This window comes from Sphingomonas sp. UBA978 (genome assembly GCF_002292295.1).
Taxonomy (GTDB): Bacteria; Pseudomonadota; Alphaproteobacteria; order Sphingomonadales; family Sphingomonadaceae; genus Sphingomonas.
On sequence record NZ_DBBS01000013.1, the window covers coordinates 54479 to 110637 of the forward strand.

55 protein-coding genes (2 of these 55 running past the window's edge) are annotated in these 56159 nt (G+C 68.3%); 29 read left to right on the forward strand and 26 right to left on the reverse strand.

Annotation, left to right across the window (positions count from 1 at the left end):
- Nucleotides 1-50, reverse strand: the beginning of a protein-coding gene (locus tag B2515_RS06135) for an SDR family oxidoreductase (RefSeq protein WP_293874854.1). 751 nt of this gene lie to the left of the window's left edge; 50 of the gene's 801 nt are visible here — the first part of the coding sequence; it begins with the start codon at nt 48-50; its stop codon lies beyond the left edge, outside the window.
- A gap of 62 nt (nt 51-112) precedes the next feature.
- Between B2515_RS06135 and B2515_RS06140 the strand changes: the two genes are divergently transcribed.
- Nucleotides 113-865, forward strand: a complete 753-nt coding sequence (locus tag B2515_RS06140) for an ATP-binding cassette domain-containing protein (RefSeq protein WP_293874856.1) — start codon at nt 113-115, stop codon at nt 863-865.
- On the forward strand, nt 862-2400 hold the full coding sequence (locus B2515_RS06145; RefSeq protein ID WP_293874859.1) for an ABC transporter permease/substrate-binding protein: 1539 nt from the start codon (nt 862-864) through the stop codon (nt 2398-2400). The genes B2515_RS06140 and B2515_RS06145 overlap by 4 nt, the downstream gene beginning before the upstream one ends.
- A gap of 32 nt (nt 2401-2432) precedes the next feature.
- Here B2515_RS06145 and purH read toward each other — a convergent pair whose 3' ends face one another.
- The 4 genes from purH to B2515_RS06165 are packed head-to-tail and all read right to left on the reverse strand — an operon-like array spanning nt 2433 to nt 7811.
- The gene (gene purH, locus B2515_RS06150) at nt 2433-3995 is read right to left on the reverse strand and encodes a bifunctional phosphoribosylaminoimidazolecarboxamide formyltransferase/IMP cyclohydrolase (RefSeq protein ID WP_293874862.1); all 1563 of its coding nucleotides are present in this window, start codon (nt 3993-3995) and stop codon (nt 2433-2435) included.
- A 59-nt stretch (nt 3996-4054) separates the two neighbouring features.
- Complete coding sequence (locus B2515_RS06155; RefSeq protein WP_293874865.1) at nt 4055-5788, reverse strand: heparinase II/III family protein; 1734 nt, start codon at nt 5786-5788, stop codon at nt 4055-4057.
- Nucleotides 5785-6456, reverse strand: coding sequence for a ribulose-phosphate 3-epimerase (gene rpe / locus B2515_RS06160; protein ID WP_293874868.1), 672 nt, complete (start codon nt 6454-6456; stop codon nt 5785-5787). Before rpe ends, B2515_RS06155 begins: the two co-directional genes overlap by 4 nt.
- Before the next feature lie 56 nt (nt 6457-6512).
- Nucleotides 6513-7811 carry an RsmB/NOP family class I SAM-dependent RNA methyltransferase gene (locus B2515_RS06165; protein WP_293874871.1) on the reverse strand — a complete coding sequence of 433 codons (1299 nt, stop codon included), beginning with the start codon at nt 7809-7811 and terminating at the stop codon, nt 6513-6515.
- Nucleotides 7812-7870: 59 nt separating this feature from the next.
- Between B2515_RS06165 and B2515_RS06170 the strand changes: the two genes are divergently transcribed.
- The 3 genes from B2515_RS06170 (at nt 7871) to B2515_RS06180 (ending at nt 10670) form a co-directional block, all read left to right on the forward strand.
- Nucleotides 7871-8032 carry a DUF1674 domain-containing protein gene (locus B2515_RS06170; protein ID WP_293874874.1) on the forward strand — a complete coding sequence of 54 codons (162 nt, stop codon included), beginning with the start codon at nt 7871-7873 and terminating at the stop codon, nt 8030-8032.
- Between the two features lie 42 nt (nt 8033-8074).
- A complete protein-coding gene (locus tag B2515_RS06175) occupies nt 8075-9928 on the forward strand; it encodes an AsmA family protein (protein ID WP_293874877.1) in 1854 nt (617 codons plus the stop codon).
- 64 nt (nt 9929-9992) lie between these two features.
- A complete protein-coding gene (locus B2515_RS06180; RefSeq protein WP_293874880.1) occupies nt 9993-10670 on the forward strand; it encodes a hypothetical protein in 678 nt (225 codons plus the stop codon).
- A gap of 18 nt (nt 10671-10688) precedes the next feature.
- Here B2515_RS06180 and B2515_RS06185 read toward each other — a convergent pair whose 3' ends face one another.
- Together B2515_RS06185 and B2515_RS06190 are read right to left on the reverse strand one after the other, a co-directional pair.
- Complete coding sequence (locus B2515_RS06185) at nt 10689-11147, reverse strand: hypothetical protein (protein ID WP_293874882.1); 459 nt, start codon at nt 11145-11147, stop codon at nt 10689-10691.
- Nucleotides 11148-11183: 36 nt separating this feature from the next.
- Entirely contained in the window at nt 11184-12485 is a 1302-nt protein-coding gene (locus B2515_RS06190) for a hemolysin family protein (RefSeq protein WP_293874884.1), read from the reverse strand.
- Between the two features lie 152 nt (nt 12486-12637).
- Here B2515_RS06190 and B2515_RS06195 point away from each other — a divergent pair, with 152 nt between their 5' ends.
- Nucleotides 12638-13309 (forward strand): OmpA family protein, encoded by a 672-nt coding sequence (locus B2515_RS06195; RefSeq protein ID WP_293874886.1) that lies wholly within the window; start codon nt 12638-12640, stop codon nt 13307-13309.
- Between the two features lie 48 nt (nt 13310-13357).
- Here B2515_RS06195 and B2515_RS06200 read toward each other — a convergent pair whose 3' ends face one another.
- Both B2515_RS06200 and B2515_RS06205 read right to left on the reverse strand, forming a co-directional pair.
- Nucleotides 13358-13786, reverse strand: coding sequence for a nucleoside deaminase (locus B2515_RS06200; RefSeq protein WP_293875005.1), 429 nt, complete (start codon nt 13784-13786; stop codon nt 13358-13360).
- A gap of 60 nt (nt 13787-13846) precedes the next feature.
- Entirely contained in the window at nt 13847-14056 is a 210-nt protein-coding gene (locus B2515_RS06205) for a hypothetical protein (protein ID WP_293874889.1), read from the reverse strand.
- A 170-nt stretch (nt 14057-14226) separates the two neighbouring features.
- Here B2515_RS06205 and rpmB point away from each other — a divergent pair, with 170 nt between their 5' ends.
- Complete coding sequence (gene rpmB, locus B2515_RS06210) at nt 14227-14526, forward strand: 50S ribosomal protein L28 (protein ID WP_293874892.1); 300 nt, start codon at nt 14227-14229, stop codon at nt 14524-14526.
- An 89-nt stretch (nt 14527-14615) separates the two neighbouring features.
- On the opposite strand, the gene B2515_RS06215 is transcribed toward rpmB, so the two are convergent.
- Nucleotides 14616-15626 (reverse strand): esterase-like activity of phytase family protein, encoded by a 1011-nt coding sequence (locus B2515_RS06215; RefSeq protein WP_293874895.1) that lies wholly within the window; start codon nt 15624-15626, stop codon nt 14616-14618.
- A gap of 162 nt (nt 15627-15788) precedes the next feature.
- Here B2515_RS06215 and B2515_RS06220 point away from each other — a divergent pair, with 162 nt between their 5' ends.
- A complete protein-coding gene (locus B2515_RS06220; protein ID WP_293874897.1) occupies nt 15789-16169 on the forward strand; it encodes a glycine zipper 2TM domain-containing protein in 381 nt (126 codons plus the stop codon).
- A 175-nt stretch (nt 16170-16344) separates the two neighbouring features.
- Here the strand turns inward: B2515_RS06220 and phbB are convergent, their stop codons facing one another.
- From phbB to B2515_RS06240, 4 genes are all read right to left on the reverse strand, one after another.
- Nucleotides 16345-17067, reverse strand: coding sequence for an acetoacetyl-CoA reductase (phbB, locus tag B2515_RS06225; protein ID WP_293875007.1), 723 nt, complete (start codon nt 17065-17067; stop codon nt 16345-16347).
- A 74-nt stretch (nt 17068-17141) separates the two neighbouring features.
- The gene (gene hemH / locus B2515_RS06230) at nt 17142-18167 is read right to left on the reverse strand and encodes a ferrochelatase (protein ID WP_293874900.1); all 1026 of its coding nucleotides are present in this window, start codon (nt 18165-18167) and stop codon (nt 17142-17144) included.
- Nucleotides 18164-20368, reverse strand: coding sequence for a xanthine dehydrogenase family protein molybdopterin-binding subunit (locus tag B2515_RS06235; RefSeq protein WP_293874902.1), 2205 nt, complete (start codon nt 20366-20368; stop codon nt 18164-18166). Before B2515_RS06235 ends, hemH begins: the two co-directional genes overlap by 4 nt.
- A gap of 345 nt (nt 20369-20713) precedes the next feature.
- Nucleotides 20714-22405 carry a class I adenylate-forming enzyme family protein gene (locus B2515_RS06240; RefSeq protein WP_293874903.1) on the reverse strand — a complete coding sequence of 564 codons (1692 nt, stop codon included), beginning with the start codon at nt 22403-22405 and terminating at the stop codon, nt 20714-20716.
- 77 nt (nt 22406-22482) lie between these two features.
- On the opposite strand from B2515_RS06240, the gene lgt reads away from it, so the two are divergent.
- The 7 genes from lgt (at nt 22483) to B2515_RS06275 (ending at nt 29030) form a co-directional block, all read left to right on the forward strand.
- On the forward strand, nt 22483-23391 hold the full coding sequence (gene lgt, locus B2515_RS06245; protein WP_293875009.1) for a prolipoprotein diacylglyceryl transferase: 909 nt from the start codon (nt 22483-22485) through the stop codon (nt 23389-23391).
- A 148-nt stretch (nt 23392-23539) separates the two neighbouring features.
- On the forward strand, nt 23540-24541 hold the full coding sequence (locus B2515_RS06250) for a class I SAM-dependent methyltransferase (RefSeq protein ID WP_293875011.1): 1002 nt from the start codon (nt 23540-23542) through the stop codon (nt 24539-24541).
- Nucleotides 24538-25047 (forward strand): GNAT family N-acetyltransferase, encoded by a 510-nt coding sequence (locus B2515_RS06255; RefSeq protein WP_293874906.1) that lies wholly within the window; start codon nt 24538-24540, stop codon nt 25045-25047. Before B2515_RS06250 ends, B2515_RS06255 begins: the two co-directional genes overlap by 4 nt.
- 2 nt (nt 25048-25049) lie before the next feature.
- The gene (pgeF, locus tag B2515_RS06260) at nt 25050-25835 is read left to right on the forward strand and encodes a peptidoglycan editing factor PgeF (RefSeq protein WP_414711369.1); all 786 of its coding nucleotides are present in this window, start codon (nt 25050-25052) and stop codon (nt 25833-25835) included.
- Between the two features lie 265 nt (nt 25836-26100).
- Complete coding sequence (locus B2515_RS06265; RefSeq protein ID WP_293874908.1) at nt 26101-27414, forward strand: cystathionine gamma-synthase family protein; 1314 nt, start codon at nt 26101-26103, stop codon at nt 27412-27414.
- An 87-nt stretch (nt 27415-27501) separates the two neighbouring features.
- Nucleotides 27502-28515 (forward strand): adenosine deaminase, encoded by a 1014-nt coding sequence (locus tag B2515_RS06270; RefSeq protein ID WP_293874910.1) that lies wholly within the window; start codon nt 27502-27504, stop codon nt 28513-28515.
- A complete protein-coding gene (locus tag B2515_RS06275) occupies nt 28515-29030 on the forward strand; it encodes a phosphoribosyltransferase (protein ID WP_293874912.1) in 516 nt (171 codons plus the stop codon). Before B2515_RS06270 ends, B2515_RS06275 begins: the two co-directional genes overlap by 1 nt.
- A gap of 41 nt (nt 29031-29071) precedes the next feature.
- Here B2515_RS06275 and murA read toward each other — a convergent pair whose 3' ends face one another.
- The gene (gene murA / locus B2515_RS06280; RefSeq protein WP_293874915.1) at nt 29072-30355 is read right to left on the reverse strand and encodes a UDP-N-acetylglucosamine 1-carboxyvinyltransferase; all 1284 of its coding nucleotides are present in this window, start codon (nt 30353-30355) and stop codon (nt 29072-29074) included.
- Nucleotides 30356-30484: 129 nt separating this feature from the next.
- On the opposite strand from murA, the gene B2515_RS06285 reads away from it, so the two are divergent.
- Complete coding sequence (locus B2515_RS06285) at nt 30485-31216, forward strand: Crp/Fnr family transcriptional regulator (RefSeq protein ID WP_293874918.1); 732 nt, start codon at nt 30485-30487, stop codon at nt 31214-31216.
- A gap of 19 nt (nt 31217-31235) precedes the next feature.
- Here B2515_RS06285 and clpS read toward each other — a convergent pair whose 3' ends face one another.
- The 3 genes from clpS to B2515_RS06300 form a co-directional block, all read right to left on the reverse strand.
- Nucleotides 31236-31565: an ATP-dependent Clp protease adapter ClpS gene (gene clpS, locus B2515_RS06290; RefSeq protein ID WP_293875015.1), complete on the reverse strand. Its 330-nt coding sequence runs from the start codon at nt 31563-31565 to the stop codon at nt 31236-31238.
- A 140-nt stretch (nt 31566-31705) separates the two neighbouring features.
- Nucleotides 31706-32140: a phasin family protein gene (locus B2515_RS06295; protein ID WP_293874921.1), complete on the reverse strand. Its 435-nt coding sequence runs from the start codon at nt 32138-32140 to the stop codon at nt 31706-31708.
- Between the two features lie 363 nt (nt 32141-32503).
- Nucleotides 32504-34258, reverse strand: a complete 1755-nt coding sequence (locus B2515_RS06300; RefSeq protein WP_293874924.1) for a PHA/PHB synthase family protein — start codon at nt 34256-34258, stop codon at nt 32504-32506.
- Between the two features lie 145 nt (nt 34259-34403).
- Here B2515_RS06300 and B2515_RS06305 point away from each other — a divergent pair, with 145 nt between their 5' ends.
- Genes B2515_RS06305 through B2515_RS06315 form a run of 3 tightly spaced genes read left to right on the forward strand, consistent with a single transcriptional unit; the run spans nt 34404 to nt 36318 of the window.
- Entirely contained in the window at nt 34404-35618 is a 1215-nt protein-coding gene (locus tag B2515_RS06305; protein ID WP_293874927.1) for an LL-diaminopimelate aminotransferase, read from the forward strand.
- Nucleotides 35618-35890, forward strand: coding sequence for a DUF2061 domain-containing protein (locus B2515_RS06310; protein ID WP_293874930.1), 273 nt, complete (start codon nt 35618-35620; stop codon nt 35888-35890). Before B2515_RS06305 ends, B2515_RS06310 begins: the two co-directional genes overlap by 1 nt.
- On the forward strand, nt 35887-36318 hold the full coding sequence (locus B2515_RS06315; RefSeq protein WP_293874933.1) for an acyl-CoA thioesterase: 432 nt from the start codon (nt 35887-35889) through the stop codon (nt 36316-36318). The genes B2515_RS06310 and B2515_RS06315 overlap by 4 nt, the downstream gene beginning before the upstream one ends.
- 36 nt (nt 36319-36354) lie before the next feature.
- On the opposite strand, the gene B2515_RS06320 is transcribed toward B2515_RS06315, so the two are convergent.
- Nucleotides 36355-36831: a winged helix-turn-helix transcriptional regulator gene (locus B2515_RS06320; RefSeq protein WP_293875016.1), complete on the reverse strand. Its 477-nt coding sequence runs from the start codon at nt 36829-36831 to the stop codon at nt 36355-36357.
- A gap of 139 nt (nt 36832-36970) precedes the next feature.
- On the opposite strand from B2515_RS06320, the gene B2515_RS06325 reads away from it, so the two are divergent.
- On the forward strand, nt 36971-37291 hold the full coding sequence (locus tag B2515_RS06325) for a CC_3452 family protein (RefSeq protein ID WP_293874936.1): 321 nt from the start codon (nt 36971-36973) through the stop codon (nt 37289-37291).
- Nucleotides 37292-37409: 118 nt separating this feature from the next.
- Complete coding sequence (locus tag B2515_RS06330) at nt 37410-39512, forward strand: RelA/SpoT family protein (protein ID WP_293874939.1); 2103 nt, start codon at nt 37410-37412, stop codon at nt 39510-39512.
- Between the two features lie 235 nt (nt 39513-39747).
- Here B2515_RS06330 and B2515_RS06335 read toward each other — a convergent pair whose 3' ends face one another.
- On the reverse strand, nt 39748-40344 hold the full coding sequence (locus B2515_RS06335; RefSeq protein WP_293874942.1) for an HAD family hydrolase: 597 nt from the start codon (nt 40342-40344) through the stop codon (nt 39748-39750).
- A gap of 53 nt (nt 40345-40397) precedes the next feature.
- Nucleotides 40398-40523, reverse strand: a complete 126-nt coding sequence (gene ykgO, locus B2515_RS06340; RefSeq protein ID WP_003046794.1) for a type B 50S ribosomal protein L36 — start codon at nt 40521-40523, stop codon at nt 40398-40400.
- A 140-nt stretch (nt 40524-40663) separates the two neighbouring features.
- Here ykgO and B2515_RS06345 point away from each other — a divergent pair, with 140 nt between their 5' ends.
- From B2515_RS06345 to B2515_RS06370, 6 genes are all read left to right on the forward strand, one after another.
- Nucleotides 40664-41266 (forward strand): DUF4136 domain-containing protein, encoded by a 603-nt coding sequence (locus B2515_RS06345; protein WP_293874944.1) that lies wholly within the window; start codon nt 40664-40666, stop codon nt 41264-41266.
- An 11-nt stretch (nt 41267-41277) separates the two neighbouring features.
- On the forward strand, nt 41278-42387 hold the full coding sequence (locus B2515_RS06350; RefSeq protein WP_293874946.1) for a M14 family metallopeptidase: 1110 nt from the start codon (nt 41278-41280) through the stop codon (nt 42385-42387).
- Nucleotides 42387-42848 carry a GNAT family N-acetyltransferase gene (locus B2515_RS06355; RefSeq protein WP_293874948.1) on the forward strand — a complete coding sequence of 154 codons (462 nt, stop codon included), beginning with the start codon at nt 42387-42389 and terminating at the stop codon, nt 42846-42848. Before B2515_RS06350 ends, B2515_RS06355 begins: the two co-directional genes overlap by 1 nt.
- Nucleotides 42848-43534 carry a 2,3-diphosphoglycerate-dependent phosphoglycerate mutase gene (gpmA, locus tag B2515_RS06360; protein ID WP_293874950.1) on the forward strand — a complete coding sequence of 229 codons (687 nt, stop codon included), beginning with the start codon at nt 42848-42850 and terminating at the stop codon, nt 43532-43534. Before B2515_RS06355 ends, gpmA begins: the two co-directional genes overlap by 1 nt.
- Nucleotides 43535-43598: 64 nt before the next feature.
- The gene (gene purE / locus B2515_RS06365) at nt 43599-44093 is read left to right on the forward strand and encodes a 5-(carboxyamino)imidazole ribonucleotide mutase (protein WP_293874951.1); all 495 of its coding nucleotides are present in this window, start codon (nt 43599-43601) and stop codon (nt 44091-44093) included.
- Nucleotides 44093-45148, forward strand: a complete 1056-nt coding sequence (locus B2515_RS06370) for a 5-(carboxyamino)imidazole ribonucleotide synthase (protein ID WP_293875018.1) — start codon at nt 44093-44095, stop codon at nt 45146-45148. Before purE ends, B2515_RS06370 begins: the two co-directional genes overlap by 1 nt.
- Before the next feature lie 28 nt (nt 45149-45176).
- On the opposite strand, the gene B2515_RS06375 is transcribed toward B2515_RS06370, so the two are convergent.
- Entirely contained in the window at nt 45177-45530 is a 354-nt protein-coding gene (locus B2515_RS06375; protein ID WP_293874953.1) for a darcynin family protein, read from the reverse strand.
- Nucleotides 45531-45548: 18 nt separating this feature from the next.
- Here B2515_RS06375 and B2515_RS06380 point away from each other — a divergent pair, with 18 nt between their 5' ends.
- Complete coding sequence (locus B2515_RS06380; protein WP_293874955.1) at nt 45549-46220, forward strand: TetR/AcrR family transcriptional regulator; 672 nt, start codon at nt 45549-45551, stop codon at nt 46218-46220.
- A 150-nt stretch (nt 46221-46370) separates the two neighbouring features.
- Here the strand turns inward: B2515_RS06380 and B2515_RS06385 are convergent, their stop codons facing one another.
- The 3 genes from B2515_RS06385 to B2515_RS06395 all read right to left on the reverse strand — a co-directional run bounded on the left by B2515_RS06385 (nt 46371) and on the right by B2515_RS06395 (nt 50224).
- A complete protein-coding gene (locus B2515_RS06385) occupies nt 46371-46958 on the reverse strand; it encodes a hypothetical protein (protein WP_293874956.1) in 588 nt (195 codons plus the stop codon).
- A gap of 115 nt (nt 46959-47073) precedes the next feature.
- Nucleotides 47074-47373 carry a hypothetical protein gene (locus B2515_RS06390; protein WP_293874958.1) on the reverse strand — a complete coding sequence of 100 codons (300 nt, stop codon included), beginning with the start codon at nt 47371-47373 and terminating at the stop codon, nt 47074-47076.
- A 13-nt stretch (nt 47374-47386) separates the two neighbouring features.
- The gene (locus B2515_RS06395; protein ID WP_293874960.1) at nt 47387-50224 is read right to left on the reverse strand and encodes a M16 family metallopeptidase; all 2838 of its coding nucleotides are present in this window, start codon (nt 50222-50224) and stop codon (nt 47387-47389) included.
- Between the two features lie 176 nt (nt 50225-50400).
- Between B2515_RS06395 and clpB the strand changes: the two genes are divergently transcribed.
- Entirely contained in the window at nt 50401-52980 is a 2580-nt protein-coding gene (gene clpB / locus B2515_RS06400; protein WP_293874962.1) for an ATP-dependent chaperone ClpB, read from the forward strand.
- A gap of 89 nt (nt 52981-53069) precedes the next feature.
- Here clpB and B2515_RS06405 read toward each other — a convergent pair whose 3' ends face one another.
- Nucleotides 53070-56159, reverse strand: the 3' portion of a protein-coding gene (locus tag B2515_RS06405; RefSeq protein WP_293874964.1) for a TonB-dependent receptor. The gene runs 147 nt beyond the window's last position; 3090 of the gene's 3237 nt are visible here — the last part of the coding sequence; its start codon lies off the right edge, out of view — the gene reads right to left on this strand; its stop codon occupies nt 53070-53072.

Here is a 56159-nt window from a genome sequence, read left to right on the forward strand (position 1 = left end):
CCGCCGCCGGTGATGAAGATCGCCTTCGTGCCGTTGCTGCCTGCGCTCATCCACTCTCTCCTGCCGTCCATTGATTGGACTTTGGCGGAGGCATCCCGCATCGTCGTCGCCGATGCCAGCAGAATCGCTCCGTTTCGACGCCGTTACCAAGGCTTATGGCGAGACGCGGGCGGTGGACGGCGTCGACCTCTCCATCGCGGCCGGCAGCTTCGTCGCGCTCGTCGGCGCGTCGGGATCGGGCAAGTCGACGCTGCTCAAGACGATCAACCGGCTGATCGAACCCACCGCCGGCCGGGTGCTGCTGGACGGGCAGGACGTCGCCGCCGGCCCCGCACCCGCACTGCGGCGGCGGATCGGCTATGTCTTCCAGAGCATCGGCCTGTTCCCGCACATGACCGTCGCCGAGAATATCGGCATCGGACCACGTATCGCCGGCGCGCGCCCCGCCGACGTCGCGCGGCTGCTCGACCTCGTCGCATTGTCGCAGGCGGTCGCGGCACGCATGCCCGACGCGCTGTCGGGCGGGCAGCGGCAGCGCGTCGCCATCGCCCGCGCGCTGGCGCCGGGGGCGAAGCTGTTGCTGCTCGACGAGGCGTTCGGCGCGCTCGATCCGGTGACGCGCGACGCGCTGGGGACGGAGATCCGCGCGCTCCACGACCAGTTGGGCCTCACCACCATCCTCGTCACCCACGACATGGCGGAGGCGCTGCTGCTCGCCGACCGGGTGCTGGTGATGCAGGCGGGGCGGATCGTCGCCGATGCGACGCCGGCCGACCTGCTGGGCGGTGGCGGCGGTGCGGCGGCGCAGGCGCTGGTCGCGGTGCCGCGGCAACAGGCCGAGCGGCTGCGGGCGATCACGGCATGACCGCCTTCCTCGATACGCTCGGCCGGGTGCCGCCGTTGCTGGCGCAGCATGTCCTGCTGTCCGCCGCGGCGCTGCTGCTGGGGATCCTTATCAGCCTGCCGCTGGCGATCGTCGCCGCGCGACGGCCGCGCGCCGGGAGCGTCATCCTCGGCTTCGCCAGCCTCGTCCAGACGGTGCCGAGCCTCGCGCTGCTCGCGCTCTTCTATCCGTTGCTGCTGTGGCTGTCGGCGCTGGTCGGCGGCGGGATACCGGCGCTGGGATTCCTGCCGTCGCTGATCGCGCTGACGCTCTATGCGCTGCTGCCGATCATCCGCAACGGCGTCGCCGGGCTGACCGGGATCGACCCGGCGGTGCGGCAGGCGGCGCAGGCGGTCGGCATGACGCCGGCGCAGATGCTGCGGCTGGTCGAGGCGCCGCTGGTCGCGCCGGTACTGATCGCCGGCATCCGCACCGCGGCGGTATGGACGATCGGTGCGGCGACGCTGTCGACCACGGTCGGCCAGCCGAGCCTGGGCGACATGATCTTCGCCGGCTTGCAGACGCAGAACTGGGCGCTGGTGCTCGCCGGCTGCGTCGCCGCGGCGGGGCTGGCGCTCGCGGCGGACGCGCTGATCGGGCTGGTCGAGCGCGGCATCGCCCGCCGCCGCCGGCCGCTGTGGATCGGCGCCTGTGCCGCACTGGTCGCCGGGCTGCTGCTCGCCACCGCGCCGCTCTGGCATCGCGCCGGCGGCGACCGGGTGGTGACGATCGGCGCCAAGAACTTCTCCGAACAATATATCCTCGCCCGGCTGATCGGCGACCGGCTGACCCGCGCCGGCTATACCGTGCGCTATCGCGACGGGCTGGGGTCGGCGGTGATCTATGGCGCGCTGGGCGGCGGCGACGTCGACGTCTATGTCGATTATGCCGGCACGCTATGGACCGGACCGATGCGGCGGACCGACGTGCCCGATCCCAAGGCGATGGTCGCCGAGATCGGCCGCTGGGCGCAGGCGACGAGCGGCGTGCGGCTGATCGGGCCGCTCGGATTCGAGAATGCTTATGCCTTCGCGATGCGCGGCGACGATGCGCGGCGGCGGGGAATTGGCAGCCTGTCCGACCTTGCCGCCGCAGCGCCGGGCCTGACACTGGGCAGCGACCTCGAATTCCTCGAACGGCCCGAATGGGCGGCGGTGCGCAAGGCCTATCCGTTGCGGTTCAAGGCGATGACGCCCTATGCGCCGACCTTCATGTACCGCGCGCTGGCGAGCGGCGAGGCGGACGTGATCTCCGCCTTTTCCTCCGACGGGCGGATCGCGGCCGACCGGCTGACGGTGCTCGCCGATCCGCGCCATGCCATCCCCAGCTACGATGCGCTGCTGCTGGTCGCGCCGGGGCGGGCGAAGGATGCGCGTTTCGCCGCGGCGCTCGCGCCGCTGGTCGGACGCATCCCAGTGAGCGCGATGCGCGAGGCCAATTATCAGGTCGACCGCGATACCGGGAAGCGGACGCCGGAGCAGGCGGCTGGCTGGCTGGCGACCCGCCTGGGACTGTAAGACGCGACGCGCCGGCGCCGCGCCCTGCCGGATCAGTGGCGGAAGTGGCGCATGCCGGTGAAGACCATCGCGAGGCCGGCGGCATCGGCGGCAGCGATGACCTCTTCGTCGCGGATCGAACCGCCCGGCTGGATCACCGCGGTGGCGCCTGCCTCGACCGCAGCGAGCAGGCCGTCGGCGAAGGGGAAGAAGGCGTCCGACGCGACCGCGGAGCCGATCGTGCGCGGCTGCGTCCAGCCCGCCTTGTCGGCGGCATCCTTCGCCTTCCACGCGGCGATGCGCGCGGATTCGAGGCGGTTCATCTGGCCTGCGCCGACGCCCGCGGTGGCGCCGTCCTTCGCATAGACGATCGCGTTCGACTTGACGTGCTTGGCGATCGTCCAGGCGAAACGGCAATCGGCCAGTTCCTGTTCGGTCGGCTGGCGCTTCGTCACGACGGTCAGCTCGCCCGGCGTGCCGGCGTCGCGGTCCTGCACCAGCCAGCCGCCGGCGATCGACTTGGCGAACAGGCCGGCGCGCGCCGCGTCGGGCAGGTCGCCGGTGAGCAGCAGACGCAGGTTCTTCTTGGCGGCGAACAACGCCAGCGCGTCGGCGTCGGCGTCGGGCGCGACGACGACCTCGGTGAAGATGCCGGTGATCGCCTTCGCCGTCGCCGCGTCGAGCGGGCGGTTGACCGCGATGATGCCGCCGAACGCCGATACGGTGTCGCAGGCGAACGCCTCGGCATAGGCCTGTTCGAGGGTGGCGGCGGTGGCGACGCCGCAGGGGTTGGCGTGCTTGACGATGACGCAGGTGGGTTCGGCGTCGCGGAATTCGGCGATCAGCTCGAGCGCGGCGTCGGCGTCGTTGAGGTTGTTGTAGGAAAGCGCCTTGCCCTGCACCTGCCGCGCCTGGCCGATGCCGCGGACACCGTCGTTGGCGGTGTAGAAGGCGGCCGACTGGTGCGGATTCTCACCGTAGCGGAGCGACGCGGCGCGGGTCATCGTTACCGGCAGCACCGCCGGGAACGCCTCCGCCTGATCGACCGTGCCGAACCAGCGCGCGATCGCGCCGTCGTAGCTGGCGGTGGCAGCGAACGCCTTGGCGGCGAAGCGGCGGCGCTGGTCGAGCGTCGTCTCGCCCGATGCGAGGCCGGCATAATCGGCGGGATCGGTGACGATCGCGACATAGGCGTGGTTCTTGGCGGCGGAGCGGACCATGCTGGGGCCGCCGATGTCGATATTCTCGATCACCGTGTCGCGATCCGCGCCGCGGGCGACGGTCGCCTCGAACGGGTAGAGATTGACGACGACGAGGTCGATTGCGCCGATGCCGTGGGCGGTCATCGCGGCGGCATGGTCGGGATCGTCGCGCACCGCCAGCAGGCCGCCGTGGACCATCGGGTGCAGCGTCTTGACGCGCCCGTCCATCATCTCGGGGAAGCCGGTGAGGTCGGACACGTCGCGCACGGCGAGGCCCGCGTCGCGCAGCGCCTTGGCAGTGCCGCCGGTCGACACCAGCTCGACGCCCCTGGCGGCGAGCGCGCGGGCGAGGTCGACCACCCCGGTCTTGTCGGACACGGACAGGAGGGCGCGCGTGATGGTGATCGTCGACATGGGGCTTCCTTAGGGCGTTCGCGCGCGTCCCCTAGCGGCGGAACGGGCGTCCGAACAGGTCAGATCGCCCGTTTCAGCGCCCAGCTGACGTTTGCGCCACCCGCCGGCGCCTCGCCGCCGACGACGAGCTGCTGCGTCGCGATCGGCCGGCCCTCGCCGTCGATCCACAGCGAATCCTCGATCGTCAGCGCGCCGCCGCGGCAGCGGAACTGCCAGAGCGCGCCGCCGGGCAGCCGCAGCAAGGCGGCAAGCCCGTCGGCGGTCGGCGACGCCTGCACCCCTTCGCCCAGGTGAAAGCGGACCGCGAACGGCACCACGCCCAACTTGCGGCGGCGCCCCTGCGGCAGCAGCGCATCCTCGCCGCGCAATTCCTTGCCGTCGCCGGTCAGCATCAGCTGGCGACGGTGGACGAAGCCCCAGCGTCGGACATAGCCGTCGTGGCTCGCCTCGATCCGGCTGGCGACGTCCGATTCCTGCCGTGACAGTTCGACCTCCACGACGCCGCGGCCCAATGTGCCGTCGGCATGGATCGCGGTGCTGTTCGAATCGCCCACGGTCAGCGTCGAATGCGCGGCGGTGGTGCGCAGCCCCTCGGCAAAGGCGGCGGGCAGCTGCGCGACCGCGGCGCGCGCGCCGCCACAATTGACCACCAGCCGCGAATCGCCGTCGGAGAATTCGAACGCGAGCGTGGAGGCGCAGCCACCCTCGACCAGCCGCGCGATCGGTGGCGGCGCGGCATCGACGATCAGCACCGCCGCACCTGCGGCGAGGCGCTGATAGCCCCAGTCGCGCGCCTGGCGCAGCGGCCGGGTGCGGATGCCGCTCGCCTCGATCACCGCGGCGATGGCGTCCGGCGTCGCCGGACCACCGCCCTGCCAGCTCGACAGCAGCCGGTCGCCGTGCATCGTGCCGAGCAGCGCCGGGACCGCCCGCACCAGCGCGTTCTGCGCGGCCGCCGGCAGCTCCTCGCGCCGCGCCGCATAGGTTTCGCGCAGCATCGCCAGCAGCATGATCGTGTCGAGCAGCATCGCCGGACTGCGCGACACCGATCCGCCATCCTCGCTGAGGCCGGAGGCGAGCGCGCGCGCCAGCCCCGCCTCGCCGAAGCTGCGACGCGGATCGCCGCCGGGGATCAGCAGGCCGGCGGCGACGACGCCGCACCAGGCGGCGATCCGCTGCGCGCCCGGTGCCGCCTTGTCGGCGCCGCGATCGAGGTGCCGCGCGCCGCGGGCGAGCGTGTTGAGGACGCTGGAGCGATAGACGAGGTCGGTCGACGACAGGATCAGCGGCGCATGCGCGGTCCAGTAGAGCAGCCGCCGCCCCCACAGATCGGGCCGCCAGGCGAGCGCATCGACCTTCTCCGCATAATCGTCGAGCCAGCGCGCCATCAGCTGTTCGGCGATCGGCGCCCCTTGCGCACGGGTCGCCACGGTCGACAAATCGCGCAGCCAGGCGAAGCTGTGGACATATTCGGCGAACGGCCGACCCCATTCGCCGCGCTTGAACGCGAGCGTGTCGACCGGATGCGTTTCGCCACGAAAGCTCAGCTCGCCCTTGAGCAGCGCCCGGCCGCGCGCGACGTCGCCGATGACGGGATCGTCGGGCACCGCGATCAGCTTCAACGGATAGCGGCCCTTCAGCCGCATGCTGTGGATCGGCGTGCGCCAGGTCAGCTTGTGGAAGCGTTCGGACAGGCGCTCGGCGAGGCTGAGCCCCTTGTCGCCACCGACGCGCATCAGGCGCTTGCCCTCCTCGATGCCGTCGGCCTGCGTATCGGGCGACATGTCGTTCATTCCGCAGGCCGCGTCCCGCGCAGCGCCGCGATGTTCGCGGCATAGGCATCGGGACCGCCCCTGAACGCCGCGGTGCCGGCGACGAGCGCATCCGCCCCCGCCTCGATGCAGCGAACGGCATGGACGGCATCGACGCCGCCGTCGACCTCCAGATCGATCGCGCGGCCCGAGGCATCGATCATCTTGCGGATCGCCGCGATCTTCTTGAGCTGGCTGTCGATGAACGTCTGCCCGCCGAAGCCCGGGTTGACGCTCATCACCAGCACCAGGTCGACCATGTCGATCAGATAATCGAGCATCTTGGCCGGCGTGCCGGGATTGAGCACGACGCCCGCGCGCTTGCCCAGCCCCTTGATATGCTGGACGGTGCGATGGATGTGCGGCCCCGCCTCCGGATGGACGGTGATGCAATCCGCGCCGGCCTCGGCAAAGGCGTCGAGGTACAGGTCGACCGGCGAGATCATCAGATGCACATCGAACGGCTTGGCGGTGTGCGGGCGCAATGCCTTCACCACCGCCGGACCGATCGTGATGTTCGGCACGAAATGGCCGTCCATCACGTCGATATGGATCCAGTCCGCCCCTGCCGCATCGATGGCGCGCACCTCCTCGCCCAGTCTGGCGAAGTCGGCGGACAGAATGGACGGGGCGATACGGACCGGTTGCATGACCGATCTCTGTAACCGCGTGCGTCTCTATTACAATGCGCTTGGGGCGTATTGGCCTAACCCTGACGCCTCAACCGCGCGATGAAGAAGCCGTCGCAGCCGCCCCGGTCGGCGAGCATGCCCGGCAGCGTCCGAACATAGCCGTCGGCATGGACCGGCACGCCGGGCGGCAACAGCGCCGCATCGGGCGCATCGATCGCATAATCGGGGCGATCGGCGAGGAAGCGGGCGAGCTGCGCCTCCCCCTCGGCGGGTTCGAGGCTACACGTCGCGAAGACGAGCGTGCCGCCCGGCTTCACCCAGTCGGCCGCGCGCGCGAACAGGCGGGCCTGCAACAGCGCCATCTCCTCGATGATCGCCGGATGGACGCGGTGGAGCACGTCGGGGTGGCGGCGGAAGATGCCGGTGGCGCTGCACGGCGCATCGATCAGCAGCGCGTCGACGGGTGCGTCCGGTGCCCATTTCAGCACGTCGGCGGCGATCACCTCCGCCTTCAACCGGGTGCGGAACAGATTCTCGCGCAGCCGCTTGATGCGGGCGTTGGAGACGTCGACCGCGGCGACCTGCAGGCCGGCGGCGGCGAGCTGGAGCGTCTTGCCGCCCGGTGCGGCGCACAGGTCGATCGCGGTCGCTCCGCCGCGATCCGCGAGCAGGCGCGCGGGGATTGAGGCGGCGATATCCTGCACCCACCAGCGCCCCTCGGCGAAGCCCGGCAATTCGGTGACCGAGTCGGCATCGACGATGCGGACGTGGCCGGGCATCAGGCTGGTGCCGCCGAGTTCGGCGACCCAATGGTCCGTCTCGCCCGCATCGGCGAGCGTCAGGTCGAGCGGCGGCGGCGCGGCAATGGCGAGGCGCGCCCCCTCTGCCATGTCCGCCCCCCAGGCGGCCTCCCACCGCGCCTCGACCTTGGGCGGCAGCGCGGGGAGTTCGGGCAGGAGCACGCCCGAGCGGGTGATCGCGCCGAACACGCCATGGACCAGCTTGCGCGGCCCGCCGTCGACCAGCGGCAGCACCGTGGCGATGGCGGCGTGGTGCGGCGTGCCGAGCACCAGCGCCTGCACCAGCGCGATACGCAGCGCCATCCGCGCCTTGGCATCGTCGGGCAGCGGGCGCTCGGTGACCGAATCGATCAGCGCGTCGAGATCGGGCAGCCGCCGCAGCACCTCCGCGGCGATCGCATGGGCGAGGCCGCGGTCGGGGCCGTAGACATGGCGGGTGGCGGCGACCAGCGCCTGTTCCAGCGGCTCGCCACGGCGCAGGACGGCGTCGAGCAGGCGCAGCGCGGCACGGCGCGAGGGGGTGCCGAGGGCGTCGGCGTTATCGGCGGGTGCATCGCGATTGAATCGGGGCAAACTTGTCTAACCTGCTGCGGAGAACGATATGAACCTCTCCCTTAGACCGGAGAGACGCGATGGGCCAACGTCCCGCACATGTGAAGCCGCCCGCCTATCTGTCGCAGAACCCGCCGGTGCCGGAACCCGAGCAGAAGACGAACGAGCAGGAGGACCCGCTGGGTCTCGATCCGACGCGCTACGGCGACTGGGAATTGAAGGGGATCGCGGTCGATTTCTGACCGTTCCGGAACCAAAATGACCGGACGGGCGTCCAGCCTTGCATGACTTCCCGGCCGCGCGTCAGCAGGCGCACCCTGCTGCTGACCCTCGCGCTGGCGGTGCCGGCCATTCTGCTGCTCGCGATCGCCGCCTTTCCGTTCGGCATGCTGAAGGGCGTGATGGCCGACCGGCTGAGCCAGCGGTTCGGTCGCCCCGTAACGATCGCCGGCATGGCGCGGGTCGACCGTTTCGGCTTCACCCCGACCATCGCCGTGACGGGCGTGACGATCCCGCAAGCGCCCTGGGCGGGCCGCGGCGATTTCCTGCGGCTGCGCGAGGCACGGGTCAGCTTTCCGGTGTGGCCGCTGCTGACCGGCACCTTCCGCCCGCGCGATATCGAGATCGACGGGTTGCAGCTGGCGCTGGTCCGCGCCGCCGACGGCCGCACCAACTGGTCGCGGCCGGGCGAGCCCGAGAGCGGCGGGTCGTCCAACGATCTCAAGGGGCTGATCGTCCGCGACAGCATGATCCATTATGTCGATGCGAAGCGGCAGCGGCAGGCGCGCGTCGCCTTCACCTCCGACGCGCAGGGGCTGCGCGCGCAGGGAACGGGGACGATCCGCGGTCTGCCGGTGCGGATTGCGCTCGCCGGTGCGCAGGTTGCGCAGCCGACGCCGGGGCCATGGCCGTTTACCGCCGCGATCGACGGCGCGGCGCTGCGGATGCGCGCGCGCGGCCGGATGGAACGGCCGCTCGACACCGATGCGATGACGCTCGACGTCGACGCGCGTGCCGCCGACCTGCGGCTGATCGATGCGGTGATCGAGGCCGGGCTGTTCGGCACCCAGCCGGTGGCGCTCGTCGCGCAGGTCCGGCACGCCGCGCCGCGCTGGATCGTCACCGGGCTGAAGGGGACGATCGGCCAGTCCGATATCGCCGGCCACGTCACCGTCGACAAACAGGACGGCCGCACCAGACTGGACGGCGCGATCGCATCGCAACGGTTCGACTTCGACGACCTCTCCTCGGACGAGGGGCTGGCCAAGGGCGCCGCACTGGAGCGCGCGATCGGCCCGCGGGTGGTCCCGAACACGCGGATCGACCTGTCGAAGATCGACAAGACCGACGGGCGGATCGCGGTGAAGGTCGCGCGCGTCGTCAGCCGCGGCGGCGGCACCTCGGTGACCGGAGTGCAGGGCGTGCTGTCCCTCGACCACCAGCGACTGCGGGTCGATCCGCTGACCATCCGGCTGGCGGGCGGGACGGCACGCGGCGCGCTGACGGTGGACCAGCGTGGCGGTGCCGCATCGCCGACGCTGACCGTCGACCTGCGGCTGACCGGCACGCGGGTGGAGGCGCTGGCGGGGGCCGGCGGCGCCTTCACCGGACGCGTCGCGGCGCGGGCGCAGCTGACCGGGCGGGGCGAGACGATCCGCGCGGCGATCGGCCGCTCCTCCGGCCGGATCGGATTCGTGGTTCGGGATGGCGCGCTGCCGGCGCATTATGCCGCCGCGCTCGGCTTCGATGCGGGCCGGGCGCTGCTGGCCGACGACGACGACAGCGCGCAACTGCGTTGCGTGGTGCTGGGCCTCGCTGTCAAAGACGGGCGCGGTGCCGCCGCGCCGCTGGTGGTGGACACCAGCGCCAGCCAGTTGCGCGGCAGCGGCAGCGTCAGCTTTCCCGCCGAGCGGATCGATTTCCGCCTGACCGGCGCGCCCAAGGGCAAGAGCCTGCTGCGCCTGCCCGGATCGGCGTTCATGACCGGCACGCTGAGCGATCCGGTGCTGACCGTGCCGCCCGAGGTGAAATCGGCCGGCAATATCTTCAAGGCGATCGGCCGCGCGATCACCGGGCGACAGGGGCCGGTCGCGCACGATGCCGACTGCGCGGGGCTGGCAGCGCGGGCGCTGCGCTGAGCCTTCGGCGCCGGGTTCACGTTTCCGCTCGCCGTGCCGTAGCGTCGCCGCTAGGATCGCCTGCATGAACGATACCGCGACTGCCGGGGGTGCCTCCGGTGCCAGCCTGATCCCGAGCACCACCGACGCCTTCACCTATGCGCATCTGATCGTGATCGCGCTGTTCGCGGTCGCGGTGCTCGTCGCGATCGTCTGGGGCATGCGCCTCAAACGCCAGCGGAAAGCGGCAGAAGAGGCGATCGCCGAACGCAACGTCGAGGTCGAGCAGACGACGGAAGAGGCACCGTCCGCTGCCCCGCCTGTCGCCCGGCCCGCGCCCGAGCCGGTGACGGCACCATCTCCGGCGACGGCGCCCGCGCCAGCCCCGGCATCCGCTCCGCCGCCCGCCCCCGAACCGGCACCCGCCCTCTTTGCCGACGAACCGATCGCAGCGAGTGCGCCGCTTGACGCCAGTCCGGCGACCGAAGCCGCCTCCGCCCCCGTCGCGGCGGACGACGACCCCGCCGCCGCATCGGTATCGACGCTGAAGGGGCTCGGGCCGAAGCTGGCGGCGCGGCTGGGCGAACTCGGTATCACCACCGTCGGTCAGGTCGCGGCGCTGGACGACGACGAGGCGCTGCGACTCGACGCGCAGCTCGGGCCGTTCGCCGGCCGGCTGACCCGCGACCGCTGGATCGAGCAGGCGCGCTTTCTCGCGGCGGGCGATCAGGCGGGGTTCGAGGCGGTGTTCGGGCGGCTGTAAAAGGCCAACGGCTCCGGCCTACAGACCCTTAAGGGCGTCGCTGCCGGCGACGAAGGACTCTGCGAAGGCGGCGTGTCCGCTGGTATTGCCTTGCGGCTCGAAGCCTAAGCCATCGAAGCAGACGATCAGCGCGGCGATGACATAGCCCGCAGCGCGCATCTCCACAGGCGCGCGCAGATGAAACGACATGAGCACGTGATCGCTGCCGATACGGTCCGCGACTTGAGATGCGGCAAGACGATCGTTTATCATCCGCACGTCATTCGGCAGCGCCGGAGCGCGTGCCAGTGCTCCCTCCAGATACGCGTCCTTGCCGTCGATCGTAGCAGTCACGCCGTCGTTGACGACGCGCTCTCGGTCCAGGACCGGAAACCGCTTGATGTGTAAAGGATAGGCGTGGCTGGTCACGCAGCGTTGCACGGCAGCGATATCTGGCCAGCGCGCCGCCGGTATTGCGACATAGATATCGACGCTCATGTCCGCACTCCCCGTCACCGACCTGCGCGGTCGCCTTCAGATCTCGCTGACGAGCAGCTTGTCGATACGACGGCCGTCGAGGTCGACGACTTCGAAGCGCCAGCCCTGTTCCTCGAAGCTTTCGCCCTCGCCGGGCAGGTGGCGGAAGGCGGCGAGCGCCAGCCCGGCGACGGTCGCATAGTCGCGGTCCTCGGGCAGGTCGATGCCGAGCCGCTCGGCAAGCGCATCCGCCGCCATCGTGCCCGCCACCAGCAGCGACCCGTCGTCGCGCACCACCACCGACGGCGCATCGTCGGGATCGGCGTCGCTGGCGAATTCGCCGGCGATCGCGGCGAGCAGGTCGGCGGGGGTGACGATCCCTTCGAAATGGCCGTATTCGTCGTGGATCAGCGCCATCGGCACCTCGGCCTGCCGCAGCGCGATCAGCGCGTCCATCGCGTCGATCCGGTCGATCACGACGGGCGCCTTGCGCATCAGCGTCTTGAGGTCGAGCGCCTGGCCGCGGAACAGCGCCGCGGCGATGTCGCGCGCCTGCACGACCCCGATCACCGCGTCGATCGACCCTTCCGCCACCGGCAGGCGGGTGTGCGGCGTCGCGAGCAGCGTGTCGCGGATGCCCTCCGGCCCCAGATTGCAGTCGAGCCAGTCGACCTCGGTCCGCGGCGTCATCACCTCGCGGACCGGCCGGTCGGCGAGGCGGACGACGCCCGAGATGATCGTGCGCTCATGCTCCTCGATCACGCCCGACTTGCTCGCCTCGGCGACGATCAGGTGCAATTCCTCGGCGGTGACCTGATCTTCCGATTCGCGGTTGAGGCCGAGGATGCGGAAGACGAGCGCGCTCGACGAATCGAGCAGCCACACCAGCGGCGCGCAGATCACCGCGATATAGCGCATCGGCACCGCGACCAGCGAGGCGACCGTCTCCGGCTTGCGCAGCGCGAATTGCTTGGGGACGAGCTCGCCGATGATGAGCGAGGCGTAGGTGGTCAGGCCGATGACCAGCGCGAAGCCTGCGGTTTCCGCGGTTTCCGGCGACAGGCCGAGCATCTGCAGGCGCGCGGCGGTGGGGCTGCCGAGGCTCGATCCCGAATAGGCGCCCGCGAGGATGCCGATCAGGGTGATGCCGATCTGCACCGAGGACAGGAACTTGCCGGGATCCGCCGCCAGCTTCAGCGCCGCCGCCGGCCCCTTGCGTCCCGATCGCGCCAGCGCCTCAAGCCGCGCCTTGCGCGACGAGACGATCGCCAGCTCGCTCATCGCGAACACGCCGTTCAACGCGACGAGCGCGAGGATGATGAGGACGTCGATCCAGGGAAAGGGCGGAAGCGGTGCCATCGGCGAACGCGTCTTTGCCGCACAAGTGACGCGACCACAACTGTCTCCGTCACGGCGAAACGCAATGATACGTCAGCCGCGGTTCAGATCGCAGGCGGAACAAGCCGCTTCGGACCTGAGTTTAACCCGCAAATGACGAAGAAAGGGATGTCATGAAATCCAGATTTGCCGCCGCCGCCGCGCTTGCCGCGCTGGTCACCACCAGCGCCTGCACCACCGATCCGGAGACGGGCGAGCGCCGCATCTCCAAGACCGCGATCGGCGGCATCGGCGGCGCACTGGGCGGCTATCTGCTCGGCGACCTCGTCGGCGGACGCCGCGACCGGACCGAGAAGATCCTCGGCGCCGGCATCGGCGGCCTCGCCGGCGCAGGGATCGGCGCGTACATGGACAAGCAGGAGCGCGACCTGCGCGCCCGCACCGCCGGCACCGACGTGCAGGTGACGCGCGAGGGCGACAATCTGGTGCTCAACATCCCGTCGGGCATCACCTTCGCCTATGACAGCGCCGACGTGCAGCCGCAGTTCAAGCGGACGCTCGACCAGGTCGCCGACACGCTGGCGCAGTATAACCAGACCTATATCGACGTGTACGGCCACACCGACTCGACCGGCTCGGACGCGTACAACCAGACGCTGTCGGAGCGGCGCGCCACCTCGGTCGCCGACTATCTCGCCGGCCGCGGCGTGCAGCCGGCGCGCATCGGCACCCGCGGCTTCGGCGAATCGCAGCCGATCGCCTCGAACGACACCGATGCCGGCCGCGCCGCGAATCGCCGTGTCGAGGTGAAGATCGTGCCGATCTCGCAGAGCGACCTGCGCTGATCGCCTGACCGTCGAACCGCCTGTCCCGCATCAGGGACAGGCGGTTCGTCAGCGGCGCTCCCGGAAGAAATCGCGCAGCAAGGCCGCGGCCTCTGCCTCGCCGATCCCGCCATACACCTCCGGCCGATGGTGCAGCGTCGATTGTCCGAACAGCCGCGGCCCGTGTTCGACCGCGCCGCCCTTGGGATCGCTTGCCCCATAATAGAGCCGCGCGATCCGCGCATGCGCGATCGCCCCAGCGCACATCGCGCATGGCTCCAGCGTCACCCACAACGCGCAATCCTCCAGCCGGTCGCGCCCCAGCGCCGCCGCGGCCTCGCGAATCACGCGCATCTCGGCATGGGCGGTGGGGTCGCACAAGGCGCGTGGCGCATTGCCGGCGACCGCGATCACCTCGCCGGCGCGAACGAGTGCGGCGCCGACCGGCACTTCGCCGGCCCGCGCCGCCATCGCCGCGGCATCGAGCGCGCGACGCATCGGGATCGGCAGGGGGAACATCGCCGCCCCTCCTGCCGACGCCGCCGGATCAGGTAAAGCCTATTGGGCGTTGCCTGGCTTTTCGACATTTACGGTCGGGACGGCGACCGTCTTGTTCTCCGTCCCGACGCTGACGCGCGCGACATCCGCCTTGAACTGCGGTGCCTGCACCACGGCAGAGCGGGTCTGGTCGATGTTGATGAGACCGAAATACATCAACGCGACCACGACGAGCGCGATGATCCCGATCAGTGCGAGCAACGTGCGCATGCCGACATCCCCTTGGCTTTGACCTTTACGATGGCGTAACAACGCCGCGGCACCGACTTCCGTTGCATGATCCGATCCGGACCGGCCGGCGTCGGGGAAAGGTTGACGGAAGGGTGGAGAGCCGCTAGTGGCGCCGACTTTCCGGGCAACCGAATTCAGGATCAAAAACCATGTCGCGCATCTGCGAGCTGACCGGCAAGGGCCGGCAGGTGGGGAACAACGTTTCCCACGCCAACAACAAGACCAAGCGTACGTTCCTGCCGAACCTGCAGAACGTCACGCTGATCTCCGATTCGCTCGAAAAGAGCGTGCGCCTGCGCGTCTCGACGCACGGCCTGCGTTCGGTCGAGCATAACGGCGGCCTCGACAACTGGCTGGTGAAGACGAGCGAGGACAAGCTCTCGCTGCGCTGCCGCCGCCTGAAGCGCGAGATCGCCAAGAAGCTGTCGACGACCGCAGCCGCCGCCTGACGCGATTTCGGGGCGCCACCGGCGCCCCGCGCGATGGCCATGGTGCGAAGGCCCGCTGCTCCATGAGCGGCGGGCTTTTGCCGTGTGCGCTACCGGTCGAGCCGGAACTTGAGAAGCAACGTGCGTTGCAGCAGCGACTGGTTGTCGTCCGACACCATCCAGACGATCGTCGTGCCCTCCTCCTGCGTCGTCGCCAGCCCTTCGAAATTGTCGTGGATCAGCGGCGCATCGAGCGTCGCCAGCCATGTGCCGCGCAGCTGCGCGCCCGGCCGGATCGCGGCGGCGGGGATCAGCGACAGCCGGTTGCTGAACCGATAGGGCAGGCGAAAGGCGCGATCGAGCACCAGCAGGTCGCCATCGGGCAGAGCGGTGACATCCGCCGGATCGAATCGCGGTGCGGGCAGATAGGCGAACGGCAGCGACCGGGTGGCGATCGGATCGCCGGGAAAGATCAGCGCCTCGCGACTCTGCAGCCGCTCCGCCTCCGATCCGCGCCAGCGCCGGGTCGGCACGTGGCGTTCCTCGCCGATCACGACGAATCGCCCGTCGGGCAGCCGCGCCATCGATTCGGGGCCACCATTGGCCGGCCATGAGGCCATGCCAGCCGGCTGCCGCTGCGCCTCGGCGCGCGCGAAGCCGGGGGCATAGCGCCAGATCGCATTGTAACGCTCGAAGCCGACCCAGATCCGGCCCGTCGCCGGATCGACCGCCATCGATTCGCTGTCGCGGTCGCGCTTCTCCCAGCCGGTGCCCGGCCCGGCCGGCAGGTTGCGGAAGCGGATGCGCCGCGGTGCCCAGTCGGCGCCCATCGTGAAGCTGACGACGTTGCCGCCGTCGCTCAGCATCGTGAAGCGGTTGCCGTCCGGCTGCGGCACCACGGCCAGCGCCGAATAGCCGCCGAACGCGGGATCGACGCTGCGCAGGCGGACGCCGCCCAGATAGGTGAGCGCGCCGAGGCGGACATGACGCGGGTCGGCAGGGTCGAGGTCGACGCGGGTCGCGACCAGTTGCGGCCGGTCACCGAGCAGCGCCAGCCGCTCCCCGCCGGTCCAGCCGGGGACGAGCAGCAGCACCGCCAGGATCACGAACACGATAGGCATGGCGCCTCCATAGGGAGCGCGCCGGGCAGCGATAGCCTGAACGGCGGATAACGAGCGCATTCAGGCTCGGCTCAATGCGAATCGGCCAGAAGAGGGACATCGACAACGGGCAGGCCCTCCACCGGACCGCCACCAGTCGGAAGACTTTACGGGAGAAGACCCATGCTGAAGACCCTGAGCCTCGCCGCCGCCGCCCTCACGATGACCGCCGGCGCCCTCATCCCCGTCACCCCCGCCGTCGCGCAGCGCGGCTATTATGGCGATCGCGGCTACGACCGTGGCTATCGCGACGACCGGGGCTATCGTGGCGACCGCGTCTATCGCGGCGACCGGGGCTATTATCAGGATCGCGGCAATCGCGGCGGCCGCCGTTGCAACAACGGTAGCACCGGCACCATCGTCGGCGCGATCGCCGGCGGCCTGCTCGGCCGCACCATCGATACCCGCGGCGACCGCTCGCTCGGCACGCTCGGCGGCGCCGTCGCCGGCGGCCTCGCCGGCCGCGCGCTCGAACGCTCGGATCGTCCCGGTTACTGCCGCTAAGCGGCAGTGCGCATCCCTCGTGTAGCGTTTGAGGGCGGAGGGGGTCGGCTCGTCAGAGCCGGCCCCCTCATGTTGTAGCGCGGCGCGGGGCACGCCCGCGAAGCCGTCACCGGACGGGTTCGGACGTCGCCGACCCGCCAGCCGTGCCGGTTCGTGCGCGCCGCGCCGCGAACCGTCAGTACATATGCTGGCCGCCGTTGATGCTCAGCGTCGACCCGGTGACGAAGCCGGCCTCGTCCGAACACAGGAAGGCGACGCCGCGCGCGATCTCGCTCGCCTGGCCCAGCCGGCCGACCGGGATCTTGGCGACGATCTTCTCGAGCACGTCGGAAGGGACCGCGGCGACCATGTCGGTGTCGATATAGCCCGGCGCGATCGCGTTGACGGTGACGCCGGTGCGTGCGCCTTCCTGCGCCAGCGCCTTGGTGAAGCCGTGAATGCCCGATTTCGCCGCGGCGTAATTGACCTGGCCGTACTGGCCCGCCTGCCCATTGATCGAGCCGATGTTGACGATCCGCCCCCATTTGCGCTCCCGCATGCCCGGGAACACCGCCTTGGCCATATTGAAGCAACCGCCCAGATTGGTGTCGATCACTTCCTTCCACTGCTGATAGGTCAGCTTGAGGATGGTGCCGTCGCGGGTGATGCCGGCATTGTTGACGATGATGTCGACCGGCCCGAGGTCCGCCGCGACCTTCGCGCAGCCTTCCTGGCACGCATCGTAATCGGCGACGTCCCATTTGTAGGCGGGAATGCCGGTACGGTCGGTGAATTCGCGGGCGCGCTCGTCGTTGCCCGCATAATTGGCGGCGACGGCGATGCCCGCCTCCTTCAGGGCGAGACTGATCGCCTCGCCGATCCCACGCGTGCCACCCGTGACGATCGCAACTCTGGCCATCATTATCTCTCCCGTTCTGGTTGGCGCGAAGCTAGGGCAGACGCCCCGGAAGTGGCAATGGCCGTAGCGTAATTTTACATGTCCTGATCGACCCATCCGCGCAGTTCGCGCGCCAGCAGCGTCTTCAGCATTGCGATGCCGGGCGCGCCGTCGTTGAGGCAGGGCAGATAGGCGAAATGGGTGCCGCCCGCCGCGACGAAGCTGTCGCGCCCGCGGATCGCCAGCTCCTCCAGCGTTTCGAGGCAGTCGGCGGAAAAGCCCGGCGCGATCACCGCGACCTTGCGCACGCCCCTGGCCGGCAGCGCCTCCAGCGTCTCGTCGGTCGCCGGACCGAGCCATTTCGCCGGCCCGAACCGAGACTGGAAGGCGACCAGCAGGTCGCGTCCGGCCAGGATCGGCGCCAGCGCCTCGCCGAGCAGCCGCGCGGTCTTCTGGCAATGGCAATGATAGGGATCGCCCAGTTCCAGCGTCCGCTTCGGCATGCCGTGGAAGCTCGCAACGATCGCATCGGGCGTGAAGTCCAGCGCGGCGAGCTGCGTCTCCACCTGCTCTTTGAGCGCGCCGATATAGGCGGGATCGTCGTGATAGGGCGGCAGGGTCCGGATCGCGGGCTGCCAGCGCAGACCGGCCAGCGCCGCGAACGCCTTGTCGTTGGCGGTCGCGGTCGTCGCGGCGCAATATTGGGGATAGAGCGGCGCGATCAGGATGCGCTCGCAGCCCGCATCCTTCATCGCGATCAGCCGGTCGGCGATCGGCGGGTTGCCGTAGCGCATCGCATGGTCGACCATCACGTCCGGCCCGAACGCGCCCTGCAGCGCCTGCGACTGGCGGCGGGTGATCGCGGCGAGCGGCGAGCCCTCCTCGCTCCACACCAGTCCATAGGCATGCGCCGACTTCTTCGGCCGCGTGTTGAGGATGATGCCGCGCAGGATCGGCTGCCATGCGATCGCCGGAATCTCGACCACGCGCCGGTCCGAGAGGAATTCGCCCAGATAGCGTTTCACCGAGCGCGCATCGGGGGCATCGGGGGTGCCGAGATTGGTCAGCAGGACGCCGATTTTGCGTGGCGGAATCGGGGGATGGTCGGCGGGAGGGATCATATTCCTGGCCTTAGCGGCAGGTGACGCATCCGCATACCGGTCGCCGCATGCAGCGCGTTGGCAATGGCGGGCGCCACCGCGGGCACGCCCAGTTCGCCGACGCCGCCCGGCGCTTCGTCGGAGGCGACGCATTCGACGATGATGTCGGGCGTGTCGGCGAGGCGCGGCAGCGCGAGTCCGGCGAAACCGCGGACGTCGGTGCGCCCCGCGGTCAGGCCGGTCGAGGCGCCGAGCGCCTGCGCCAGACCGAAGATCAGCCCGCCCTCGATCTGTTGCAGCACGAGATCGGGGTTGATCGTCCGCCCGCAATCGACCGCGGCGACGAGGCGCTCTACCCGCGGGCGGCCGCCCTCGCCCATCTCCGCCTCGGCGAGCACCGCGATATGGCTGCCGCGAAAGCTGTGGCAGGCGATGCCCTGTCCGCTGCCAGGCTGGCCGCCGCCCCAGCCGCCGAGTGCCGCGACCGTGGTCAGGCAGCGCGCCAGCCGCGCGTCGCCGCCGAGCATGCCGATCCGGTAGGACAGCGGCTCGGTGCCGGCGACGCGGGCGAGCTCGTCGAGGAAGCATTCGGTGAAGAAGGCGGTATAGCCATGCGCGCCGCCGCGCATATGCCCGGTCGGCACGCCGATCGCGGCGGCATGGTGGTGGATCGCCAGTGCCGGGATACGATAGGGCGGCAGCGCACCGGCGACCGCATAGGGATCGGCGCCGCCGAGCGCGAGCCCGGCGGCGGCGGGCAGCAGCCGGTGCGCCAGATCATGCCCCGTCGCGGGCGCGGCGATCGCCATGTCCCACGCGGCGATCGCGCCATTGCCCGACAGGCGCGCGCGCATCCGCGCCTTGGCGGGGGGGCGGAAGCGGTCGTGTGCGACATCTTCGCCGCGCGACCAGACGAGACTGACCGGGCGCTTCAGCCGCATCGCCAGCACCGCCGCCTGCTCCGCCACCAGCGAGTCGAGCGTCGCGCCGAACCCACCGCCGCCCAGCGTCGGGTGGACGACAACCGCACCTTCGGCAAGGTCCGCCGCCCGCGCCGCGACGGCGCGCGCGGCGGCGGGTGCCGCGGTCGGCAGCCAGAGTTCGAGCCGGCCGTCGCGCCACGCGGCGACCGCACTCGCGGTTTCCAGCGGCGCATGCACCCCTAGGCCCGCGCCATAGTCGGCGGTGACGACGCCGCCGCCGTCGAGCAGCGTCCCGATCTCGCCGGCCGCCGCGATCCGTTCGCCCTTCGTTGCCAGCGCGGCGTCGAGGCTGCGCGCGATCGCGGCGCTGTCGACCACCGGACCGGTTGTGGCGAAGCGCGGCGCCATCGCGTCGAGCGCGCGGTTCGCCGCCCACCAGGTGGTCGCGACCGCCGCCACCCAGCGCGGGGTCTCAACCACCGCGAGCACGCCGCGGACGCGATCGGCGGCGGCGCGGTCGACGCGGATCGGGCGGCTGTCGCCGATCGGCCCCTGCCGGATCGCGGCATGGACCATGTCGGGCAGGCGGATATCGCCCGCGAACCCCGCGGACCCGTCGACCTTGGCCGGCGTGTCGAGCCGCGGCAGCGAGCGGCCGGTGAGCTTGCCCGCACCCTGCACCCCGATCGGAAGCGGGTCGGGCACCGATTCGCCGGCGGCGTCGGCGGCGAGCGCGGCGAAGCGCAGCCGCTGGCCGGCATGGACGACGAACCCCGCATCGACCGCGCAATCGGTCCAGGCGACGCCCCATCGCCGCGCCGCCGCCTTGCACAGCAGCGCGCGCGCGGCGGCACCGGCGGTGCGGCATCCCTCCTCGAACATCCGCACGGATGTGGAGCCGCCGGTGACGATCAGCCCGGTGCGTTCGGCGAAGCTCTGGCGCAGGCCGTCGGGCAGACGCGTGAAGCCGCCTTCGAACAGCTCCTCGAGCGCGAGCGGGTTGGCGTAGAGCGGGTTCAGCGGCGCCGCCTCGACCCCGACCGTGCGCCAGTCCGCGCCCAGCTCGTCGGCGACGATCTGCGCAAGCGCGGTATAGACGCCCTGCCCGTGTTCGAGCTGTGGCACCGCGACGGTGACATGGCCGTCGCTGCCGATCTTCAGCCACGCCCCGAACGGCGTTTCCCCCGGCGCGGCGGCGAGGTTCGGCCGATACTGCCGCGGCCACACCCCCCAGGCGACGATCAGGCCGATGCCGGCGCCGCCGCCGATCAGCACGTTCCTGCGGGTGGGCCTCTCCATCGCCCGCGGCTGTATCGGCTGCACGGGCGGGTGGAAAGGGCGCGGAATGCGGGTTCGCGCGACGACACGATGAGAAGAGTTTGAAGCGCGGAGGCGCGGAGACGCGGAGGATGCGGAGGGTAGAGGGCGAACGATGCGCTCCCCACCCGCGTCCCGTCATCCCGGCGAACGCCGGGACCCATGGACACGCTGGCGGCGACGTTGGCCGCAGCATCCGACCGCATCGCAACCATGGATCCCGGCGAACGCCGGGATGACGGACATCACACTCTTACCCCGGACCCTCGCCGCGTCCTCCGCGCCTCTGCGCGCCCAACCCCTCTTGTCGACCGAACCTCGCCCGGATTAGGCCACCGCGCGATACGCGTTCCGCAGCGCGACCTTGTCGATCTTTTCCGTCCCCAGCCGCGGCAGCGCGACGTCGGACACCCAGATGCGGGTCGGCACCTTGAAGGCGGCGATATGGTCGCCGAGGAACGCCTGCAACGCCGCCTCGTCCAGCGTCTCGCCGTCGCGGGCATGGACGACCGCGCCGGGGACCTCGCCGAACCGCTCGTCGGCGAGGCCGAACACCGCCGCCTCCGCCACCGCCGGATGCGTGTAGAGCGCCGCCTCGACCTCCTGGCACGAGATGTTCTCGCCGCCGCGGATGATGATGTCCTTCTTGCGGTCGACGATGAACAGATAACCGTCCGCGTCGAGGTAGCCGATGTCGCCGGTGCGGAAATAGCCGTCGGCGGTTATGCACGCGGCGGTCGCCTCCGGCCGGTTCCAATAGCCCAGGAAGTTGCAGATCGTACGGATGCATATTTCGCCGCGCTGCCCCTGCGCCACGGGCGCGCCGGCATCGTCGAGGATGGCAAGGTCGACCAGCGGCGCCGAGGGACGCCCGGCACTGTCCGGTTTGGCGAGATAGTTGCTGCGCCAGTTGCCGGTGCCGACCGCATTGGTTTCGGTCAGGCCATAGCCGATCAGCGGCGCGCCCCCTCCTTTCGACCCGCCCATCTCGGCATCGATCCGGCGGACATGCTCGACCGGGCGCGGCGCGCCGCCGGCGGCGAAGTCGGTGACGCTCGACAGGTCGTAATCGCCGCGGTCGGGATGGGTCAGGATCTCGAAGCTCATCAGCGGCACGCCGACGAAATAGCTGATCCGCTCCTGCTCGATCAGGCGCATCGCCTCGCGCGCATCCCATTTCGGCATCAGCACCAGCTTGCGGCCCATCGCGAAGCTCTGCAGCATCACCGGGATTTCCGCGGTGACGTGGAACAGCGGCAGCGTCAGCAGCGTCGATGGCTGGTCGGTCGGCGGATTGCCGTCCTGCGTGGCGATGCCGAGCATCATCAGCGCCTGCGCCAGATAGTTGAAGATGCCCTGTACGATGCCGCGGTGATCGGCGAGCGCCCCCTTCGACTGGCCGGTCGAGCCCGAGGTGAACAGGATCGTCGCATGGTCGGTCGCGCCGATCGCGGGCAAGGTGCCGCCGCCATCCGTGCCCGCGGTCAGCCCCGCCAGCGCGGCGTCGAGCGGCAGCGTGTCGTCGATCGTCAGCACCGGCGTAGTCGCCTGCGCAAGACGCTTCGCCCGCGGCAGATCGGCGAAGACGAGGGTGCAGTCCACCTCCCGAATCGCCGCATCGAGCTCCTCCGCCTGCCACCAGCCGTTGAGCAGCGTCGCGACGCCGCCCGCCATGACGATGCCCATGTAGAGCACGATCCACGACGGCGAATTGCGCATCGCGATGCCGATCCGGTCGCCCCGGTTCACCCCGTGCGCTGCGACCAGCGCCTGCGCGACACGGGTCGCGGCGGCATGGACCTGTGCGAAGGTCAGCCGTTCGTCCCCGGCGACGAGGAAGGTCTTGGGGCCATGTTCCTGACAATAATGGGCGAAGTAATAGGGCAGCGACGGCGGCGCGGCGGCGATGACCGGATAGCTGCGGCCGTCGCGCATCGTCGATCCCAGCGCCAGCATGCCGCCCGCGCCGGTCAGCGCGGCCATGGTCGCGTCCATGCGCTCGTCGAGGGGCGTCCGCATATCTCTCTCCGCTTGGTCTTGTGCCTTTGGCCCACTATGCAGACGGCGAACCCCGGGGGAAAGCCTTGATCCTGTCCATGCTCGCCGCCGCCGCCCCCACCGTCGTCCAGAACACGCTGGGCACGGGCGGCAGCCATATCCGCTTCGCCGATCTCGGGTTGCATCCCGACATCTTCTCGATCGGCTTCTTCACGCTGCGCTGGTACAGCCTCGCCTATATCGCCGGCATCCTGGTCGGCTGGTGGTATCTGCTGAAGCTGCTCGCACAGCCGGGCGCGCCGATGGCGCGGCGCCATGCCGACGACCTCGTCTTCTATGCGACGCTGGGCATCATCCTGGGCGGGCGGATCGGCTATGTGCTGTTCTACGCGCCCGACATGTTCCTGCATCCGCTGCGCATCTTCCGCTTGTGGGACGGCGGGATGAGCTTCCACGGCGGCGTCATCGGCACCTCGATCGGGCTGATCCTGTTCGCGCGCAAGCACCGGCTCGACTGGCTGCGGGTGCACGACTACATCGCCTGCGTGGTGCCGTTCGGCCTGTTCTTCGGCCGGCTCGCCAATTTCGTGAACGGCGAATTGTGGGGCAAGCCCGCCGACGTGCCATGGGCGATCGTGTTCGAACGCACCGTGCCGTTCGACGTGCCCGAGCCGGCGCGTCACCCCAGCCAGCTGTACGAGGCGGGACTCGAGGGGATCGTCCTGTTCGCGATCCTGTGGTTCGCCTTCTGGCGGACGAAAGCGCGCTACCAGCCTGGCCGGCTCGTCGGCCTGTTCGTGCTCGGATATGGCGTCGCGCGCTTCATCGTCGAATTCTTCCGCGAACCCGATGCGCAGTTCCGCGGCACCTTCATCGAGGCGACCGGCATTCACATGGGCCAGTGGCTGTGCGTGCCGATGATCGCCGGCGGCCTGTACCTGATCCTCACCGCCCCCGGCCGCCGCACGCGGGTGGAGCCGATCGCGGGGTCGCAGAGCGTCGCGTAGCGAAGCCCGTCGGCGCGACGATGACGACGAGCGCGGGCGGCGGCCCGGTTACCCCCTTGCGCCGCCCCCGCCCCGCCGTCATTCCGGCGGGGTGACCGAAGCCTCCCTTCCCGACCGTCTCGCCCGCGCCATCACGCTCGCCGGACCGATGCCGGTGTCGCAGTTCATGGCCGCCGCCAATGCGCATTATTACGCGACGCGCGATCCGTTGGGCGCCGCCGGCGACTTCACCACCGCGCCGGAGATCAGCCAGATGTTCGGCGAGCTGATCGGCCTGTGGTGCGCGGACCTGTGGGACCGCGCCGGGCGGCCCGCCGTCGCCTGGGTCGAGCTGGGGCCGGGCCGCGGGACGCTCGCCGCCGATGCCCTGCGCGCGATGGCCAAGGCGGGGCTGACGCCGCCGGTCCATTTCGTCGAAACCAGCCCGCTGCTCCGCGCCGCACAGGCGGACCGCGTGCCCGATGCCACCTGGCACGACACGGTCGACACGCTGCCCGCCGACACCGCGCTGATCGTCGTCGCCAACGAATTTTTCGACGCACTGCCGATCCGCCAGCTGATCCGTCGCGGTACGGGCGATGGCGGGGGCGGCTGGCATGAACGGCTCGTCGCCTGTCAGGACACATTGTTCCTGCCGATCGCGGGCAAGCCGGTGCCGGTCGAACTGCTGCCCGAACCGCTCCGCGACGCGCCCGCCGGATCGGTGCTGGAGATTTCGCCCGCGAGCGTCGGCGTGATGGCGTCGCTCGCCCGGCGGATCGCGGCGCAGGGCGGCGCGCTGCTCGCGGTCGACTATGGCTACGAAGGCTCCGCGCTCGCCGAAACGCTGCAGGCGGTACGCGGCCATGCCTTCGCCAATCCGTTCGAGGCGCCGGGCGACACCGACCTGTCCGCGCACGTCGATTTCACCACGCTCGCCGCCGCGGCGCAGGCCGCGGGCGCGGTCGCCTGGGGGCCGGTGACGCAGCGCGACCTGCTCGGCCAATTGGGCATCGATGGCCGCGCGAGCGCGCTCGCCCGCCACGCGCCCGACCGGGCGACCGCGATCCTCGCCGACCGGTCGCGGCTGATGGAGGACATGGGGACGCTGTTCAAGGCGCTCGCGGTGACGCATCGCGACTGGCCCGTGCCGGCGGCGTTCGGCGCATGACCACGACGCTGCGCACTCCGACGGTCGCCGATGCGGAGACGATCGCCGCGGTGATGACCGAATGTTTCACCGCGACCTTCGGCCATCTCTACGCCCCCGCCGACCTTGCCGCCTTCCTCGACGGGCTGACGCTGGAACGCTGGCGGGCGGAACTCGCCGACCCCGCCTTCGCCTTCCTGCTGGCGGAGGAGGAGGGCGTCGCGGTCGGTTTCGCCAAGCTGGGACCGCATGCGCTGCCCGTCGAACCCGCCGGGCCGATGATCGAACTGCGGCAATTGTACCTCGTCGCCGGCCAGCAGGGCAGCGGCCTTGCCGCACGGATGATGGACCGGGTGATCGCCATCGCCCGCGAACGGGGCGCGGCGGAGCTGTTCCTTTCGGTCTATGTCGACAACGTACGCGCACGCCGCTTCTACGAACGCTACGGGTTCGAGGAAATCGGCCTCTACACCTTCATGGTCGGCAACCACGCCGACGAGGATCATCTGATGCGGCTCACCCTGTGACGATGGATGACATGACGGTGGATGGCATGACGGTGGAGGTCATCCGGGCGCGCCGCCTGTCGGGAGTGGCGCATGGCTTCCTCGGCCGGCGCGGCGGTCTGTCGGTCGGGGCGACCGCGGGGCTCAACGTCGGACTGGGATCTCTGGACGATCCCGCCGCCGTCGCCGGCAACCGCCGCCTCGCCGCCGCCGCGGTGGCGCCGGGTGCGACCCTGACTACCCTGTATCAGGTTCATTCCGCCGACGTGGTGACGGTCGGGGCGCCCTGGGCCGAGGCCGACCGGCCGCAGGCGGACGCGATGGTCACCGATCGCCCCGGCGTGCTGCTCGGCATCCTCACCGCCGATTGCGCGCCGGTGCTGTTCGCCGACCGCGAGGCCGGCGTCGTCGGCGCGGCGCATGCCGGGTGGAAGGGCGCGATCGGCGGCGTCACCGACGCGACGATCGCGGCGATGACCGCGCTCGGCGCGCACCGCGAGCGCATCGTCGCCGCGATCGGCCCGTGCATCGCCCGCGCCTCCTACGAGGTCGACGACGGCTTCCTGCGCACCTTCGCCGCCGCCGATCCGGCGAACGAGCGTTTTTTCGCGCCCGCGCGCGCCGGTCACCACCAGTTCGACCTCGAAGCCTATGTCGCCCATCGCCTCGCCGCCGCCGACCTGACCCGGATCGAGGCGCTCGGCCTCGACACCTATGCCGACGAGGACCGCTTCTTCAGCTTCCGCCGCGCCACGCACCGGGCAGAGGCGGATTACGGGCGCCAGATCAGCCTCATCGCCGCCGGTTAGCGCCCGTTGGACGACGGTGACGGCAAACCCCTGATCGGCTTCGGAAAACGGCTGTCCCCTGTCCTACGCTGCCCGCCGGCTCTATCGGATGACGACCGTGGCGGGGCGGCGGATCGGTACAGGAATGGAAACGATGGGGCCGGATCGTTTTCGCCAAGGTGTTCATGTTGTCCATGTCGGCGACCGTTTCGCCCGCTCTGCCCGCCGCATGGATCGTTTCATTCGATACGATCAAGGTCTATGCTCCTGTCATAAGGAGAGTTGCATGCCCGACGAAGCAGAGATGACCGGCGTAGCCAGCGGCACCCCCGCCCCCCAGGTGGAGCGGATCGGCGATCGCAAGCTGAAGCCCAGCACGATGATGATGGGCCACGGCTTCGACCCGGCGCTGTCCGAAGGCGCGCTGAAGCCGCCGATCTTCCTCACCTCGACCTTCGTCTTCCCCAACGCCGCCGCCGGCAAGCGCCATTTCGAGGGCGTCACCGGCAAGCGCCCGGGCGGTGCCGACGGTCTCGTCTATTCGCGCTTCAACGGCCCGAACCAGGAGATCCTCGAGGACCGGCTCGGCATCTGGGAAGAGGCGGAGGACGCGCTCGCCTTTTCCAGCGGCATGTCGGCGATCGCGACGCTGTTCCTCGCGATGACCAAGCCCGGCGACACGATCGTCCATTCCGGCCCGCTCTATGCGGCGACCGAGACGCTGATCGGCCGTATCCTCGGCAAGTTCGGGGTCAAGTGGCTCGACTTTCCCGCCGGCGCGACCCGCGCGGAGATCGACGCGGTGCTGACCGAGGCGAAGACCGGCCATGTCGCGCTGATCTACCTCGAAAGCCCCGCCAACCCGACCAACGCGCTGGTCGATATCGAGGCGGTCGCCGCCAGCCGCGACGCGATCTTCGCCGACGCGGACGAAAAGCCGCCGATCGCGATCGACAACACCTTCCTCGGGCCGCTGTGGCAACAGCCGCTGCGCCACGGCGCCGACATCGTCGTCTATTCCCTCACCAAATATGCCGGCGGCCACAGCGATCTGGTCGCGGGCGGCGTGCTGGGGACGAAGGCGCACATCAACACGATCCGGTCGATGCGCAACACGATCGGTACGATCTGCGACCCGCATACCGCGTGGATGCTGCTGCGTAGCCTCGAGACGCTGGAACTGCGGATGAGCCGCGCCGGCGAGAATGCGGTCAAGGTCTGCAACTTCCTGCGCCATCACCCCAAGGTCGAACGCGTCGGCTATCTCGGCTTCCTGCCCGACACGCCCGGCATGGAGCGGCAGGCGGACATCTACGCGCGCCATTGCACCGGTGCCGGCTCGACCTTCTCGCTGATCGTCAAGGGCGGCGAGGCGGAGGCGTTCCGCTTCCTCGACGCGCTCCGCATCGCCAAGCTGGCGGTGTCGCTGGGCGGCACCGAGACGCTCGCCAGCCACCCGGCGGCGATGACGCATCTGTCGGTGCCGGAAGAGCGCAAGGCGGCGCTCGGCATCACCGACAATCTGGTCCGCATCTCGATCGGCGTCGAGGACGCCGACGACCTGATCGCCGACTTCGACCAGGCGCTCAACGCGATCTGAGCCCCGCCCCTCCCCTCCCGTTCGAGGGAGGGGAGCCGGCCGCCATCCCGCCCTTGCCCCCATGCGGCAATGCCGCGATGATGCGGCATGTCCGATCTTTCGACCTTCATCGCCGGCCTGCCCAAGGCGGAACTGCACCTGCATATCGAGGGGAGCCTCGAGCCCGAACTGATGTTCGCGCTGGCCGAACGCAACGGCGTCGCCATCCCCTTCGCCAGCGTCGAGGCGGTGCGCGCCGCCTATGCGTTTAACAACCTCCAGGACTTCCTCGACATCTATTACCAGGGCGCGAACGTCCTGCTGACGCGGGAGGATTTCCGCGATCTCGCCGTCGCTTACTTCGATCGCGCCGCCGCCGACGGGGTACGGCACGCCGAGATCATGTTCGATCCGCAGACCCACACCGCCCGCGGCGTGGCGTTCGAGACCGTCATCACCGGCCTGCTCGACGGCATCGCCGATGCCGAAGCGCGCCACGGCATGAGCGTGAGGCTGATCCTCAGCTTCCTGCGCCACCTCGACGAGGCGGATGCTTTCGCGACGTTCGAGGCGGCGCAGCCGTGGCTCGCGCATATCGCCGCGGTCGGCCTCGATTCGTCCGAACTGGGCCATCCACCGGAGAAATTCGCCCGCGTCTTCGCCGCCGCGCGCGCCGCCGGGCTGCGGCTGGTCGCGCATGCCGGCGAGGAGGGGCCGCCCGAATATGTCCATCAGGCGCTCGACCTGCTCGGCATCGACCGGCTCGATCACGGCAACCGCAGCCTGGAAGACCCGGTGCTCACCGCCCGGCTGGCGCGCACCGGCATGACGCTGACCGTCTGTCCGCTGTCCAATCTCAAGCTCTGCGTGGTCGATGCCATGGCCGACCATCCGATCGACCGGATGCTGCGCGAGGGGCTGCGCGCGACGATCAATTCCGACGACCCCGCCTATTTCGGCGGCTATGTCGCCGACAATTACCGCGCCGCCGCCGAGGCGCGCGGGCTGGACCGCGACGATCTTGCGCTGCTGGCGCGCAACAGCTTCCTCGGGTCGTTCCTGCCCGACGATGCGGTGGCGACGCATCTCGCCGCGCTCGATGCCTATGTGGAGGCGCAGTGATGCCGGTGTTCACCCCGATCGGCCACGACGATTTCGTCGCCGACGTCCATGCGCTCGCCGCCGGCATCGCCGCCAGCGGCTGGACGCCCGATTTCATCATCGGCATCGGCCGCGGCGGCCTCGCCCCCGCGGTCTACCTCAGCCATGCGACCGGGCTGCCGATGCTGTCGGTCGATTATTCGAGCAAGGTCGACGATTTCGCCGAAGCGCCGCTGTTCCGCCTCGCCGGGCGGACGCGCGCCGGCGAGAAGCTGCTGTTCGTCGACGACATCAACGATTCCGGTCGCACGATCGCGCATATCCGCGGCGTGCTTGCCGCGGCGGGGGCGACGGCGGCGGTGATGCGCTTTGCGACGCTGATCGACAACGTCAGCTCCGCCGAGCGTGTCGACTATCACGCGCGGACGATCGACCGTCGCACGACCAAGGACTGGTTCGTGTTTCCCTGGGAAGCGGTCGCGCCGGCCGCGGCGATCGCGGAGGATGCCGCCGAAGTGCCGGACCGGATCGCCTGACAGCGGCTGCTGCGGCGGCGTCCCGGCCCCGACCCGGCCGGTCAGCCGTCGCTGGCGCGCTCGATGTCGGCGCCGACCGCGGACAGTTTCTCTTCCAGCCGCTCATAGCCGCGGTCGAGGTGATAGACGCGGGCGACGGCGGTTTCGCCCTCCGCCGCCAGCCCGGCGAGGATCAGGCTCATCGAGGCGCGCAGGTCGGTCGCCATCACCGGCGCGCCGACCAGCCGGTCGACACCCTTGACCAGGGCGGTGCGGCCATGGACCTGGATGTCCGCGCCCATCCGCGCCAGTTCCGGCACGTGCATGTAGCGGTTCTCGAAGATCGTCTCGGTCAGCACGCTGGTGCCGGTCGCCATGCACAGCATCGCCATGAACTGCGCCTGCATGTCGGTCGCGAAGCCGGGATAGGGCGAGGTGGAGATATCGACCGGCCCCAGCGGCCCGTTCGCCTCCACCTTGACGCCGTCCTTCGTCGTCTCGACGGTGACGCCCGCCTGACGCAGCGCATCGATCGTCGCCTGCATATCGGCGGCGTTCGCGCCGACCAGCTCCAGCGAACCGCCGGTGATCGCCGCCGCGCAGGCATAGCTGCCCGCCTCGATCCGGTCGGGCATCACCGCATAGGTGGCGCCGTGCAGGCGATCGACGCCCTCGATCTCCAGCGTGTCGGTACCGATCCCGCCGATGCGCGCGCCCATCGCGACCAGGCAGTTGCACAGGTCGACGATCTCCGGCTCGCGCGCCGCATTCTCGATCACGCTGCTACCACGGGCGAGCACCGCCGCCATCACGACATTCTCGGTCGCGCCGACCGACACCACCGGGAAGCGATAGCGGCCGCCCGACAGCCGTCCGCCGGGCGCGATCGCCTTGACGTAGCCCGCCGCCATTTCCAGCTCCGCGCCGATCGCCTCGAGCGCCTTCAGGTGGAGGTCGATCGGGCGGTTGCCGATCGCGCAGCCGCCGGGCAGCGATACGGTCGCCTCCCCCGCGCGCGCCAGCACCGGGCCGAGCACCAGAATCGAGGCGCGCATCTTGCGTACGATATCGTACGGAGCCTCGGTCGAGGTCAGTTTGCCCGCGCGGATCGTCATCACCCGGCCGAAATCCTCGGGCCGCGTTCCCTCGATCGCGGTCGACGCGCCGAGCTGGTTGAGCAGGTGCCCGAAGCCGTCGACATCGGCCAGACGCGGCAGATTCCGTAACGTCAATGGCTCGTCGGTGAGCAAGGCGCAGGGCATCAGCGTGAGTGCGGCGTTCTTGGCGCCGGAGATCGGCAGGCGGCCCGACAGGCGGTTGCCGCCACGGATGAGGATACGGTCCATCAGACGCGTCTAGCGCGCTGCGGCAGCGGTGCAAGGCGACAATCGAACGAGCGCGATTGATCGATTTTAATGCAGTCGTTTCGGGTGTTTGCTTACTCGCCCTCGACAAGTTTTGGGGAATGCGACCGCGTGGCCAGTTATCTCGCCGAACGTCTCGGCGAATTGATCGACCTCTCGGCGAACGAGCAGGCGGCGTTGGAGGGGCTGGAACAGCGCGAGCGGACATTGCGCCGCGGTGCCATCTTGCTGCGCGAAAACGACAAACTGACCGAATTGTTCGTGCTGAAACGCGGCACGATGATGAGCTACGTCATCCTCCCCGACGGCAGCCGCCAGATCCTGCGCTTCCTGTTCCGCGGCGACCTGATCGCGATGGCCGGGCTGGTCTATCGCAGTTCGCCCGAAACGGTGATCGCGCTGACCGAATGTGCGGTGGCCCTCGTCGACCGGTCGGCGGTGGCGGAGCTCGCCGTCGGGCATCCCCGCCTGTCGGCGCTGCTGGTCGCTGCCGGGCAGATCGAGCGGGTCGCCCTGACCGACCGGCTCGCGGGGCTGGGCCGCACCTCCGCCAAGGCGCGCGTCGCCGCGCTGCTGATCGAGATCCGCAACCGGCTGCGGGTGCTGGACCCGACGATCGGCGCCACCTTCACGCTGGGACTGACGCAGGAGGAGATCGGCGATGCCACCGGGCTGACCGCGGTGCACGTCAACCGCATGCTCCGGCAGCTCGAACAGGACGGGCTGATCGCGCGTAACGGTGGACGGTTCACGATGCTCGACGAGGCGGGACTGGCGCGGACCGCGCATCATGTCGATCGCCGCGCGGGGCTCGACCTCGGCTGGCTGCCCGACCCGCGCTAGGCGGTGCCAGCCGGACCGTTCAGGCCTTTTCCAGCGTGCATTGCAGCGGATGCTGGTTCTGACGTGCGAAGTCGATGACCTGCCCGACCTTGGTCTCGGCCACCTCGTAGGAAAAGACGCCGCACACCCCGACGCCCTTCTGGTGGACGTGGAGCATCACCCGCGTCGCTTCCTCCATGTTCATGCGGAAGAACCGCTGGAGGCACAGCACGACGAATTCCATCGGCGTGTAATCGTCGTTGAGCATCAGCACCCGATAGGGCGTCGGCTGCTTGGTCTTCGAGCGCGTCTTGGTGGCGAGGCCGGTGCCGGTTCCCTCGTCCGTCCCATCGTCGCGGCGTTCGGCCATGGTGATCGGTTCAGCTGTCATGTGGATCGCCAAAATATGGCATGCGGGGCCGCGGGGGCAAGGGGGGCGAGGCGCTGATGACGCGAAAAGGGCGACCGCATTGCTGCGGCCGCCCCCATCGTCCAGTCGATGCGTCGGAATTACGCCGCGATCTTCAGCTTCTCGGCGGCGAGCGCCGCGCGGTTCGACAGCGGCTGCACCACTTCGCCGGCGAGCTTCAGCATCGCTTCGGTGTTGCGCGAGGTCTGCTGGACCATCGCGTCGAACGCCGCGCGGACATAGTCCGACTGCAGCTTCATCAGCTCGGTCGGCGACTTGACGCTGCTCATCGTCTTGGCGGCGGTGGTCGCCTCCTCGAACGACTTCTTGGCGAAGGCGGCGGCTTCCTGGCCGATCGCCTCGATGCCGCGGGCGGCGATCTTCGACGATTCGACCAGCGCCTCGACGTTGCCCTTGCCGAACTCATTGGCCTCTTCGAACAGCTTCTGGCTCTTCTCGACCGCACCCTTGGCGCGCTCGGTCGCGTCGTTGAACACGGTCTGGGTCTTGGCGGTGACGTTTTCGATCGTTTCCATGATGACTTCCTTCGCTGCGGGTGGGGTAACGGGTGCGGGTGCCTCTACGGGCGGAGCCGCGATCACGGGCGTGGGCAGCGTCGCCACCGGCACCGGCGCGGGCACCGGCGATACGGGGACGGGCTGTTCCACGGGGGCCGGCTTGCTGCCGGTCGGCTTGGATGGCGGGGGAGTGAGGTCCGGACGCCGGGGTGCCTGACGCTGCGGCTTGGCGGCGCCATCGCGACGCGCACGCGCGTTCTTCACCGGCGGCTTGGGGACATTATCGTCCAATGATCCTACTCCCGCAATTATGCTGCAACGCAGCAATAGGCGAAGCGACGTTAGGGATCAAGCCATTTTGTGCAGTGCAACATAATGTAATCAGCGGGCACGGACATAGTCGCCCGGCGCCTCTCCCAATGCGGGCAGCGCACCTTCGCCGGGATGGCGCGCGCCCTCGGCCGCCACCTCGTCGTCGCCGCGATCCCGCAGCCAGACGATCCAGTCGGGCCACCAGCTGCCCCGGGTCTCGGTCGCGCCCGCGACGAAGTCGGCAAGGCTCTGCGCACCCGATTCGTTGGTCCAATATTGATATTTGCCCGCGGCCGGCGGGTTGACGACGCCGGCGATATGGCCCGACCCGGCGAGGACGAAGCGGAGCGGTCCGCGGAACAGCTGCGTGATCTTCCACACGCTGTCCGCCGGCGCGATATGATCCTCGCGCCCCGCCTGGACATAGGCCGGCGTGGTCACGCGGGTGAGGTCGAGCGCCTCGCCCGCGACCGACATCGCACCCGGCTGCACCAGCAGATTGTCGCGATACAGATCGGTCAGGTACGACAGATGCCATTTCGACGGCAGGTTGGTGGTATCGCCGTTCCAGTGGAGCAGGTCGAACGGGGTATAGTCCGACCCCAGCAGGTAATTGTTGGTGACGTAGTTCCAGATCAGGTCGCGACCGCGCAACAGGTTGAACGTCGCCGCCATGTAACGCCCGTCGAGGAAGCCCTGCGGCGACAGCGCGCCGATCAGCGCCAGCTGTTCCTCGGTGACGAAATTCTGCAATTCGCCGGCGCGAGCGAAGTCGACCTGCGCGGTGAAGAAGGTGGCGCTCGCGACCTTGTCCGCCTCGTCGCGCGCGGCGAGCAGCGCCAGCGTCGCGGCCAGCGTGGTGCCGGCGACGCAATAGCCGATCGTGTGGACCGACGGCACGTCGAGCAACGCGCGGATCGTATCGACCGCCTCGACCTGCGCGGCGACGTAATCGTCCCAGATCACGTCCTTCATCGATGCGTCCGCCGACTTCCACGACACCATGAACACGGTGATGCCCTGCTCCACCGCCCAGCGGATGAAGCTCTTCTCCGGCGTCAGGTCGAGGATGTAGAAGCGGTTGATCCAGGGCGGAAAGATCACCAGCGGCGTCGCCAGCACCCGTTCGGTCGTCGGCGTGTACTGGATCAGTTCGTACAAAGCGGTGCGCTTGACCACCTTGCCCGGGGTCATCGCCAGATTGCGCCCGACTTCGAACGCGCCCTCGCTGGTATGGGTCAGTTGCCCCTTGCCGATGTCGGCGAGCATGTTGCGCAGGCCATCGAGCAGGTTCTGGCCCCTGGTTTCGATCGTCTTCTCGACCACCTCGGGATTGGTCATCGGGAAGTTCGACGGGCTCATCGCATCGACCAGCCCGCGCGCGGCGAAGCGCAATTGCTCCTTCTGCTTCTCGGGCACGCCGTCGAGCGCATCGACGCCGCGCAGCATATGATCGGCGATCAGATTGTAGCTGCGGCGGATCCAGTCGAAATAGGGGTCGTCGCGCCACGCCGCGGCCTTGAAGCGCTTGTCGCGGGCATCCCCCTCGGACTGCGGCGGCGGCGGCACCGCGGCGGCGGGATCGACGAAACGCTGCCAGAGGGCGAGATTGTCCCGCCAATAGTCCTGCGTCTGCTGGAGCAGCGCGGGACTGGCGAAGGGCGATGCCGAATCGGGCGTCTGCCCCGCCTGCATCAGGCCGAGCCCCTGCTCCATCATCATCTGCTGCGCCCGGCCCATCACCCAGGTCCAGTGCTGCAGATCGGCGAGATCGGGCGCGCCGGTCGTGGGGCGGGCGGTCTGGTCGTCGTGGTGATCGGCCATGGCATCCTCTTCCTGCGCGCTACCGTAGCGGCGGCGGGGGCCCGTGGGAACCGGATTAGCGCGGCCGGGGCGTCACCCCGGCGGTTTGAAGTGGTGAAAGGGGCGCGGCGGGCGTAGGGTGTGCGGGTCCATTACAAGGTGACCCATGTCCGACGACTTCTACCGCATCAAGCGCCTGCCGCCCTATGTCATCGCCGAAGTGAACGGCATGCGGGCCGCGGCGCGTGCGGCGGGCGAGGACATCATCGACCTCGGCATGGGCAATCCCGACCTGCCGCCGCCCGCGCATGTCCTCGACAAGCTGATCGAGGTGACCCGCAAGCCCGACGCGCACGGCTATTCCCAGTCGAAGGGTATTCCCGGCCTCCGCCGCGCGCAGGCGAACTATTATGGCCGCCGTTTCGGCGTCGACCTCGATCCGGAGACGGAGGTCGTGGTGACGATGGGGTCGAAGGAGGGGCTGGCCAGCCTCGCCACCGCGATCACCGCGCCGGGCGACGTGGTGCTCGCGCCCAATCCGTCCTATCCGATCCACACCTTCGGCTTCATCATCGCCGGCGCGACGATCCGCGCGGTGCCGACGACCCCGGACGAGGCCTATTTCGAGAGCCTCGAGCGCGCGATGGCCTTCACCGTGCCGCGCCCGTCGGTGCTGGTGGTCAACTATCCGTCCAACCCGACCGCGGAGGCGGTCGATCTCGCCTTCTACGAGCGGCTGGTGGCGTGGGCGAAGGAGAACAAGGTCTGGATCATCTCAGACCTTGCCTATTCCGAGCTTTATTACGACGGCAATCCGACGCCCTCGATCCTGCAGGTGAAGGGCGCGAAGGACGTCGCGGTCGAATTCACCTCGCTCAGCAAGACGTACAGCATGGCCGGCTGGCGGATCGGCTTCGCGGTCGGCAACAAGACGCTGATCGCGGCGATGACGCGGGTGAAGTCGTATCTCGACTACGGTGCCTTCACCCCGATCCAGGCCGCCGCCTGCGCCGCGCTCAACGGTCCGCAGGACATCGTCGAAACCAACCGGCAATTGTACCACAAGCGCCGCGACGTGCTGGTCGAAAGCTTCGCGCGCGCCGGCTGGGACATCCCCTCCCCGCGCGCGAGCATGTTCGCCTGGGCGCCGTTGCCACCCGCGGTCGCGCATCTCGGCAGCCTCGAATTCTCCAAGCAGTTGCTGACCCATGCCCAGGTCGCGGTCGCGCCGGGCGTCGGCTATGGCGAGAATGGCGAGGGCTTCGTGCGGATCGCGCTGGTCGAGAACGAACAGCGGCTGCGGCAGGCAGCGCGAAACGTGAAACGCTACCTCCAGACGATGGGCGTCAACACCCCCGGCCAATCGCAGAAGGCGGGCTGATGTTCGTCTTTCGCGGGCTGGAAAGCCATCCGCGGTCATTCGTGAAGGCGGTGTCATGGCGCACCGTCGGGTCGATCGACACCTTCATTCTCGGCATGCTGTTCACCAGCGGCAATGCCAAGATCGCCGGATCGATCGCGGGAACCGAGGTCGTCACCAAGATCCTGCTGTTCTATTTCCACGAGCGCGCCTGGTCGCTGGTCCGCTGGGGACATCGACCGGATGCGGGCGGCCCCGACCAGTCGGGCGAGGGCGTGGCGACGCCCGCATGACGCAACAGGACACGCGGGACGGCTTCGCCTTCTCGACACGCTTCCGCGTCCGTTACGCCGAGATAGACGGGCAGAAGGTCGTCTTCAACTCGCGCTATCTCGAATATGCCGACGTCGCGGCGACCGGATTCTGGGAATGGACGGGGATCGAGGCGGCGCTGGGCGACGTCTGGCGGCACACCGAATTCCACGTCCGCAAGGCGGAGGTGGATTATCTCAGGCCCTTCGTCTGGGGCGATACCGTCGCCGCGCATGTCCGGATCGCGCGAATTGGTGGATCGAGCCTGACGATGGCGATGGACCTGGCGCATGGCGACACCGGCGCGCTCCACGCGCAGATCCTCATGGTGATGGTCAACGTCCATTTGCCGACCGGCCGCCCGGTCGCGATCGGCGATGACGTACGCGCATTCCTCGCGACGCTATAGCGCTCCGCAGGAACACAGGGCCCGTCCGCACGGGCATCAGCCCGTGACGCCGACATCCTCCGGCAGTGCCCATATCAGGTCGCCCTTGCCGAGCACGCGGCCATCGTGGGCGTGTACCGCGACCGGCGCGATCGGGCGGCGGTCGCGTGTGTCGACGAGGATCGGGAAGGCCGGCACGCCCAGCTCCCAGCGCTCGCCCCATTGCCGAAGCGCGATCATCGTCGGCAGCAGGGCATGGCCCTTCTCCGTCAGCGTATAGCGGATCTTGCGGCGATCGTCGGGCATCGGCTGCCGTTGCAGGATGCCATGGTCGACCAGCCTCGCCAGCCGGTTGGCGAGGATGTTGCGGGCGATGCCGAGTTCGGCCTGATATTCCTCGAAATGATGCAGGCCATTGAAGGAAGCGCGCAGGATCAGGAACGCCCAGCGCTCACCCATCGCCTCCAGCGCCGCCGGCAGGCTGCATTCGCGTAAGGTTTCCCGCAATTTGGGCGCATCCGCCGGTTTCGCCATCGTGATCCTCTCGAATGCGCGATCGTACCGCAAAACCGTCGCCGGGCGGAATGGTTTGTCGGTTTTGAGTTGCAACCTGCAACCTATAACGGTAGGCGGCGACATCGCAATTACAAAAAGGTTCGGGAGGACCGCCGCCATGAAGATGATCGCCACGCTTGCCCCCGTCGCCGCCTTCCTCGTCGCCACGCTGGCCGGCACCCCCGCCGCAGCCGCGCCGGCCGACGTCTATGCCGCGGTTCCGGCCGCCCCCTCGACCAAGTCGAGCTTCATCACCCGCTCGACCGCATGGCGGCTGCAGAACGGCACCTTCGTCGCCGGCCAGGCGCCCGAGCGCCCCGCCGTCCTGTGCGAACTCGTCGTCCGTCAGGTCGGCGCGCTGACCAGCTTCTCGGTCGGCGGCAAGGCCTATGACGCCGACCAGCTCGCCAAGTGCAACGCCAAGGCGAAGAAGGCCTGAGGGCGACCGTCCGCTTCGGCCCGAAACGAACGCATGCCTTTGCCCGCGGACGAGGAATCGTCCGCGGGAACGCAACAATATGTTGCAAAGCGGTACGACCGTCCCCCATGTGGGCGCTGTGCTACGGCAATATGAACTGGTCGACCGCGTGCTCGACTACGACCCGGACGCCGACGAGGCGCTGCTCAACCGCGCCTATGTCTTTTCGATGCAGGCGCATGGCAGCCAGAAGCGCGCGAGCGGCGATCCCTATTTCAGCCACCCGATCGAGGTCGCCGGCATCCTCACCGACCTGAGGCTGGACGACGAGACGATCGCGACCGCGATCCTGCACGACACGATCGAGGATACGGTCGCGACGCCGGAAGAGATCACGCGGCTGTTCGGCACCAATGTCGCGCGGCTGGTCGACGGCGTCACCAAACTCTCCAAGATCGAGGCGCAGAGCGAGAACGAGCGCGCCGCCGAGAATCTGCGCAAATTCCTGCTCGCCATGTCGGACGACATCCGCGTGCTGCTGGTCAAGCTCGCCGACCGGCTCCACAACATGCGCACGCTCCATCACATTCCCAAGCCCGAGAAGCGGCGGCGGATCGCGAAGGAGACGATGGACATCTACGCCCCGCTCGCCGAGCGGATCGGCATGTACGAGTTCATGAAGGAGATGCAGACGCTCGCCTTCGAACAGCTCGAACCCGAGGCGTATGAATCGATCAGCAAGCGGCTGGAACTGCTCAAGACCGGCGGCGGCGACCGGATCGCGCGGATCGGATCGGGGCTGACGCTGCTGCTCGGCCGCGCCGGGATCGAGGCCGAGGTCCATGGCCGCGAAAAGCATCCCTATTCGATCTGGCGCAAGATGAGCGAGCGCCACATCAGCTTCGAACAGCTCAGCGACATCATGGCGTTCCGCGCGATCGTGCCGACGATCGAGGATTGCTACCGGACGCTGGGCGTCATCCACCGCCGCTGGCCGATGGTGCCGGGGCGATTCAAGGATTACATCTCGACGCCGAAGCGCAACGGCTACCGGTCGCTCCACACCAGCGTCATCCACGCCGACAATGCGCGGATCGAGATCCAGATCCGAACCCCAGACATGCATGCCGAAGCCGAATTCGGGCTGGCGGCGCATTGGGCGTACAAGGAAAAGAAGATCCGCGCCGACAGCCAGCACAGCTGGATCGCCGACCTCGTCGAGATCCTCGAAACCGCGGGCAGCCCCGAGGAGCTGCTCGAGCACACGCGGATGGCGATGTACCAGGATCGCATCTTCGCCTTCACGCCGAAGGGCGAGCTGATCCAGCTGCCCAAGGGCGCGACCCCGATCGACTTCGCCTATGCGGTCCACACCGATCTCGGCGACCAGGCGGTGGGCGCCAAGATCAACGGCCGCGTCGTGCCGCTGTCGACGGTCATCGAGAATGGCGACCAGGTGCAGGTGCTGCGGTCCAAGGGACAGGTGCCGCAGCCCGGCTGGCTCAACTTCGCGATCACCGGCAAGGCGCTGGCGGGTATCCGCCGCCACCTGCGCCACAAGGAGCGCGACGAGCTGATCGCGCTCGGCCGCAAACTGTACGACGATATCGTCCAGCGGCTGCCCGCGACGATCGGCGGCGACGCGCTCGATCATGCGCTGCAACGGCTCAAACTGTCCGACGAGGCGGCGCTGATGGCGGCGATCGCGCGGCGCAGCATTTCCGACGCCGCGGTGATGGAGGCGCTGATGCCGGGATCGGCGGGGGCGGACGTCGGGCTGCTGGCGCCGCAATCCACCGCCATCTCGATCAAGGGGCTGACCCCGGGCGTCGCCTTCGACCTCGCCGAATGCTGCCACCCGGTGCCGGGCGATCGGATCGTCGGCCTGCGCCGCCCCGATGCGGGGATCGAAGTGCATGCGATCGACTGTTCGGTGCTCGCCGAACTGGCGGAGCGCGGCGCCAACGAAACCGACTGGGTCGACGTCGACTGGGGCGACAAGAGCGACGGCGCGGTCGCCCGCATCGCGGTGCAGGTGAAGAACGAACCCGGCGCGCTCGGCATCGTCTCGACGATCATCGGTGCCCATCGCGCCAACATCATCGCGCTGCGGCTGGATACGCGCGATTCGATGTTCCACACCAACGTCATCGACGTCGAGGTTCACGACATCCACCAGCTGATGCGCCTCATCGCCGCCCTGCGCGCCGCGGATGCGGTGAATGCGGTGGACCGGGTCTAGCAACGGGGTTTCGCGGTACTGCCGAGGCGCCTGTGCCAGGAGGCAGCGATCCACGCCCGTAACCACGGCAAACGCCGGACCCCATCCCCGTCATCAGGGCGAACGCCGGGAGCCATGGATGGGTGACGGTATGAGGTACGGGGCGAGCGCCACCGGTGGCGTACCGCAACCATGGGTCCCGGCGTTCGCCGGGATGACGGAGAGAACCGGGATGACGGGGAACCGGCGAAAGCCCTTACGCCAGCAGTCCCAGCCCCCGCAGTTCGCCGCGCAAGGTCGGCTCGTCCACGAAATGCAGCGCGATCAGGTCGACATCCCTCGCACCGGCGACGTTCGCGGCATTGTCGTCGATGAACACCGTTCGCGCCGCCTCCAGCCCGAACCGGTCGAGCGCGAGGCGGTAAATGGCGGGATCGGGCTTCACCAGCTTCTCGGCGCCCGACACGACGACGTCGCGGAACCGGTCGAACATCGCCGATTCGCGCGCGCGGAACGGCGGCCAGAATTCGTGGCTGAAGTTGGTGATCGCGAACAGCGGCACGTCCGCCGCCTCCAGTTCGTCGACCAGCGCGTGCATGCCGGCGATCGGTGCGCCGATGCTCTCCAGGAACCGGGGTCCCCAGGCGGCGATCAGGTCGGCATGCTGCGGATACAGTGCGACGAGCTCCGCCGAGGTATCGGCGAAGTCGCGTCCGGCATCGTGCTGGAAATGCCATTCGTGCGTGACGACGTCACGCAGGAACGCATCCAGCGCCCGATCGTCAGCGATCAGGCGCCGGTAGAGGATCCGCGGATCCCAGTCGTACAAGACCCGGCCGACGTCGAAGATCACGGCCGTCGGAACGGCCGCGGACGATCCGACGGCGGCAGGTGTCGCCAAGTGGCTTAGCCCTGGCGCGCCTTGAACCGGCGGTTGGTCTTGTTGATGACGTAGGTACGGCCGCGGCGACGGATCACGCGGTTGTCGCGATGACGGTCCTTGAGCGACTTCAGGCTATTGCGGATCTTCATGATCGATTCGCTTCTTTTCGAAATTGACGGTGTCGGTGAAAGCGCGAGCGCCTAAGACCCGAGGTCGCAATAGTCAAGCAACGCGGGGCGCGTTAGAGCGTTTCCGCAGCGCAACGTATCGCATAAGGTGAACATCCGTCATGACCATCCGTCCGTTCCTGGCCCTCGGCATCGGTGCCGCGGCACTTGCCGGTTGCGCGACCACCGCGCCGCTGCCGCCGACGGAGGTCATCCGCTACCACCTCGGCGAACCGCTCGCGCGCGGTACGGTCGCGGTCGAGCCGCTGTCGGGCGGCGCGCCGGCCAGTCTGGAATTCAAGACCTATGCCGCCGCGGTACAGGGCGAATTGCTCAAGGCCGGCTATAGCGTCCCGGCGCAGGGCGCGACGCCCGACTTCGTCGCCACCGTCGGCTTCGCCCGCACCAGCCAGGAAGGGCCGCCGCGCCGGTCGCCGATCAGCATCGGCATCGGCGGCGGCGGGTTCAGCGGCGGGCGTAGCGGCGGCGGCGTCGGGCTGGGCGGCGGGGTCGGCTTTCCGATCGGCGGCGGACGGCCGACGCAATTGCTGGTCGCCGAACTGTCGGTGACGATCAAGCGCCGCGCCGACCAGTCGCCGGTCTGGGAAGGCCGCGCGCAGGGCGTCAGCGACATCAAGGGCGCCGACCAGCAGGCGGGCAAGCTCGCCCATGCGCTGTTCACCGGCTTCCCCGGTCAGTCCGGCCGCACCATCACCGTCAGGTAATCGGGACTTTCATGACCATCAGCATCAACGCCGCCTTCGACGGCGGCAACATCCGCGTCGTCGGGATCGAGGGCGACCGGGTCGACCTCGAGATCGTGCAGGATCACGCCTCCGACTTCTTCCAGTGGTTCTATTTCCGCGTCGCCGGTGCGCACGGGCGGCGGCTAACCTTCCGCATCCTTAACGCCGGCCAGTCGGCCTATCCGTTCGGCTGGCCCGGCTACAAGACGCGGGCCAGTACCGACCGACAGACGTGGCGGATGATCGACACGCGCTACGAAGGCGGCGTGCTGTCGTTCGACTATGCAATCGAGGGCGAACTGGCGTGGTTCGCCTATTTCGCACCCTATACGATGGAGATGCATCATGACCTGATCGCGCGGATCGCCGCGCGGCCGGGGGTGACGCATCGCGAACTGGGCGTTTCGCTTGACGGACAGGCCATTGACTATGTTCGCATCGGCAGCGGCCCCAAGCCGGTGTGGCTCTACGCGCGCCAGCATCCGGGCGAATCGATGGCCGAATGGTGGATGGAGGGCGCGCTCGACTGGCTGACCAGCGACGCCGCCGCGCCGCTGCTCGCCAGAGCGACGGTGCATGTCGTCCCCAACATGAACCCCGACGGCACGCGGCGCGGGCATCTGCGCACCAATGCGGCGGGCGTGAACCTCAACCGCGAATGGCACGCGCCCTCCGCCGCGCGCAGCCCCGAAGTGCTGTGCGTGCGCGATGCGATGGACGAGACCGGCGTCGCCTTTGCGATCGACGTGCACGGCGACGAGGCGATCCCGGCGAACTTCATCGCCGGGTTCGAGGGCATCCCCAACTGGACCGAGGATCACGGCGCGAAATTCTACGCCTTCGGCCGCCGCCTCGCCGAACACACCGCCGATTTCCAGATCGAGATGGGCTATGAGAAATCGAGCGCGGGCAATGCCAATCTGTCGATGTCGACCAACCAGCTCGCGCAGCGGTTCGGCGCGGTATCGGTGACGCTGGAGATGCCGTTCAAGGACCATGATCCCAACCCCGACGCGGAATTCGGCTGGTCGCCGGAGCGGTGCAAGGCCCTTGGTGTGTCGTGCCTCGAGGTGCTGACCGGGATGATCGACGAGATCTGATGGAGATCCGCCGCGACGATCCCACCGCGCCCCATGTCGCCGGCCTGCTCGCGCACCATCTCGCCGAGTTGCGCGGCGAGATGGCCGATTTCGCCTTCGCCCTCGATGCGACCGGTCTGGCGGTGCCGGAGGTGACGTTCTGGACCGCATGGCGCGGCGAGGTCCTGACCGGCTTCGTCGCATTGAAGCAGCTCGACCCGCAGCACGGCGAGCTGAAGTCGATGCGCGCCGCCCCGGAAGCGCGCGGTACCGGGGTCGGGCGTGCGCTGCTCGACCATGTGATCGGCGAGGCGCGGGCGCGCGGCTACGACCGGTTGAGCCTCGAAACCGGCACTGCCGCGCTCCACGCGCCGGCGGGGGCACTCTACCGCAGTGCCGGCTTCATCGACACGGACGCCTTCGCCGACTATCGCCCCAGTCCGCACAACCAGTTCTTCACTTTGTCTCTCCGGGAGTCCTGATGCCTCGTCTCGTCCTGATCCGCCATGGCCAGTCCAGCTGGAACCTCGAGAACCGCTTCACCGGCTGGTGGGACGTCGACGTCACCGAAAAGGGGGCGGCGGAGGCGCGTGCCGCGGGTGAGCTGATGGCGGCCAAGGGCCTCGATTTCGACATGACCTTCACGTCGCTGCAGACCCGCGCGATCAAGACGCTCAATCTGGCGCTGGAGGCGATGGGCCGATTGTGGCTGCCGACCGAGAAGGACTGGCGGCTCAACGAGCGGCATTATGGCGGGCTGACCGGGCTCGACAAGGCGGAGACGACGGCGAAGCACGGCGACGAACAGGTGCATATCTGGCGCCGCAGCTTCGACATCCCGCCGCCGGTGCTGGAGGCGGGCAGCGCCTACGACCTGTCGCAGGACCGCCGCTACGCCGGCATCGCGATTCCGGCGACGGAGAGCCTGAAGGACACGATCGACCGCGTCCTGCCCTATTACGAGGAGCGGATCGCGCCGCTGCTGCGCGAGGGTCAGCGCGTACTGATCTCCGCGCACGGCAATTCGCTGCGCGCGCTGGTCAAGCATCTGTCGAACATCCCGGACGACCAGATCACCGGGCTGGAGATTCCGACCGGGCAGCCGATCGTCTACGAACTCGACGAATCGCTGAACGCGACGGATCGCTACTATCTGAGCGAACGATAGAAGAGGAAAACACCGGGCGGCGTGGCCCGTTGCCCTCCGCCCCCTCCCCCGCTAGGTGCGCGCGATGGAACATCCGCTGGTCGGCATCATCATGGGTTCGACGTCCGATTGGGAGACGATGCAGGGCGCGGCGGACGTGCTCGCCGAACTCGGCGTCGCGCATGAAACCCGGGTCGTCTCCGCGCATCGCACCCCCGACCGGCTGTACGATTATGCAAAGGCCGCGGCGGGTCGCGGCCTGAAGGTGGTGATCGCCGGCGCCGGTGGCGCGGCGCATCTGCCGGGCATGGCGGCGGCGATGACGCACCTGCCGGTGCTCGGTGTGCCGGTGCAGAGCAAGGCGTTGAAGGGGCAGGATTCGCTGCTGTCGATCGTGCAGATGCCCGCAGGGATTCCGGTCGGCACGCTGGCGATCGGCAAGGCCGGCGCGATCAACGCCGGGCTGCTTGCCGCGGCGATCCTCGCCACCGGCGACGAGGCGCTGTCGCAGCGATTGCAGGCATGGCGACAGAAGCAGACCGACGCGGTCGCGATCGATCCCCGCGGCGATCCGGCGTGATGCTGAAGCCCGGCAGCACGATCGGCATCCTCGGCGGCGGGCAATTGGGCCGCATGCTCGGCGTGGCGGCGGCGCAGCTGGGCTATCGCACGCACGTGCTCGCGCCCGACCGCGAAAGCGTCGCGGCGCAGACCGCCTCCAGTCTGACGCGGGCGGATTACCACAATCGCATCGTCCTCGCCGATTTCGCCGCGTCCTGCGACGTGGTGACCTATGAATTCGAGAATATCGCGCTGGCGCCGGTCGAATGGCTGGCGGAGCGCGTGCCGGTCTATCCGCACCCGCGCGCGCTCGCGGCGGCGCAGGAGCGGATCGCCGAGAAGCGCTTCGTCGAGCGCGTCGGCGGTCGCCCGGCACGCTGGGCCGCGGTCGACAGCCGCGACAGTCTGGAGGCGGCGCTGGCGCATGTCGGCACCCCCGCGGTGCTCAAGACCGCACGCTTCGGCTATGACGGCAAGGGGCAGGTACGGCTGCACACCCCCGCCGACGCCGATGCGGCGTGGGAGGCGATCGGCGGGCCGGCGGTGCTGGAAGCGTTCGTCGACTTCAGCCACGAATTCTCGATCCTGATCGCGCGCGGGCAGGATGGCGCGACCGTCCGCTACGATCCGCCGCACAATGTGCATGTCGATGCGATCCTGCGCACCTCCACCGTCCCCGCGCCGCGTGTCATCCTCGACCAGGCGGAGGAGGCGACCGCGCTCGCCTGCCGGATCGCCGCCGAGCTCGATTATGTCGGCGTGCTCGCGTGCGAATTCTTCGTTACGGCCGAGGGCCCGGTGTTCAACGAAATGGCGCCGCGGGTCCACAATTCGGGCCATTGGACGATCGAGGGCGCGGAAACCTCGCAATTCGAAAACCACGTCCGCGCGATCTGCGGCCTGCCGCTCGGCAGCACCGCGCTGACCGGGCGGACGGTCGGCCTCGAAAACCTGATCGGCGAGGATGCCTGGACGCCGGCGCTGCGCGAGCCGGGCGCGCATCTGCACCTCTACGGCAAGGGCACCGCCCGGCCGGGCCGCAAGATGGGGCACATCACCCGCATCGTGCGGTGATCCGGCGTCGGGCGGATCCGCCATCGCATCAGGCGGTGATCGCCGGGCGATCGTAGTTTTTGGCATAGGCGTTCTCGACGCCCGTCAGGATCTCGACGATCGCGAAATACCGATCCCAGAACGCCGTTTCGCGCAGGTCTTCGACCAGCAGCTGATAGGCATGATGATCCCTGGCGTCCCACATCCACAGGTCGGTGACGCGGGTGGAATAGAATTCGACGTCGAAGAAACGCAGCGCGACGTTCGCGGCGTGCTTTCTCAAAACAGGCGTGAACTGTTCCGCCAACAGCTCGAAGCGGCGGTCGACGGAAAAGCCGAGCCATTCGGGCGAGGTCTTGACCAGCATGAAGACGGTCAGGGCTGGTTCGAAAGGCGTGGTCATGGGGTTGTCCTTGCATCGTTGATCGACGCCCCTAGAATGCGAGCGAATCCTCATGATTGGCTACTCGCGTTCGCCCGCATGCCGACACCATCCTCCCGGCAGCGCCCGTCACCCCGGAAAGCGCCGCGTCAGGCGCGCTCCGCCGAGACGGTCGGCGTCATCGTCGAAGCCGCGGCTCGCATTCTGGAGGAGGCGGGACTCGGCCGGTTCACCACCAATGCCGTCGCGGAGCGGGCCGGGGTGAGCATCGGATCGCTCTACCAATATTTCCCCGGCAAGGAGGCGTTGATCGGCGCCGTGATCGTCCGGGAAACGTCGCGTCTGATCGCCGACTGGGACGCGGCGCTCACGGCCCCGACCGGCCGGGAGGCGCTTGACGGACTGATCGCCGCCGCGGTGTCCCATCAGCTCAGGCGGCCGGCCCTCGCCCGGTTGCTCGACCTCGAGGAGGCACGATTGCCGTTCGATCCGGAAACCCGACGTGTCCTCGACCGGCTGCGCGCGATCCTGCTCGCCGTGCTGGGCAGTGGGGATATCCGCCGGCAGCACGATCCCGTCATGGCGGCGCAGGACACGCTGGCGATCATCAGGGGCATGGTCGATGCCGCCGGCGAACGCGGCGAGACCGACCAGCCCGGCCTTGCCCGGCGCGTCTGCCGGGCCGTCTACGGCTATCTCGACCACGTCTGACGAACACGCCCCACCCCCGGGGCTGCCATGAGGCGTACGCCCGACACGACCGGCCCCGATGGTATATGCGCCCGCAGGACTCGCGGTGGTCCGATCACGGGGCTTGCGCGTCGCAGACGACGGCAGACCATCCCCGCTACGGAAGCCCGGCTATCGGGTGAGGGTTCCGGCCGCCTTCATCGTGGTCAGCCGCGCGTCCTGCTTGTCCAGCACCGGCACCCCCAGCGTCTCCCGAAGGGCATCCGGCACCAGTTCGCGATCATAGGGCTCCATCGTCGGTCCGGTTTCGCGCCTGTTGAGATACTGGGTGCCGTAAATCTGCTTCTGTCCGATCGCCTGCAGGTAACGGTCCAACGTCGCAGCCGCGATCCAGGCCGCATCGGCCTTGCCCTTGGCGGCGGAGGCCAACGCCAGCGTATGCGCGAGCAGATAGTCGTCGGGCGTGCTGCCGTGCTGGAAAATGAAGGCGGCACGGTACAGGTCGTTGGCGGTCCTGACCTTGCCCGCCTTGAGAAGGACGCCGGTGCTGTCCCGCCGCACGCGATCGGCTTCGATCATCCGGGTCACGAAGGCACGATCCTGGAACTGCTCGGGTTTGATGGCCGCGCGGACGGCCTGATCGGCCTCGAAGAGATGCGCAATCTCGGCATTGTCCTGCACCGGAGCGCTTTGTCCATGCGCCACGACGGGCGTGCACATTGCTGAGCCGAATACCAGCAGGCCAGTCAGCAGCCTCATCGAACGTCCCTCCCGGTGAACATGGCGTCGGGGAACCCCCGCTGCATCGAAACGCAAACGGCCCGCCCTCCTGGCGGAGAACGGGCCGAAACGCGTCACGCTTGTCGCGACCGGATCAACCGGTACGCTTGCCCGAGAGCGGGAAGCTGCCGAACGCACCCGCGCCGACCGTGCCGGTCAGCGTGTCGCCCTCTGCCGTCGCTTCGCAATCGAGCGTCATCGGCATCGGCACGGTCATCTGCAGCTTCCAGGACAGCGTGTTGCCCGACACGGTGCCTTCCACGTCGCCCGAACCCATCGCACCGGCGGCGGTGCCGGTGAAGGTGTCGCCGGCGCTCTGCACGGTCAGCGTCAGGTTCTGGTCGCCGAGCGGCGATTTCACGGTGCAGTCCCAGCTGCCATCGACGTCTGCCATCACTACTCTCCTCTTATTTCGCTGCGGGTGCGGGACCGGCGGGAACGCCGGCGACCGCGCTTGCGGGGACGACCTCGACCGGCAGGCCGAGGGTGTCAAGCTGCGGCTTCACCTTGGCCGCGTCGCCGACGACGACCCAGGTGATCCGCTTCGGGTCCAACGCGGACTGGATCGCGCCGTTCAACTGCGGCAGCGTATATCCGCGGTACCGGCCGGTCAGCGTCGTCTGGTAATCGTCGGGCCGCTTGTACAGGTCGTTACTCTGCATCGCCGCGAGCACCGCGTCCGAGGTTTCGTAGGTGCCGGGCAAGGCGTTGATCGCACCGTTGATCGCCCGCCGGAACTCGACCTCGGTCATCGGCTCCTTGCCGAGGAAGGCGACGACGTCCTCGCGCGCCGAGGCGAGCGACGGGCCGGTCTTGTCCGCCTGCACCGGCGCCGACAGGACGAAGGGCGCGGCCTGTTCGGCGGTCTGGAAGCCGCCGCGCGCGCCATAGGACCAATGCTTGTTCTCGCGCAGGTCCATGTTGAGCCGGCCGAGGAAGCTGCCGCCGAGCGCGTCGTTGGCGGTGCTGAGCGGCAACAGGTCCTGCGTGCCCTTCAGCATCGTCGGGATCACGCCGACGATCACCGACTGCGGGCTGTCGGGACGGTCGATCAGCTTGATCGCCGGGGCGGCCGGGCGTTGCGGGGCGGCGAAGTTCTTGACCCCGGCCGCGCCGGTCGCGGTCCAGTCACCGAGCGCCGCATCCAGCGCCGCGGCGACCTCCGCGAGCGGACGGTCGCTGGTGACGAACACCTTGGCCTTGTCCGGCCGCAGCCATGCCGATCGGAACGCGACCAGATCGGCCCGGGTCAGCGCCGCCACCGCACGCGGATCGCCACCGCCCTGCGCCTTGGCATAGGGATAATCGGGACCATAGGTCACCAACGGCACGACACGCCCGACCAGCCCCATCGGGTTGGTCAGTTCCTGCTGGATGCCGGCCAGCGCCTGTGTCTTGACGCGCGCCAGTTCCGTCTCGTCGAAGGCGGGATTGCGCGCGATATCGGCGAACAGGCCGAGCGCGGGCGCCAGATTGGCACTCGGCACCTGCAACGACAGGGTGGTGCGATCGAGGCTGCTGCCGGTGCCGATCGACGCGCCGAGCCGCTCCTTGGCCTCGGCGAGCCGGATCGAATCGAGCTTCGCGGTCCCCTCGTCGAGCATCGCCAGCGTCAGCGCCTGCGTACCGAGCTTGCCGGGCACGTCGGCGGCGACGCCCGCGTCGAAGCTGAGCAACGCCTGCGTGATCGGCACCGCGGTCCGCTGCGCATAGACGACCTCGATCCCGTTCTTCAGCCGGGTGCGCTGCACCGCGGGGAAGGTCAGCCCGGTCAACGCGCCGACCGCGGGCAGCGGCCCGCGCGTGCCCTTCACCGGAGTGTCCGGCGCGGCCTTCACCGGCGTCGCGGGCGGTACCACCGCTTCGGCATAGTCGCCGCGCGGCCCCTGTTCGACGGTCAGCGCATAAGCGGGGCGGCTCAGCCACTTGTCGGCCGCCGCCTTGACGCTGGCCGGGGTCTGCGCGGCCATGCGGGCGAGCCGCTTCTTGTAATAATCGGGGTCGTTGTAGAACAATGCGCCCTGCGCCAGCGCGACCGCCTTGCCGCCGAAGCCGCCGACCGATTCGAGCCCGCCGATCGTGCCGGACACCCGGCTGGTGACGACGCGATTGACCTCGTCCGCGGTCGGGCCGGTCTTCAGGAAATCGGCGAGGATCGCATCGATCCGCCGTTCGACCAGCCTGGGGTCGACGCCCGGCTTGACGATCGCGCGGATGCCGAAATTGCTGACCTGCGCACCGCCACCGGCATAGGCCGAGACGTTGACCGCCAGTTTCTCCTGCTTGACCAGAATGTTGTCGAGCCGGCTGGAGGCGAGGCCGCCGAGCGCCGACGCCGCGACCTCGAGCGCCGCGGCATCGGGATCGTTGCCCCCCGGAATGGCCCAGTTGCGCGACACCATGACCGCGGCGACGCGATCCTTGATCGTTTCCGCCTTGGGCGCGGGCAGCGTCGGCACGGGCGCCGGGCGCGTGACGCTCTTCGGACCCGCCTTGATCGTGCCGAAATACGTTTCGACCAGCGGTTTCGCGGTGGCGGCGTCGATGTCGCCGGCGAGCACCAGCACCGCATTGTTGGGACCGTAATGGCCGGTGAACCAGTCCTTCACCGTCTGCAGCGAGGCGGCGTCGAGATCGGCCATCGATCCGATCGTGTCATGGCCATACGGGTGATCGGCGGGGAACAGCCCCTCGGTGACCTTGTAGCGGACGAGGCCATAGGGCTGGTTGTCGCCCTGCCGCTTTTCGTTCTGGACGACGCCGCGCTGCTCGTCGAGCTTCGCTTGCGTGATCGCACCGAGCAGATAGCCCATGCGGTCGCTTTCGAGGAACAGCGCCCGTTCGAGCGCGCCGGTCGGCACCGTCTCGAAATAATTGGTGCGGTCGAGGTTGGTCGTGCCGTTGAAGTCGGTGGCACCGACCTGCTTCAGCGGTTCGAAGAAGTCGTCGGGCGCATTCTCCGACCCGTTGAACATCAGATGTTCGAACAAATGCGCGAAGCCGGTCGAGCCCTTCGGCTCATGCTTGGCGCCGACGTCGTACCAGACGCTGACCGCGACGACGGGCGCCTTGCGGTCGGTATGGACGATGACGCGCAGGCCGTTGGGCAGCGTGAACTGCTGGTAGGGAATGTTGACCTGCTTCACCAGCGCAGCGACGGGCGCCGGCTTCGTATTGGTCTGGGCATGCAGCGGCGCGACGAGCGCGATCGATGCGACGCCGGCAAGCGCGAGTAGCTTCGTCATAGGTGGTGCGGGTCCCCGGTCAGGCTTGAACGACTGTACTGCTCGAGCATAACGGTGATGCAGGGGCTGGCAAGCGCGCCGCCGGGCTTTTTCTGTGACCGACCACCGTGTCGCGGCGGGTTCTTGTGTTGCACAATGGCAACACTACATTCGACGCAATTGGAACAGGGGCTGACATGAACCTCGAAAAATTCACCGACCGCGCCAAGGGCTTCCTGCAATCGGCGCAGACCGTTGCGATCCGCATGAATCATCAGCGGATCGCGCCGGAGCATATCCTCAAGGCGCTGCTGGAAGACGATCAGGGCATGGCCGCGGGGCTGATCCAGGCGGCGGGTGGCGACGCCAAACGCGCCGTCGCCGAGACCGATGCGGCGCTCGCAAAGATTCCGGCCGTGTCGGGATCGGGCGCGCAGCAGACGCCGGGCCTCGACAACGATACCGTGCGCGTGCTCGACCAGGCCGAACAGGTCGCGACCAAGGCGGGCGACAGCTTCGTCACCGTCGAACGGCTGCTGCTGGCGCTCGCGCTGTCGCCGACCACCGCCGCGGGGCAGGCGCTGCAGAGCGCGCACGTCACCGCGGAAGGGCTGAACGCCGCGATCAACGACCTGCGCGGCGGGCGCTCCGCCGACACCGCATCGGCGGAGGACCGCTACGATGCGCTCAAGAAGTTCGCGCGCGACCTGACCCAGGCGGCGCGCGACGGCAAGCTCGACCCGGTCATCGGGCGCGACGAGGAGATCCGCCGCACGATCCAGATCCTCGCCCGTCGCACCAAGAATAACCCGGCGCTGATCGGCGAACCCGGCGTCGGCAAGACCGCGATCGCCGAGGGGCTCGCGCTACGCATCGCCAACGGCGACGTGCCGGACACGCTGAAGGGCCGCACGCTGATGTCGCTCGACATGGGCGCGCTGATCGCCGGCGCGAAATATCGCGGCGAGTTCGAGGAGCGGCTGAAGGGCGTGCTCGACGAGGTCAAGGCCGCCGAGGGCGATATCGTCCTGTTCATCGACGAGATGCACCAGCTGATCGGCGCCGGCAAATCCGAAGGCGCGATGGACGCCGGCAATCTGCTCAAGCCCGCGCTGGCGCGGGGCGAGCTGCATTGCGTCGGCGCGACCACGCTCGACGAATATCGCAAATATGTCGAGAAGGACCCGGCGTTGCAGCGGCGCTTCCAGCCGGTGTTCGTCGGCGAGCCGACCGTCGAGGACACGATCAGCATCCTGCGCGGGCTGAAGGAGAAATACGAGCTGCACCACGGCGTGCGGATCACCGACGGCGCGCTGGTGTCGGCGGCGACGCTGTCCAACCGCTATATCACCGACCGCTTCCTGCCCGACAAGGCGATCGACCTGATGGACGAGGCCGCCAGCCGCATCCGCATGGAGGTGGAAAGCAAGCCCGAGGAGATCGAGACGCTCGACCGCCGCATCCTGCGGCTGAAGATCGAGCGCGAAGGGCTGCGCCGCGAAACCGACGAGGCATCGCGCGACCGGTTCGCGACGCTGGAGGGAGAGCTCGCCAATCTCGAACAGCAATCGGCGGAACTGACCCAGCGCTGGCAGGCGGAGAAGGACAAGATCGCAGGCGAGGCGAAGCTGAAGGAACAGCTCGACGGCGCTCGGCTCGAGCTGGAGCAGGCGCAGCGCGCGGGCGACCTCGCCAAGGCGGGTGAGCTCTCCTACGGCCGTATCCCCGCGCTCGAAAAGCAGCTGGCCGAGGCGCAGAGCGTCACCAAGGGCGCGATGCTGCGCGAAGAGGTGACCGCCGACGACATTGCCGGCGTGGTCAGCCGCTGGACCGGCATTCCGGTCGAGCGGATGCTCGCCGGCGAGCGCGACAAGTTGCTGCGGATGGAAGAGGTGATCGGCAAGCGCGTCATCGGCCAGGCCGATGCGGTGCGCGCCGTCTCTACCGCGGTGCGGCGTGCCCGCGCCGGGCTACAGGACCCGAACCGGCCGCTCGGCAGCTTCCTGTTCCTCGGGCCCACCGGCGTCGGCAAGACCGAACTGACCAAGGCGCTCGCCGAATTCCTGTTCGACGATCCCGCCGCGATGGTCCGCATCGACATGAGCGAATTCATGGAGAAGCATGCCGTATCGCGGCTGATCGGCGCCCCTCCCGGCTATGTCGGTTATGAGGAGGGCGGCGTGCTGACCGAAGCCGTGCGGCGGCGCCCCTATCAGGTGGTGCTGTTCGACGAGGTCGAAAAGGCGCATGGCGACGTGTTCAACGTGCTGTTGCAGGTGCTCGACGACGGTCGCCTGACCGACGGCCAGGGCCGCACGGTCGACTTCAGCAACACGCTCATCATCCTCACCTCGAACCTCGGTTCGCAGTATCTCGCCAATCTGGAGGAGGGGCAGGACGTCGAGGCGGTCGAGCCGCAGGTGATGGAAATCGTCCGCGCGCATTTCCGCCCCGAATTCCTCAACCGGCTCGACGAGGTGATCCTGTTCCACCGGTTGGGCCAGGGCCACATGGCGCCGATCGTCGACATACAGGTGGCGCGGGTCGGCAAGCTGCTGAGCGATCGCAAGGTGACGCTGGACCTCACCGACGCGGCGCGGGCGTGGCTCGGCCGGGTGGGGTACGATCCGGTCTACGGCGCACGGCCGTTGAAGCGCGCGGTGCAGCGGTATCTGCAGGACCCGCTGGCGGACCTGATCCTGCGGGGCGCGGTGAAGGACGGCGCGATGGTGCGGGTGGATGAGGGGGATGGAAGGCTGGCGTTGCGGGTGGAGTGAGTGGACGACTTTTCGCCGTTCAGACAGAGCAATTTGACAAAAAGGGGGCGGCCAGAGCCGCCCCCTTTCTGCCTATGTACTAGTAAATATTAGAAGTTTACGCCGAACTGCAAGCGGATGTACCGCGGTGCTTGATACGCGTTGACATAGCGATAATCACCACGTGGCGCCCCGTTTGCCTGAGTGCCCGTTTCAGTAAAATCAATCTTTGCTTTCTCTGCAAACAGATTGAAAACATCCAGGCGGAAAGTTGCATCGAATGCATCGGCCGGCACCTTAAATTGCAAGGTTACGTTCGTCTGCGTTTGCCAATCCGATGTGAACACTGTGCCGCGGCGGGTCGGCTGCAGATTGCTTTGTGCCGGCGTACCGGTTCCAGCTGTCGGGTCGGTGACGATTTGTCCATTAACGACATTGCAGAAGAAGCCTGCCGCGCCATACTGACCTGCAAAGCTGTCGACCCGGTTCGGTACGCGTCCGATACAACCGTAATGACGTGGCGATGCCGCGTTAAAGTTAGCACCAAAAGTAAACCAGTCGGTGACTTTGTATGACCCGAACGCCTTGAAGCTATGGCGCTGATCGGTTGGAAGATAGCCGTAGGATGCAACGGTCAGACCTGGCTGATCGAATGCGGTCGTCAAACCAGAATCGGTCTGCCCGTTATCCGAACGGATGCCACCTTCAATGTTACCAATCGTTTTGGCAAAGGTGTAGTTGCCGCTAAAGCTCCACACGCCATCGAATTCACGATCAACCGTCAGCGTGACAGCTTTGTAGGTACGGCGTGCCTGCGGATAACCGAGCTGCGCTGCGGTGAAATCCACGGTGCGAGCGGTAGCTTCGCCATTTACCGGATCGGACAAAGTGATCGTCGATGCGGCCCCCGGATTGGCCAACACATATTGGTGGAAGCCGGACCAGATTGGTGCACGATTGTTCGGATTAGCCGTCGTCGGTGCAGCGACCGTGCAGTCGAGCCTGTTGGCAGCGCAATAGTTGTTTACCGCCGCGTCAATCGCGATGTCCTCAAGCGATTGGTTCAGTTTCCGATAAACACCGAACGCACCGACCTTCCAGCGTTGACCGAGGCGTTGTTCGTAGCCAACGACATATTCATCCATCGACTGCGACTTGAGATTGCGGGCGACGGTCGATTCGGTCGAGGCTGGCGTACCATCCTGATTGACTTCGCAATTCGTTGCAGTGCCGGTCGCCCCCGGAATTGGACCCGGACAAGGAACCCCACCCGCAAACGTAATTGGCGTCCCGAGGATCGGCGCGTTGTTCGACTGAACACCGGTAATGTTATAGTAACCGGTGTAATCTAGCTCCGCACCGGCCAGACGGATGTTAGTGTTGGTAGGTACCGGCAGATAATATCGGCCGAAGAAACCATATATTTTAGTGCGCTGATCGCCGATTGGATCAAACGAAGCGCTGATACGGGGCGCCCACTGATTGCCTGACTTATAGTAGAGCTGCCCTGCGACGTTATTATTCTCAAAGCGGTCATTACGAACGCCGATATTCAAGTTAAGCCGGTTGTTCAGCAGTGACCAAGCGTCCTGAACGTAAAAAGCCTCGTTGCGCGAGGTGAACGTTCCACCCGTGGTATAGCTGCGTCCGCTGACGTAGGTCCTGTTCGGGATTGACTGCCGGGCATCGCCGGTAGGACCCGAATTGAGATAGGTCCAGAAGATGTTGCCGGTGTAATTGGTCTGAGCGACCGACGTCAGGTTCTCACGGTCGTAACCGCCACGAAAATGGTGATTCCCGAGTAACTGGACGTAGATATCCGCATCAGCACGATAGAATTCACGCTGATCGGTGTTATTGGTGATGCTCGTCGCAGGATTGCCAATCAACGCTGGCGAGAACTGTCCGCTGGTATCGGACACCCCCGGATTGATCGTATCAGCCGGCAGGCCAATATCGCGAGACTTGGTTTTCCCATAGGCGCCCGACAGTGTCAGCCAGTTGGTGAACTGACCGGTATAGCGGCCGACATAGCTTTCGCCGCCGCCAAGGTTGATGGTCCGCCCTGCAAAGGAACCGGTCTTCGGACCGGCGGGATCCACGCGACTGTCATAGCCCCCACCCTGCGCATCGACGACATTATACTGCGTCGTGATACCACGATCTTTGGTATTGAAGTAGGTAAACTCAAGGCGCTGGCCATCCATGATGACAGCGTCGATCTTTCCACCATAAGATGGCGAATTCAGACGATAGAGACTGCGAAAGCCACCGGTGCTGAACGGCGCGATGGCCTGCACCCCGGTGATGGCGCCCTGGGCGTTGCGGATCGTAATCGACGTATTGGCGTTCGCAGTCAGACTCGTATCGGCAGCGTTATAGTCGCTCGCCTGATAGAAGCCGTAGAAGAACAGGTGATCCTTGATGATCGGACCAGACAGGCTGAAAATCGCTTGTTTGGTGTCCCGTACGTCGTCCTTGTTCCAAGCATAGAGCGTGTTTGGCGCGTCTTCGCGCAGATCGTCAGGCTGCCAGTTGAACAATACGCCGCCATGGAACTCGTTGCCGCCCGACTTGGTGGTGGCATTGACGAACGCACCGGTGAAACGTCCGAACTCGGCCGGGATCGAACCGACCTTGGTTTCGATCGTGCTGTAGAATTCGAAGGGGACTGCCGCCGAGCCAAGACCGGTGCGCTGGTTGGTAATATTGAGGCCGTTCACGAAGAACGCATTCTCTGATACGGACGAACCGGCCACCGAGGGAAGGTTGCCGAATGTGGTGTCACCGGCATTCGCGCCAGGCGTGAGCAACACGACTGAAGTGAGATCGCGAGCAACCGGAACACGGGTCGCCAATTCACCGATCTGGATGGTCGAACCAACCGTATTCCGATCGAAATCGGAAATCTGGACGCGACGCCCGGTCACGACGATCTCACCACCGGCGCCAGCAGCGTTATTCGCTGCGCCCAACGTAAATTGGTTCGCCGCATTGGCCTGCGTCAGTCCGACACCCTGCTCGACATAGGTGTCATAACCTTCGGCACTGATCGAAAACGTATATGATCCCTGCGGGATGGCTGCGACGCGGAACGTACCGTCGGCATCGGTCGTGGCCGTCCGCGAAAAGCCCTGTGCATCCGAAGTCACGGTCACAGTCGCACCGCTGATCGGCTGGCCGTTCGACCCCAATACGCG

Coding starts and splice junctions, on each gene's coding strand:
- B2515_RS06140 (WP_293874856.1), top strand. CDS start 113: ATGCCAGCAGAATCGCTCCGTTTCGACGCCGTTACCAAGGCTTATGGC.
- B2515_RS06145 (WP_293874859.1), top strand. CDS start 862: ATGACCGCCTTCCTCGATACGCTCGGCCGGGTGCCGCCGTTGCTGGCG.
- purH (WP_293874862.1), bottom strand. CDS start 3,995: ATGTCGACGATCACCATCACGCGCGCCCTCCTGTCCGTGTCCGACAAG.
- B2515_RS06155 (WP_293874865.1), bottom strand. CDS start 5,788: ATGAACGACATGTCGCCCGATACGCAGGCCGACGGCATCGAGGAGGGC.
- rpe (WP_293874868.1), bottom strand. CDS start 6,456: ATGCAACCGGTCCGTATCGCCCCGTCCATTCTGTCCGCCGACTTCGCC.
- B2515_RS06170 (WP_293874874.1), top strand. CDS start 7,871: ATGGGCCAACGTCCCGCACATGTGAAGCCGCCCGCCTATCTGTCGCAG.
- B2515_RS06175 (WP_293874877.1), top strand. CDS start 8,075: ATGACTTCCCGGCCGCGCGTCAGCAGGCGCACCCTGCTGCTGACCCTC.
- B2515_RS06180 (WP_293874880.1), top strand. CDS start 9,993: ATGAACGATACCGCGACTGCCGGGGGTGCCTCCGGTGCCAGCCTGATC.
- B2515_RS06185 (WP_293874882.1), bottom strand. CDS start 11,147: ATGAGCGTCGATATCTATGTCGCAATACCGGCGGCGCGCTGGCCAGAT.
- B2515_RS06190 (WP_293874884.1), bottom strand. CDS start 12,485: ATGGCACCGCTTCCGCCCTTTCCCTGGATCGACGTCCTCATCATCCTC.
- B2515_RS06195 (WP_293874886.1), top strand. CDS start 12,638: ATGAAATCCAGATTTGCCGCCGCCGCCGCGCTTGCCGCGCTGGTCACC.
- B2515_RS06200 (WP_293875005.1), bottom strand. CDS start 13,786: ATGCGTCGCGCGCTCGATGCCGCGGCGATGGCGGCGCGGGCCGGCGAA.
- B2515_RS06205 (WP_293874889.1), bottom strand. CDS start 14,056: ATGCGCACGTTGCTCGCACTGATCGGGATCATCGCGCTCGTCGTGGTC.
- rpmB (WP_293874892.1), top strand. CDS start 14,227: ATGTCGCGCATCTGCGAGCTGACCGGCAAGGGCCGGCAGGTGGGGAAC.
- B2515_RS06215 (WP_293874895.1), bottom strand. CDS start 15,626: ATGCCTATCGTGTTCGTGATCCTGGCGGTGCTGCTGCTCGTCCCCGGC.
- B2515_RS06220 (WP_293874897.1), top strand. CDS start 15,789: ATGCTGAAGACCCTGAGCCTCGCCGCCGCCGCCCTCACGATGACCGCC.
- phbB (WP_293875007.1), bottom strand. CDS start 17,067: ATGGCCAGAGTTGCGATCGTCACGGGTGGCACGCGTGGGATCGGCGAG.
- hemH (WP_293874900.1), bottom strand. CDS start 18,167: ATGATCCCTCCCGCCGACCATCCCCCGATTCCGCCACGCAAAATCGGC.
- B2515_RS06235 (WP_293874902.1), bottom strand. CDS start 20,368: ATGGAGAGGCCCACCCGCAGGAACGTGCTGATCGGCGGCGGCGCCGGC.
- B2515_RS06240 (WP_293874903.1), bottom strand. CDS start 22,405: ATGCGGACGCCCCTCGACGAGCGCATGGACGCGACCATGGCCGCGCTG.
- lgt (WP_293875009.1), top strand. CDS start 22,483: ATGCTCGCCGCCGCCGCCCCCACCGTCGTCCAGAACACGCTGGGCACG.
- B2515_RS06250 (WP_293875011.1), top strand. CDS start 23,540: ATGCCGGTGTCGCAGTTCATGGCCGCCGCCAATGCGCATTATTACGCG.
- B2515_RS06255 (WP_293874906.1), top strand. CDS start 24,538: ATGACCACGACGCTGCGCACTCCGACGGTCGCCGATGCGGAGACGATC.
- pgeF (WP_414711369.1), top strand. CDS start 25,050: ATGGATGACATGACGGTGGATGGCATGACGGTGGAGGTCATCCGGGCG.
- B2515_RS06265 (WP_293874908.1), top strand. CDS start 26,101: ATGCCCGACGAAGCAGAGATGACCGGCGTAGCCAGCGGCACCCCCGCC.
- B2515_RS06270 (WP_293874910.1), top strand. CDS start 27,502: ATGTCCGATCTTTCGACCTTCATCGCCGGCCTGCCCAAGGCGGAACTG.
- B2515_RS06275 (WP_293874912.1), top strand. CDS start 28,515: ATGCCGGTGTTCACCCCGATCGGCCACGACGATTTCGTCGCCGACGTC.
- murA (WP_293874915.1), bottom strand. CDS start 30,355: ATGGACCGTATCCTCATCCGTGGCGGCAACCGCCTGTCGGGCCGCCTG.
- clpS (WP_293875015.1), bottom strand. CDS start 31,565: ATGGCCGAACGCCGCGACGATGGGACGGACGAGGGAACCGGCACCGGC.
- B2515_RS06295 (WP_293874921.1), bottom strand. CDS start 32,140: ATGGAAACGATCGAAAACGTCACCGCCAAGACCCAGACCGTGTTCAAC.
- B2515_RS06300 (WP_293874924.1), bottom strand. CDS start 34,258: ATGGCCGATCACCACGACGACCAGACCGCCCGCCCCACGACCGGCGCG.
- B2515_RS06305 (WP_293874927.1), top strand. CDS start 34,404: ATGTCCGACGACTTCTACCGCATCAAGCGCCTGCCGCCCTATGTCATC.
- B2515_RS06310 (WP_293874930.1), top strand. CDS start 35,618: ATGTTCGTCTTTCGCGGGCTGGAAAGCCATCCGCGGTCATTCGTGAAG.
- B2515_RS06315 (WP_293874933.1), top strand. CDS start 35,887: ATGACGCAACAGGACACGCGGGACGGCTTCGCCTTCTCGACACGCTTC.
- B2515_RS06320 (WP_293875016.1), bottom strand. CDS start 36,831: ATGGCGAAACCGGCGGATGCGCCCAAATTGCGGGAAACCTTACGCGAA.
- B2515_RS06325 (WP_293874936.1), top strand. CDS start 36,971: ATGAAGATGATCGCCACGCTTGCCCCCGTCGCCGCCTTCCTCGTCGCC.
- ykgO (WP_003046794.1), bottom strand. CDS start 40,523: ATGAAGATCCGCAATAGCCTGAAGTCGCTCAAGGACCGTCATCGCGAC.
- B2515_RS06345 (WP_293874944.1), top strand. CDS start 40,664: ATGACCATCCGTCCGTTCCTGGCCCTCGGCATCGGTGCCGCGGCACTT.
- B2515_RS06350 (WP_293874946.1), top strand. CDS start 41,278: ATGACCATCAGCATCAACGCCGCCTTCGACGGCGGCAACATCCGCGTC.
- B2515_RS06355 (WP_293874948.1), top strand. CDS start 42,387: ATGGAGATCCGCCGCGACGATCCCACCGCGCCCCATGTCGCCGGCCTG.
- gpmA (WP_293874950.1), top strand. CDS start 42,848: ATGCCTCGTCTCGTCCTGATCCGCCATGGCCAGTCCAGCTGGAACCTC.
- purE (WP_293874951.1), top strand. CDS start 43,599: ATGGAACATCCGCTGGTCGGCATCATCATGGGTTCGACGTCCGATTGG.
- B2515_RS06370 (WP_293875018.1), top strand. CDS start 44,093: ATGCTGAAGCCCGGCAGCACGATCGGCATCCTCGGCGGCGGGCAATTG.
- B2515_RS06375 (WP_293874953.1), bottom strand. CDS start 45,530: ATGACCACGCCTTTCGAACCAGCCCTGACCGTCTTCATGCTGGTCAAG.
- B2515_RS06385 (WP_293874956.1), bottom strand. CDS start 46,958: ATGAGGCTGCTGACTGGCCTGCTGGTATTCGGCTCAGCAATGTGCACG.
- B2515_RS06390 (WP_293874958.1), bottom strand. CDS start 47,373: ATGGCAGACGTCGATGGCAGCTGGGACTGCACCGTGAAATCGCCGCTC.
- B2515_RS06395 (WP_293874960.1), bottom strand. CDS start 50,224: ATGACGAAGCTACTCGCGCTTGCCGGCGTCGCATCGATCGCGCTCGTC.
- clpB (WP_293874962.1), top strand. CDS start 50,401: ATGAACCTCGAAAAATTCACCGACCGCGCCAAGGGCTTCCTGCAATCG.